General features: G+C 56.6%; 56 protein-coding genes and 1 pseudogene (2 of these 57 cut by a window edge). 29 read left to right on the top strand and 28 right to left on the bottom strand.

The features are described from left to right. The 5 genes and pseudogenes from AUC60_RS05350 to AUC60_RS05330 form a co-directional block, all read right to left on the bottom strand. Positions 1-666: pseudogene (locus tag AUC60_RS05350) on the bottom strand (NAD(P)/FAD-dependent oxidoreductase) (its annotated part extends 534 nt beyond the left edge of the window); the annotation flags it as partial. Positions 667-1,001: 335 nt separating this feature from the next. Continuing rightward, positions 1,002-2,660 (bottom strand): bifunctional protein-serine/threonine kinase/phosphatase, encoded by a 1,659-nt coding sequence (locus tag AUC60_RS05345; RefSeq protein ID WP_087265057.1) that lies wholly within the window; start codon positions 2,658-2,660, stop codon positions 1,002-1,004. A gap of 8 nt (positions 2,661-2,668) precedes the next feature. Then, entirely contained in the window at positions 2,669-3,880 is a 1,212-nt protein-coding gene (locus AUC60_RS05340) for a nitrate/nitrite transporter (protein WP_087265056.1), read from the bottom strand. A gap of 434 nt (positions 3,881-4,314) precedes the next feature. Further along, a complete protein-coding gene (locus tag AUC60_RS05335; protein ID WP_027902728.1) occupies positions 4,315-4,890 on the bottom strand; it encodes an ANTAR domain-containing response regulator in 576 nt (191 codons plus the stop codon). Between the two features lie 13 nt (positions 4,891-4,903). Then, positions 4,904-6,112 carry a CmpA/NrtA family ABC transporter substrate-binding protein gene (locus tag AUC60_RS05330; protein ID WP_087265055.1) on the bottom strand — a complete coding sequence of 403 codons (1,209 nt, stop codon included), beginning with the start codon at positions 6,110-6,112 and terminating at the stop codon, positions 4,904-4,906. A 451-nt stretch (positions 6,113-6,563) separates the two neighbouring features. Here AUC60_RS05330 and AUC60_RS05325 point away from each other — a divergent pair, with 451 nt between their 5' ends. Then, entirely contained in the window at positions 6,564-7,595 is a 1,032-nt protein-coding gene (locus AUC60_RS05325; protein ID WP_087265054.1) for a quinone-dependent dihydroorotate dehydrogenase, read from the top strand. Between the two features lie 110 nt (positions 7,596-7,705). On the opposite strand, the gene rmf is transcribed toward AUC60_RS05325, so the two are convergent. After that, complete coding sequence (gene rmf / locus AUC60_RS05320; protein WP_002553055.1) at positions 7,706-7,921, bottom strand: ribosome modulation factor; 216 nt, start codon at positions 7,919-7,921, stop codon at positions 7,706-7,708. A 563-nt stretch (positions 7,922-8,484) separates the two neighbouring features. Between rmf and rlmKL the strand changes: the two genes are divergently transcribed. Beyond that, positions 8,485-10,755, top strand: a complete 2,271-nt coding sequence (rlmKL, locus tag AUC60_RS05315) for a bifunctional 23S rRNA (guanine(2069)-N(7))-methyltransferase RlmK/23S rRNA (guanine(2445)-N(2))-methyltransferase RlmL (protein WP_087265053.1) — start codon at positions 8,485-8,487, stop codon at positions 10,753-10,755. A 152-nt stretch (positions 10,756-10,907) separates the two neighbouring features. Beyond that, positions 10,908-13,319 (top strand): sensor domain-containing diguanylate cyclase, encoded by a 2,412-nt coding sequence (locus tag AUC60_RS05310; protein ID WP_087265052.1) that lies wholly within the window; start codon positions 10,908-10,910, stop codon positions 13,317-13,319. A gap of 169 nt (positions 13,320-13,488) precedes the next feature. On the opposite strand, the gene dacB is transcribed toward AUC60_RS05310, so the two are convergent. Further along, positions 13,489-14,955, bottom strand: a complete 1,467-nt coding sequence (gene dacB / locus AUC60_RS05305; protein ID WP_087265051.1) for a D-alanyl-D-alanine carboxypeptidase/D-alanyl-D-alanine endopeptidase — start codon at positions 14,953-14,955, stop codon at positions 13,489-13,491. 317 nt (positions 14,956-15,272) lie between these two features. On the opposite strand from dacB, the gene AUC60_RS05300 reads away from it, so the two are divergent. Continuing rightward, positions 15,273-15,617, top strand: coding sequence for a YggL 50S ribosome-binding family protein (locus AUC60_RS05300; protein WP_087265050.1), 345 nt, complete (start codon positions 15,273-15,275; stop codon positions 15,615-15,617). Positions 15,618-15,669: 52 nt separating this feature from the next. Here the strand turns inward: AUC60_RS05300 and AUC60_RS05295 are convergent, their stop codons facing one another. The 8 genes from AUC60_RS05295 to AUC60_RS05260 form a co-directional block, all read right to left on the bottom strand. Beyond that, positions 15,670-19,320: a transporter substrate-binding domain-containing protein gene (locus AUC60_RS05295; RefSeq protein WP_087265049.1), complete on the bottom strand. Its 3,651-nt coding sequence runs from the start codon at positions 19,318-19,320 to the stop codon at positions 15,670-15,672. An 8-nt stretch (positions 19,321-19,328) separates the two neighbouring features. Further along, positions 19,329-19,955 carry a response regulator transcription factor gene (locus tag AUC60_RS05290; protein ID WP_167384314.1) on the bottom strand — a complete coding sequence of 209 codons (627 nt, stop codon included), beginning with the start codon at positions 19,953-19,955 and terminating at the stop codon, positions 19,329-19,331. A gap of 351 nt (positions 19,956-20,306) precedes the next feature. Continuing rightward, on the bottom strand, positions 20,307-20,705 hold the full coding sequence (locus tag AUC60_RS05285) for a response regulator (RefSeq protein WP_087265280.1): 399 nt from the start codon (positions 20,703-20,705) through the stop codon (positions 20,307-20,309). 318 nt (positions 20,706-21,023) lie between these two features. Next, a complete protein-coding gene (locus tag AUC60_RS05280) occupies positions 21,024-22,355 on the bottom strand; it encodes a deoxyguanosinetriphosphate triphosphohydrolase (protein ID WP_087265047.1) in 1,332 nt (443 codons plus the stop codon). A 62-nt stretch (positions 22,356-22,417) separates the two neighbouring features. Beyond that, a complete protein-coding gene (locus AUC60_RS05275) occupies positions 22,418-23,575 on the bottom strand; it encodes an EAL domain-containing protein (protein ID WP_087265046.1) in 1,158 nt (385 codons plus the stop codon). A gap of 144 nt (positions 23,576-23,719) precedes the next feature. Further along, positions 23,720-24,058 (bottom strand): hypothetical protein, encoded by a 339-nt coding sequence (locus AUC60_RS05270; protein ID WP_087265045.1) that lies wholly within the window; start codon positions 24,056-24,058, stop codon positions 23,720-23,722. Continuing rightward, positions 24,055-24,447 carry a phage holin family protein gene (locus AUC60_RS05265; RefSeq protein WP_087265044.1) on the bottom strand — a complete coding sequence of 131 codons (393 nt, stop codon included), beginning with the start codon at positions 24,445-24,447 and terminating at the stop codon, positions 24,055-24,057. Before AUC60_RS05265 ends, AUC60_RS05270 begins: the two co-directional genes overlap by 4 nt. A gap of 5 nt (positions 24,448-24,452) precedes the next feature. Continuing rightward, a complete protein-coding gene (locus tag AUC60_RS05260; RefSeq protein WP_087265043.1) occupies positions 24,453-24,767 on the bottom strand; it encodes an ElaB/YgaM/YqjD family protein in 315 nt (104 codons plus the stop codon). Between the two features lie 463 nt (positions 24,768-25,230). On the opposite strand from AUC60_RS05260, the gene AUC60_RS05255 reads away from it, so the two are divergent. From AUC60_RS05255 to AUC60_RS05235, 5 genes are all read left to right on the top strand, one after another. Continuing rightward, on the top strand, positions 25,231-26,322 hold the full coding sequence (locus tag AUC60_RS05255; RefSeq protein ID WP_087265279.1) for an acyltransferase family protein: 1,092 nt from the start codon (positions 25,231-25,233) through the stop codon (positions 26,320-26,322). A 33-nt stretch (positions 26,323-26,355) separates the two neighbouring features. Next, a complete protein-coding gene (locus AUC60_RS05250; protein ID WP_455567064.1) occupies positions 26,356-26,982 on the top strand; it encodes a hypothetical protein in 627 nt (208 codons plus the stop codon). 88 nt (positions 26,983-27,070) lie between these two features. After that, positions 27,071-27,307, top strand: a complete 237-nt coding sequence (locus AUC60_RS05245) for a glutaredoxin family protein (RefSeq protein ID WP_087265042.1) — start codon at positions 27,071-27,073, stop codon at positions 27,305-27,307. Between the two features lie 256 nt (positions 27,308-27,563). Next, a complete protein-coding gene (gene sodC / locus AUC60_RS05240) occupies positions 27,564-28,085 on the top strand; it encodes a superoxide dismutase family protein (protein ID WP_087265041.1) in 522 nt (173 codons plus the stop codon). Between the two features lie 83 nt (positions 28,086-28,168). Continuing rightward, positions 28,169-29,059 carry a pseudouridine synthase gene (locus tag AUC60_RS05235; protein ID WP_087265040.1) on the top strand — a complete coding sequence of 297 codons (891 nt, stop codon included), beginning with the start codon at positions 28,169-28,171 and terminating at the stop codon, positions 29,057-29,059. An 87-nt stretch (positions 29,060-29,146) separates the two neighbouring features. On the opposite strand, the gene AUC60_RS05230 is transcribed toward AUC60_RS05235, so the two are convergent. Together AUC60_RS05230 and mobA are read right to left on the bottom strand one after the other, a co-directional pair. Next, entirely contained in the window at positions 29,147-29,371 is a 225-nt protein-coding gene (locus AUC60_RS05230) for a YgdI/YgdR family lipoprotein (protein WP_087265039.1), read from the bottom strand. Between the two features lie 96 nt (positions 29,372-29,467). Continuing rightward, positions 29,468-30,061 carry a molybdenum cofactor guanylyltransferase MobA gene (mobA, locus tag AUC60_RS05225; RefSeq protein ID WP_087265038.1) on the bottom strand — a complete coding sequence of 198 codons (594 nt, stop codon included), beginning with the start codon at positions 30,059-30,061 and terminating at the stop codon, positions 29,468-29,470. A 77-nt stretch (positions 30,062-30,138) separates the two neighbouring features. Here mobA and moaB point away from each other — a divergent pair, with 77 nt between their 5' ends. The 3 genes from moaB to AUC60_RS05210 all read left to right on the top strand — a co-directional run bounded on the left by moaB (position 30,139) and on the right by AUC60_RS05210 (position 32,913). Further along, on the top strand, positions 30,139-30,678 hold the full coding sequence (gene moaB / locus AUC60_RS05220; RefSeq protein ID WP_027898187.1) for a molybdenum cofactor biosynthesis protein B: 540 nt from the start codon (positions 30,139-30,141) through the stop codon (positions 30,676-30,678). Positions 30,679-30,685: 7 nt separating this feature from the next. Continuing rightward, entirely contained in the window at positions 30,686-31,888 is a 1,203-nt protein-coding gene (locus AUC60_RS05215; protein WP_087265037.1) for a molybdopterin molybdotransferase MoeA, read from the top strand. Positions 31,889-31,986: 98 nt separating this feature from the next. Continuing rightward, positions 31,987-32,913, top strand: coding sequence for a glycosyltransferase family 2 protein (locus AUC60_RS05210; RefSeq protein ID WP_087265036.1), 927 nt, complete (start codon positions 31,987-31,989; stop codon positions 32,911-32,913). A gap of 89 nt (positions 32,914-33,002) precedes the next feature. Here AUC60_RS05210 and AUC60_RS05205 read toward each other — a convergent pair whose 3' ends face one another. Continuing rightward, a complete protein-coding gene (locus AUC60_RS05205; RefSeq protein WP_087265035.1) occupies positions 33,003-34,811 on the bottom strand; it encodes a monovalent cation:proton antiporter-2 (CPA2) family protein in 1,809 nt (602 codons plus the stop codon). A 246-nt stretch (positions 34,812-35,057) separates the two neighbouring features. On the opposite strand from AUC60_RS05205, the gene AUC60_RS05200 reads away from it, so the two are divergent. Then, positions 35,058-35,246 (top strand): hypothetical protein, encoded by a 189-nt coding sequence (locus tag AUC60_RS05200; protein ID WP_087265034.1) that lies wholly within the window; start codon positions 35,058-35,060, stop codon positions 35,244-35,246. Between the two features lie 30 nt (positions 35,247-35,276). Here AUC60_RS05200 and AUC60_RS05195 read toward each other — a convergent pair whose 3' ends face one another. Further along, positions 35,277-35,666 carry a Fe2+/Zn2+ uptake regulation protein gene (locus AUC60_RS05195; RefSeq protein ID WP_087265033.1) on the bottom strand — a complete coding sequence of 130 codons (390 nt, stop codon included), beginning with the start codon at positions 35,664-35,666 and terminating at the stop codon, positions 35,277-35,279. Between the two features lie 222 nt (positions 35,667-35,888). Here AUC60_RS05195 and pvdQ point away from each other — a divergent pair, with 222 nt between their 5' ends. After that, on the top strand, positions 35,889-38,222 hold the full coding sequence (gene pvdQ / locus AUC60_RS05190) for a bifunctional acylase PvdQ (RefSeq protein WP_087265032.1): 2,334 nt from the start codon (positions 35,889-35,891) through the stop codon (positions 38,220-38,222). A gap of 98 nt (positions 38,223-38,320) precedes the next feature. Here pvdQ and AUC60_RS05185 read toward each other — a convergent pair whose 3' ends face one another. Next, complete coding sequence (locus AUC60_RS05185) at positions 38,321-39,349, bottom strand: FecR family protein (RefSeq protein ID WP_087265031.1); 1,029 nt, start codon at positions 39,347-39,349, stop codon at positions 38,321-38,323. 196 nt (positions 39,350-39,545) lie between these two features. On the opposite strand from AUC60_RS05185, the gene AUC60_RS05180 reads away from it, so the two are divergent. From AUC60_RS05180 to AUC60_RS05170, 3 genes are all read left to right on the top strand, one after another. Further along, on the top strand, positions 39,546-39,998 hold the full coding sequence (locus AUC60_RS05180; RefSeq protein ID WP_087265030.1) for a GNAT family N-acetyltransferase: 453 nt from the start codon (positions 39,546-39,548) through the stop codon (positions 39,996-39,998). A gap of 82 nt (positions 39,999-40,080) precedes the next feature. Further along, positions 40,081-41,106: an Ldh family oxidoreductase gene (locus AUC60_RS05175; protein WP_087265029.1), complete on the top strand. Its 1,026-nt coding sequence runs from the start codon at positions 40,081-40,083 to the stop codon at positions 41,104-41,106. A gap of 122 nt (positions 41,107-41,228) precedes the next feature. Continuing rightward, entirely contained in the window at positions 41,229-41,426 is a 198-nt protein-coding gene (locus AUC60_RS05170; RefSeq protein ID WP_087265028.1) for a hypothetical protein, read from the top strand. On the opposite strand, the gene AUC60_RS27570 is transcribed toward AUC60_RS05170, so the two are convergent. After that, complete coding sequence (locus tag AUC60_RS27570) at positions 41,377-41,571, bottom strand: hypothetical protein (RefSeq protein WP_144443230.1); 195 nt, start codon at positions 41,569-41,571, stop codon at positions 41,377-41,379. The two genes, AUC60_RS05170 and AUC60_RS27570, sit on opposite strands and share 50 nt — an antisense overlap. A gap of 201 nt (positions 41,572-41,772) precedes the next feature. Here AUC60_RS27570 and AUC60_RS05165 point away from each other — a divergent pair, with 201 nt between their 5' ends. Further along, complete coding sequence (locus AUC60_RS05165) at positions 41,773-42,027, top strand: ParD-like family protein (RefSeq protein ID WP_087265027.1); 255 nt, start codon at positions 41,773-41,775, stop codon at positions 42,025-42,027. Beyond that, positions 42,024-42,815 (top strand): type I methionyl aminopeptidase, encoded by a 792-nt coding sequence (gene map / locus AUC60_RS05160; protein WP_087265026.1) that lies wholly within the window; start codon positions 42,024-42,026, stop codon positions 42,813-42,815. The genes AUC60_RS05165 and map overlap by 4 nt, the downstream gene beginning before the upstream one ends. Before the next feature lie 46 nt (positions 42,816-42,861). Here the strand turns inward: map and AUC60_RS05155 are convergent, their stop codons facing one another. The 4 genes from AUC60_RS05155 to AUC60_RS05140 all read right to left on the bottom strand — a co-directional run bounded on the left by AUC60_RS05155 (position 42,862) and on the right by AUC60_RS05140 (position 44,741). Beyond that, positions 42,862-43,116, bottom strand: coding sequence for a hypothetical protein (locus tag AUC60_RS05155; RefSeq protein ID WP_087265025.1), 255 nt, complete (start codon positions 43,114-43,116; stop codon positions 42,862-42,864). 67 nt (positions 43,117-43,183) lie between these two features. Next, positions 43,184-43,426, bottom strand: coding sequence for a DUF6555 family protein (locus tag AUC60_RS05150; protein ID WP_087265277.1), 243 nt, complete (start codon positions 43,424-43,426; stop codon positions 43,184-43,186). Between the two features lie 357 nt (positions 43,427-43,783). Continuing rightward, the gene (locus AUC60_RS05145) at positions 43,784-44,485 is read right to left on the bottom strand and encodes an endonuclease (RefSeq protein WP_087265024.1); all 702 of its coding nucleotides are present in this window, start codon (positions 44,483-44,485) and stop codon (positions 43,784-43,786) included. A gap of 4 nt (positions 44,486-44,489) precedes the next feature. Further along, positions 44,490-44,741, bottom strand: coding sequence for a DUF1654 domain-containing protein (locus tag AUC60_RS05140; RefSeq protein ID WP_238599524.1), 252 nt, complete (start codon positions 44,739-44,741; stop codon positions 44,490-44,492). A 208-nt stretch (positions 44,742-44,949) separates the two neighbouring features. Here AUC60_RS05140 and AUC60_RS05135 point away from each other — a divergent pair, with 208 nt between their 5' ends. The 8 genes from AUC60_RS05135 (at position 44,950) to AUC60_RS05100 (ending at position 52,504) form a co-directional block, all read left to right on the top strand. Next, positions 44,950-45,336: a hypothetical protein gene (locus tag AUC60_RS05135; protein ID WP_087265022.1), complete on the top strand. Its 387-nt coding sequence runs from the start codon at positions 44,950-44,952 to the stop codon at positions 45,334-45,336. 148 nt (positions 45,337-45,484) lie between these two features. Continuing rightward, positions 45,485-46,447: a sugar ABC transporter substrate-binding protein gene (locus AUC60_RS05130; RefSeq protein ID WP_087265021.1), complete on the top strand. Its 963-nt coding sequence runs from the start codon at positions 45,485-45,487 to the stop codon at positions 46,445-46,447. A gap of 56 nt (positions 46,448-46,503) precedes the next feature. After that, positions 46,504-48,054, top strand: a complete 1,551-nt coding sequence (locus tag AUC60_RS05125; protein ID WP_087265020.1) for a sugar ABC transporter ATP-binding protein — start codon at positions 46,504-46,506, stop codon at positions 48,052-48,054. Beyond that, positions 48,054-49,049: an ABC transporter permease gene (locus AUC60_RS05120; protein WP_087265019.1), complete on the top strand. Its 996-nt coding sequence runs from the start codon at positions 48,054-48,056 to the stop codon at positions 49,047-49,049. The genes AUC60_RS05125 and AUC60_RS05120 overlap by 1 nt, the downstream gene beginning before the upstream one ends. Before the next feature lies 1 nt (position 49,050). Further along, entirely contained in the window at positions 49,051-50,055 is a 1,005-nt protein-coding gene (locus AUC60_RS05115; RefSeq protein WP_087265018.1) for a LacI family DNA-binding transcriptional regulator, read from the top strand. 19 nt (positions 50,056-50,074) lie between these two features. After that, positions 50,075-51,022 carry a ribokinase gene (gene rbsK / locus AUC60_RS05110; protein ID WP_087265017.1) on the top strand — a complete coding sequence of 316 codons (948 nt, stop codon included), beginning with the start codon at positions 50,075-50,077 and terminating at the stop codon, positions 51,020-51,022. After that, positions 51,019-51,423 (top strand): D-ribose pyranase, encoded by a 405-nt coding sequence (gene rbsD, locus AUC60_RS05105; protein WP_087265016.1) that lies wholly within the window; start codon positions 51,019-51,021, stop codon positions 51,421-51,423. The genes rbsK and rbsD overlap by 4 nt, the downstream gene beginning before the upstream one ends. Before the next feature lie 40 nt (positions 51,424-51,463). Beyond that, complete coding sequence (locus AUC60_RS05100; protein ID WP_087265015.1) at positions 51,464-52,504, top strand: nucleoside hydrolase; 1,041 nt, start codon at positions 51,464-51,466, stop codon at positions 52,502-52,504. 32 nt (positions 52,505-52,536) lie between these two features. Here the strand turns inward: AUC60_RS05100 and AUC60_RS05095 are convergent, their stop codons facing one another. Next, positions 52,537-52,731, bottom strand: a complete 195-nt coding sequence (locus tag AUC60_RS05095) for a hypothetical protein (protein WP_087265014.1) — start codon at positions 52,729-52,731, stop codon at positions 52,537-52,539. Between the two features lie 307 nt (positions 52,732-53,038). Between AUC60_RS05095 and AUC60_RS05090 the strand changes: the two genes are divergently transcribed. Then, a complete protein-coding gene (locus AUC60_RS05090; protein ID WP_087265013.1) occupies positions 53,039-53,353 on the top strand; it encodes an I78 family peptidase inhibitor in 315 nt (104 codons plus the stop codon). A gap of 64 nt (positions 53,354-53,417) precedes the next feature. Here AUC60_RS05090 and AUC60_RS05085 read toward each other — a convergent pair whose 3' ends face one another. Both AUC60_RS05085 and AUC60_RS05080 read right to left on the bottom strand, forming a co-directional pair. Next, positions 53,418-53,630: a cold-shock protein gene (locus AUC60_RS05085; protein WP_003179963.1), complete on the bottom strand. Its 213-nt coding sequence runs from the start codon at positions 53,628-53,630 to the stop codon at positions 53,418-53,420. Between the two features lie 302 nt (positions 53,631-53,932). Next, complete coding sequence (locus AUC60_RS05080; protein ID WP_087265012.1) at positions 53,933-54,229, bottom strand: hypothetical protein; 297 nt, start codon at positions 54,227-54,229, stop codon at positions 53,933-53,935. 367 nt (positions 54,230-54,596) lie between these two features. Here AUC60_RS05080 and thrS point away from each other — a divergent pair, with 367 nt between their 5' ends. Then, a protein-coding gene (thrS, locus tag AUC60_RS05075; protein WP_087265011.1) for a threonine--tRNA ligase crosses the window boundary here: on the top strand, positions 54,597-56,267 show its 5' portion. It continues 252 nt past the right edge of the window; the window shows 1,671 of its 1,923 coding nt (coding positions 1-1,671); the start codon lies at positions 54,597-54,599; the stop codon falls past the right edge of the window.

Raw genomic sequence — 56,267 nt, 5'->3', positions numbered from 1 at the left:
TTTGACCGCGCCTTTGCCGTCGTTCAGTAAAGCTTCGGTTTGCTCGTTCAGGCGAAAGTGCAAGCCGCGAGCTTCCAGAGCGGTTTGCAGCAGTTGTCCGGCGGTTTTATCCAGTTGCCGTTCCAGCAACCACTTGCCGATGTGGACGACGGTCACGTCCATGCCGCGCATCTTCAGGCCGTTCGCTGCTTCCAGACCGAGCAGACCGCCACCGATCACCACCGCATGTTTCCGGACTTTGGCGGTGTGGATCATGATTCGTGTGTCAGCGATGTCGCGATAACCGATCACACCGCTGAGGGCGCTGCCAGGCATAGGTGGCATGAATGGCGTCGAGCCGGTGGCAATCAGCAGGCGATCGTAATGTGCAACGGTGCCGTCATCGGCAATCACCTGGCGCTTTGCCCGGTCGATTTTCACGACTCTGCGATTGAGCAGCAGTTGAATGTTGTTGCTCAAATACCATTCCAGATCGTTGAGCACGATGTCTTCGAATTTCTGCTCCCCGGCCAGCACCGGCGACAGCATGATGCGGTTGTAATTGGGGTGCGGCTCGGCACCGAACACGGTGATGTCGTAGAGATCGTCGCTGAGCTTGAGTAGCTCTTCGAGCGTGCGAACCCCGGCCATGCCATTGCCAATCATCACCAGTTTGAGTTTTCTCATCTTGCCTCCGAGAAGCCCGCGAGAGGGTGCTCGACAAATTCTGCACAAACAAAAAAGGCGTCCCGCTAGATAACTAGCGAGGACGCCTTTGTCCGGTCCCGTTCTCTCGGGAAGCTCAGCCTTCGTCTTTGAAAGCTGTAGCGATGTGAGTAGCTTGAGGAGAGATATGCAGGGGTTGTGCCAGATGCCCGGTGTTGCATTGTAGGAGGTGTGGGAGGCTGCGATCGCGATGTGTCAGGCAATCTGCTTTCGCAGCATTGGCCGCTTTTACAGGGAGCTCGTGCCCAAAGCTTGTCCGCTTTGGTGCGAGGCGCACCGTCGCAGGGCAATCCTGCTCAATGACGCATCAACCAGACAATCACGACCAGATTTACTAGCAACGAAACCAGCGCGACCGTTCGCCAGACCTTCAGCGGTTCGCGCTCGAGTAGGGGCTGTGCGCGTTTGACCAACGGACGGTGTTCGGCCTGCTCCAGCTCCAGCAACCACTGCTCGGCAGTTTCATAGCGCAGTTGTGGATCAGCTTGCAGTGCCTTGCTCAGATTGTGATCGAGCCAGTCGGGCAGATCCGGGCGATAGCGGCTGGCTGGCGTAGGCGTACCGAAACGGCGGTGCTGGAATGCTTCGATCTCACCATACGGGTAATGCCCGGTCAGCAGGTAATAGAGGGTGACGCCCACCGCGTAAATATCCTGGCGGGGAGTGGGCTCGTCGCCATGGAACGCCTCGGGTGCGATGAAGCTTGGCGTTCCTGGTAAATCGCCCGGCGTCAGCGTGGAGAGGCCTGGGCAGTAGGCGAGGCCGAAATCCAGCAGGCGTAACTCGCCGTTGTCTTCGAGCAGCAGGTTTTCCGGTTTGATATCGCGGTGGATGATGTTGCGCCGATGCAGTAAGCCCACGGCACGCAGCAGTTGCGTGGCATGGCCTAGCCATTGCGCTACGGATACCGGGCCGTGCTCGGTGAATGATTGGGCCAGACTAAGGCCCGGATGCTCACGCATCACGTAATACAGGTGTTGGCGATCCGGCGCGGAGTGAGTTTCAGGGAAGAAGCGCCCCGCGACGCGGCGCAAAAACCATTCTTCCAGCAGTAATCCCTGGCCCGCGCCGGGCTCGCCATGGCGATTGCCAGGAAGCGTTTTCAACAGCCAGCGCTGATTTTGCGGATCGCTGACCCGATACAGCAATGACTGGCGAGACTCAGCCAGCAGACTGTTAATCTGCCAGCCTTCGAAATGTTGTCCGGGCTTTAATAATGGCGGTAGCGGCCATTGCTGAAGCTGGATAAGTGCGTCGCCCAGGTCATCCTGGCCCAGCGCATCGACGCGAATCAGCACGGCGCTGGCGTTGTCCTGACTGCCAGCCAGATGAGCAGCGCTGACCAGCGTTTGCACAGCACGATCCAGATCCTCCTGTTCGGCGAGAATCGAGCGAATGCTGGCGTCACCCAGCGTTGCCCAGACACCATCGCTGAGCAACAGCAGGCGTTCGCCTTCACGCAGTTCGCCGTCCAGATAATCCATGACCACGTATTGATCCAGCCCCAGCGCGCGTTTCAGCACGTGTTGCATATCGGGCTGTTCCCAGACGTGGTCCTCACTGATGCGTTGCAGCTCCCCGGCGTGCCAGCGATAGGCGCGACAGTCGCCAACGTGAGCCAGGGTAAAACGCCTGCCGCGTAGCACCAATGCGCTGAGCGTGGTCAGCAAGCCGTTGGCCTGCAGCCAGCGATTTTGCGCGAGCAGCAGGCGGTCGAGGGATTGGGCGACGCCCCAGGTTTCAGGCGTCGAGTAGTAATCCAGCGCCAGCGCCTGCAAGGTTGATTGCGCCGCGAGGGCGCCATCGACGCATTGACTGACACCGTCTGCCAAGGCAAACAAATAGCCTTTGCTGGCGGCAAGCTCCGGGGCCGGAGTCACCAGGCGCATGGCGTCCTGATTCTCCGCCCGCGGGCCGCTGGCGCTGAATTGAGCAAGGCTCAGCTGCAAGCTCATTGATTGCCTCAGACGCGAGCAGCGGTAACAGCTGCCGAACCCCAGGTGGTTCTCCAGCGGCGCTTGACGTTGAGCAGGCCGAACCACGCCAACACGCCGAGAAATGCAAACAACCACAGGCCCATCTGATAGTCCCCGGTGTGTTGCTTGATCGAGCCCAGACCTGCGGCAAGCAGGAAGCCACCAATGCCGCCGGCCATGCCGATCAGGCCGGTCATGACGCCAATTTCCTTGCGGAAACGTTGTGGCACCAGTTGGAATACTGCGCCATTGCCTGCACCCAGACCGAGCATCGCCGCAACAAACAAGGCCAGTGCCGCCCAGGAACTGGGCAGGTTGAACCCAACGGCCGCGATGCAGATAGCCGCCACCGCGTACATGCCCGCCAAGGTTCGAATACCGCCGAAACGGTCAGCCAGAGCGCCGCCCAGCGGGCGCATCAGGCTACCGCCGAACACGCAGGCTGCGGTGTAGTAACCAGCAGTCACCGGACTCAGGCCGTATTGGTCATTGAAGTAACCGGGCAGGGCGCTGGCCAGGCCGATGAAGCCGCCGAAGGTAACGCTATAGAAAAACATGAACCACCAGCTGTCACGATCACCCAGCGCCTTGAGGTAGTCGCCCATGGACTTGGGTTTGGCGCGCTCTGGCGCATTACGCGCCATCAGCGAAAAAGCGATCAGGGTCAGGACCAGTGGGATGACCGCGAAGCCGAACACGTTGCTCCAGCCAAACGCAGCAGCCAGCACCGGAGCAATCAACGCGGCCAGCACCGTGCCGGAGTTGCCTGCACCGGCAATGCCCATCGCCTTGCCCTGATGCTCTGGCGGATACCACTGGGACGCCAGCGGCAACGCGACCGCGAACGACGCACCGGCGACACCGAGGAACACGCCCAGCAACAGCGCCTGCTCATAGGTGTGAATACCCAGATTCCAGGCGCTGAACAGCGCCACGATGACGATGACCTGGCCGATGATCCCGGCGGTTTTCGGCGACAGTTGATCCGCCACGATCCCCATCACGAAGCGCAGCAGGGCGCCCGCCAGAATCGGCGTTGCTACCATCAGGCCGCGTTGTTGGGTGGTCAGCTGCAGGTCTGTCGCAATTTGCACAGCCATCGGGCCGAGCAGGTACCAGACCATGAAGCTCAGATCGAAATACAGAAAGGCGGCGAACAGGGTCGGTTTGTGGCCGGCCTTCCAGAAGCTTGTATTCATTGAACACCTCATCTGCAAAAAGGAAGATCTGTTGTTTCGGGCACGGACCCGAACCGTAAGGGCTTGACGCTGTAGAGACATTCAGGTGGGGCGTCCATAACCTCGGCAGCACCACCGACCCCGATCACTGGGGCCAAAACGCAAAAAACGCCGCAACCCGATTCGCGTTGGCGAAAAAGGTGTGCGACGTCTTTGTCGTAGAGTGGGGCAACCGCCGTTGGTTACCTGTGTTGATTAACTAGCAAAAGCTGGGCCAGCTGGAGAATCGTCCCCTTCACCTCATTTTGGAATGCAATCCAGTGGGAGCAGAGCTTGGTCTGGGCGGCATTCCGACGATGAGGCTGGACGCGATCTAAAATGAACCGCGTCCAGCCTCATCGCGAGCAAGCTCTGCTCCCACATAGTTGTATTTCAAATCCGGATGGGTGTCAGCCTCACCCCAGCAATTCACTCATCGCGATAATCTGCTCCGCCACCTGAATCAGCTTCTGCTGTTTGCTCATGGCCTGACGGCGCATCAAGGTGTAGGCCTCTTCTTCCTTGCACTCCTTCATTTTCATGAGCAAGCCCTTGGCCAGTTCGATGCGTTTGCGTTCGGCCAATTGCTGATCCCGTGCCTGAAGCTGGGCACGCAAGGCCTGATCGCTTTCAAAACGCGCCATGGCTACATCGAGAATTGGCTGTAGACGCTGGGCATGAATGCCCTCGACGATGTACGCGCTGACCCCCGACTTGATTGCCTGACGCATCACCCCCGGATCATGCTCGTCGGTGAACATCACGATGGGGCGTGGTTGGTCGCGACTGACCATCACGACCTGTTCCATGACATCGCGGCCCGGGGATTCAGTGTCGATCAGGATCACATCGGGGCGAAGCGCTTCAACCCGTGCGGGCAAGTCGATGATCAGTCCGGACTCATCAATCACTTCAAAGCCCGCTTCGCTGAGCGCGGCTTTCAGGCGCCCGACTTTTTTTGCCGTGTCATTGATCAAGAGGATACGCAGCATAATCGTCAGCTCCTCATTGAGTCAGGGCGGCGGCCGCGTTGGCCATGGCGTGAAGCTTGAAGCTGCGGGCATAGCCGGCCGGGTCAGAGCCGTCCCAGACCTTGCCATCGATCAACTGGCTGCTGCGCATCGTTGCAGTCGGAACCGGTATATCCAGCGCTTCGGCGGCCTGACGATAAAGCGCCAGTTGGTGCACGCCTTTGGCAACATTGAGATAGTCCGGATCTTCACGCAGCAATCCCCAGCGGCGAAACTGCGTCATGAACCACATGCCGTCGGACAGGTACGGCAGGTTGACGTCACCATTACCGTGAAAGCGCAAAGCGTGATGATCGTGCCATTGGTTACCCAGCCCGTCGCGGTAATCACCCAGCAAGCGCGGCTCGATGCAACTGGCAGGCGCGTCGAGATAATCCACGCCGCTGAGCAATTGCGCGGTGCTGCGTCGGTTCTCGTCACTGGACTCGATGAAGCGACTGGCTTCCAGTACTGCCATGACCAGCGCCCGTGCGGTGTTAGGATTCTGCTCAACAAACTCCCGGGTGCAGCCCAGTACTTTTTCCGGGTGGTTGGGCCAGATCGCCTGAGTGGTGGCGAAGGTAAAGCCCAGTTGCTGATCTACTGCGCTGGCACCCCAAGGCTCACCCACGCAGAAGCCATCGATGCGACCGGCTTGCAGATGCTCAACCATGCGCGGCGGCGGCACCACTACACTGGTCACGTCCTGCAGAGGATGAATACCCTGGCTCGCCAGCCAGTAATAAAGCCACATAGCGTGGTTGCCGGTGGGGAAGGTTTGCGCGAAGGTCAGCTTTGTGCCGCTTTGGTGCACCTGGTGGTCCAGCGCCTCAGGAGTGATCACGCCCGCGTCCTGCAGCGGACGCGACAAGTTGATGCTCTGACCGTTCTGGTTCAGCCCCATCAATACGGCCATGTCGGTGGACGCGCTACCGCCAATGCCTAGCTGTACGGCATAGATCAATCCGTAGAGACTGTGGGCCGCGTGCAATTCGCCGCTGACCAGCTTGTCGCGCAGGCTTGCCCACGACGGCTGACGTTTGAGGTTCAGGCTCAGGCCATAGGGCTGGGCGAAGCCTTGTGTTGCGGCAACGACGATTGAGGCGCTGTCGGACAGCGGCATGAAGCCAATGTCGAGGCAGTTGATCTCTGGTGCATCGCTGCCAGCTACCCAGGCCAACGGGTTTCTTGTGGGCTCATTCATAAGTGTCATCTGTCCTCTGCCATGACAACTGCGTGTGGGGCGGGCATGTCCGCGCCAGGCTGGCAGGAATCTTTCATAAAAAAAGCGTCGTTCAATCCTTCGCAAAAAGCAAAGACGGAACGACGCCATTGTCGGTGCATCGGGCCCTCGTTGGCACGCTGCTATTAGTCTAAGTCAAGCAAGCGATATGCCAGTGTCATGCTCACCTGATCCTGGGTATCTACACTTATTTCGTCAGGGGATGTAGCAGTTCTTGCGTCCATATCAGCCATGACCGCAATAACGGATATGTACACAAAATCACTACACGAAAAAGATGTGTAGATACCTATGCTCATCGCAGCCCAGTCGATCAGCTCAAACAAAAGCCCGCAGGCATGCCTCGCACGCAATCGCTCAGACGTTTATAATCGCCGCCCTGAATTCAGCTTCTTACGAGCCGCGCCCGCCCATGTATAACCTGGCCCGCCAGTTACTGTTCAAACTTTCCCCGGAAACCTCCCACGACCTGTCGCTGGATCTGATTGGTGCTGGTGGCCGATTGGGTATCAATGGCCTGTTGAGCAAGGCACCGGCGCGTCTGCCGGTGAACGTCATGGGCCTGGAATTTCCCAATCCGGTCGGCTTGGCTGCCGGTCTGGACAAGAATGGCGCGGCCATCGACGGCTTTGCCCAGTTGGGTTTCGGCTTCGTTGAAATTGGTACCGTGACGCCGCGTCCTCAGCCGGGCAATCCCAAGCCGCGGATTTTCCGTCTGCCGCAGGCTGAAGCAATCATCAACCGCATGGGTTTCAATAATCTGGGTGTCGATAACCTGGTGGCTCGGGTCCAGGCCGCCAGCTACAAAGGCATTCTGGGTATCAATATCGGCAAGAACTTCGACACGCCAGTCGAGCGAGCGGTGGACGACTATCTGATCTGTCTGGACAAGGTTTATGCCCATGCCAGCTATGTAACGGTCAACGTCAGTTCGCCCAATACCCCAGGCCTGCGCAGCCTGCAGTTCGGCGACTCGCTCAAGCAGTTGCTTGAAGCGTTGCGTGTTCGTCAGGAAGCACTGACCCAGTTGCATGGCAAGCGTGTGCCGCTGGCCATCAAGATTGCGCCCGACATGACCGACGAAGAAACCGTGCTGGTTGCCGCAGCCTTGATCGAGTCGGGTATGGATGCGGTGATCGCTACCAACACCACCCTGAGCCGCGTCGGCGTCGAAGGCTTGCCGCATGGCGACGAGGCGGGGGGGCTGTCCGGCGCTCCAGTGCGCGAGAAGAGCACCCATACGGTCAAGGTTCTGGCTGGCGAACTGGCTGGGCGGATGCCGATCATTGCCGCGGGCGGCATCACCAAAGGCAAGCACGCGGCTGAAAAAATCGCTGCAGGTGCGAGCCTGGTGCAGATCTATTCCGGCTTTATCTATAAAGGCCCGGCACTGATTCGTGAGTCGGTGGATGCGATTGCTGCGATGGGCAAAAGCCGAGGCTAAAAAAGGGGCTCCTTGAAGGAGCCCCTTGGGCTTGCGCCCAGCGCCCGGATGGGACGCTTCTGGTTTTGAATCGGTTCAGAGATTTGATGGACTGATCGGAAGTTACCTGATTATCCGACCGCGTGAAGTTCGTTGAGTCTGTGGATTCCCGCAGTGCCGGTCATACCGTCCCAGTTGTCGCCGCGTCCTTCTCGCCAGCCATTGATCCAGGCTTGGCGCACCGACGGTAGAGTAAAAGGGCAAAGCTCACGGGATTTACCATGAACGCCGTACTGATATCCGCGTAAAAATGCTCTTTCCAACGGATCACGCTTAAGTCTTCTCATAGGGTGTTGCCCTCGTTTGTTGACTGTTATGTCCCTGAGACCTCATGTCGAGGTCGGGCAGAATGCTTCTGCCGTTGGTGCCCGCTGCCGGCGTCGCGGGCGTGGTGTCGTTACCGTTGCGGTGACAACCTGTGGTGATTTCTAACCAATGGTTAGGGTGCTGTGAATGATCGTTTTGTCATAAGCACGTCATATTTGTAATAACTGGAACATAAGCAGTCAGGTGTTTCAAAGTTGATTATTTCGCCAGCCCTGAGTGGGCAAGGCCTGCGAGGAGTGTTGCGACTGCTTCGCAAGCGCAGATGATGGCCGGTTGCAAGCAGCCTTAAATCGACGAAGGGTCGCGATGTGACTTTTTATTACGGCTGTTGTCGTGCTGAATAGTGGTTTTTAAATGTCCCTTGGCCATGATGGTCTGGGGATGACTGCCTTGATGACCAGATCGGTTCAAGGTGGTCTGGCACAAATTGTGTGCCACGCAGGCGTTCTCCAAGAAAGACGCCTGTTAAATCTGGTCGGGCAATGCGTTGCCCGCCGCTTATGGCTCAGGCCCTGGAATACTCATGTCGGACCGTTACGAACTTTTCCTCACTTGCCCTAAAGGCCTGGAAGGGCTGCTTGCCGAGGAAGCCACAGCGCTTGGCCTCGAGGAAACCCGCGAACATACCTCAGCCATTCGTGGCAGTGCCGACATGGAGACCGCCTACCGGCTTTGCCTCTGGTCGCGTCTGGCCAACCGTGTTTTGCTGGTCCTCAAGCGCTTCCCGATGAAGGATGCCGAAGACCTTTACAACGGCGTGTTGCACGTTGACTGGCACGATCACCTTGAGCCGGACGGCTCGCTGGCGGTTGAGTTCAGTGGTCACGGTTCGGGCATCGACAACACTCATTTCGGCGCCTTGAAGGTCAAGGACGCTATCGTCGACAAACTGCGCATGCCAGACGGTTCGCGTCCGTCCGTGGACAAGCTGAACCCGGATCTGCGCGTGCATCTGCGTCTGGACCGTGGCGAAGCGATTCTGTCTCTGGACCTGTCCGGCCACAGCCTGCATCAGCGGGGCTATCGTTTGCAGCAGGGCGCTGCGCCGCTGAAAGAAAACCTGGCGGCCGCCATTCTGATTCGTGCGGGCTGGCCGCGTATTGCTGCTGAAGGTGGCGCGCTGGCGGACCCGATGTGCGGCGTGGGTACCTTCCTCGTTGAAGCGGCGATGATCGCTGCCGACATCGCACCAAACCTCAAGCGCGAGCGTTGGGGATTCTCCGCATGGCTCGGCCACGTGCCTGCCCTGTGGCGCAAGCTGCACGATGAAGCGCTTGAGCGCGCTGAAGCGGGTCTGGCCAAGCCGCCGCTGTGGATTCGCGGCTACGAAGCGGATCCGCGCCTGATTCAACCGGGGCGCAACAACGTGGAGCGTGCAGGTCTCAGCGAATGGATCAAGATTTACCAGGGCGAAGTGGCAACATTTGAACCGCGCCCTGACCAGAATCAGAAAGGTCTGGTGATCTGTAACCCTCCCTATGGCGAGCGACTGGGTGACGAAGCAAGCTTGCTTTATCTCTACCAGAATCTCGGTGAGCGTCTACGTCAGGCCTGCCTGAACTGGGAGGCTGCGGTATTCACTGGCGCTCCGGATCTGGGCAAGCGCATGGGCATTCGCAGCCACAAGCAATACGCTTTCTGGAACGGTGCCTTGCCGTGCAAGCTGCTGCTGATCAAAGTGCTGCCGGACCAGTTCGTGACCGGCGAACGCCGCACCGCTGAACAGCGTCAGGTCGAGCGCGATCACGTCGAGCCGGAAGACACCAGCCCGCTGGTGACGCCAGGCAAATACGAGAAGTACAACAAGAACGGCAACCCGATCAAACCGGCGCCAGTGGTGGTCGAGCAGCCGCGCTTGAGCGAAGGCGGGCAGATGTTTGCCAACCGTTTGCAGAAAAACCTCAAGCTGCTGGGCAAGTGGGTACGTCGCGAAGGCATCGATTGCTACCGCGTGTATGACGCTGACATGCCTGAATACTCGCTGGCGATCGACCTGTATCAGGATTGGGTTCACGTTCAGGAGTACGCCGCGCCCAAGTCCATTGATCCGGAAAAAGCCTCGGCCCGTCTGTTCGATGCGTTGGCGGCTATCCCTCAGGCGCTCAATGTCGACAAGAGCCGAGTTGTTATCAAGCGTCGCGAGCGCCAGAGCGGTACAAAGCAGTACGAGCGTCAAAGTGCTCAAGGGCAGTTTGTCGAGGTCAATGAAGGCGGCGTCAAGCTGTTGGTCAACCTGACGGATTATCTGGACACCGGCCTGTTCCTGGATCACCGCGCCATGCGCATGCGAATTCAGCGCGAGGCTCAGGGCAAACGCTTCCTCAATCTGTTCTCCTACACCGCAACGGCCAGCGTTCACGCTGCTAAAGGCGGCGCGCGCAGCACCACCAGTGTCGACCTGTCCAAAACTTACCTGGATTGGGCGCGGCGTAACCTGTCGCTGAACGGTTTCTCCGACAAGAACCGTCTGGAGCAGGGCGACGTGATGGCGTGGCTGGATGCCTGTCGTGAAGAGTACGACCTGATCTTCATCGATCCGCCGACTTTCTCCAACTCCAAGCGCATGGAAGGTATTTTCGACGTGCAACGCGATCAGGTGCAGTTGCTTGACCTGGCCATGGCGCGTCTGGCGCCGGGCGGCGTGCTGTATTTCTCGAATAACTTCCGCAAGTTTGTCCTCGATGAAAATCTTGCACAGCGTTATGCCGTGGAAGAAATAACCGCCCAAACCATCGACCCTGACTTTGCCCGCAACAGCAAAATCCATAGAGCGTGGAAGATCACAGCCAGATAATGGGGCCTGCGCGCATCGATCCGTTCGCATTTGCGGCGGATCGATGTGCAAATGCTGCTGACACGGACTAGGCAAAATACTGGCTAATCGCTATAAGTGAGCTACAGCCAGCGTGACGCGTCTTTATGCTGTGGCGTCGCGAGTGTCGATTTATGCCTACGAGTCAGATTCGTCCCAAGATTCTCGGCTTTATCAATGAGCAGGCCTCGGCGTGGGTCGTAGCGACATTCGCCTTTCTGATGGGCGCTGTTCTTACCGCTTTATTGGCATTCGCCAATTTCGGACTCTATGAACGTCAGTTGCGCCAGCGTTTCGATCTGTTGGCCAATGAGCGCTTCAGTCGGATTCAGGAACGGCTCGATGGTCAGGTTTATCGACTGGACAGCCTGCGTCGTTTCTTCACCTTCTCCGATACCGTCACCCGAGCTGAATTCAACGGTTTTGCTGATCCTTTGTTGATCGGCACTCAGGCTTATGCGTGGGCGCCAAAAGTGACGAACACCCAGCGCCGACAGTTTGAGCAGCAGGCTATCGCCGAGGGGCTGCCGGGCTTTTCAATACGCGAGTTCAGCCCAAGCGGGACCCTTGAGACTGCGGGCAGCCGGCCCGATTATTTTCCGGTGTTGTTTACCCGTTCGCGCAGTAGCATGCCCTTGCCAACAGGGTTTGATATCGGGTCGGAAAGCGTGCGTCACAGTGCCATCGAACTCGCTGGAAAACTGGGCTCTATGGTCGCAACCCCACGGATAGAGCTCGTAGGCCTTGAGCCGATAAACTCCAGTGGTGTGCTGCTGTTGGCACCGGTGATGTCTCCTCGGGGCGACTCCACCCGTGAGGTCGACGAAGCCACGGGTTATGTCATGGCAGTCATTAGCCTCAGCAAACTGATGACCGAGAGACTGCCGTCTCAGGACAACCTGACTCTGACCATGCGTGATCTCACCTCGCCGCCCGAAGCGCAATTGCTCTATCAATCAGTCCTTCCTGCGGCATCGGATGATATTCGGCTCAGCACTTTGTTACGCATGGCCAATCGTGACTACCTGTTGGATATCCGGCCGACCGCGATGTTCATGCAGAGTAATCAGTCACTGGCGGGCAGTGTGGTGCTAATGGGTGGCTTGTTAAGTCTGCTGCTCAGCGTGCTGCTGTATAACCTGGTCAGCCAACGTCAGCGCGCCTTGCGTCTGGTGGACGAGCGCACCGCTGAGCTACGCCTGCGTGAGCAGCAATTGCGCGGCGCCCACGGACAACTGAGTAGCGTACTCAACGCGGCCACTGACGTCGCAATCATTGCCACCGACCTGAACGGAGTCATCAATACGTTCAACGTTGGAGCCCAGAAGATGCTGGGTTATCGGGAAGATGAGGTGTTGGGCCAGTTCCAGCTCAAGGACCTGCAACTGCCTTCCGAACTTGAGGAACACGCCCGGCACTTGAGTCAGGTTTATGGTTATCGAGTTACCGCTGCGCAGGCCATTTTTGTCGAGGCCGATGAATCTGCTACCCATAAATCCCACGAGTGGACGTTCATTCGTCATGACGGCAGTTCGCTGGTGGTGAATATGCTGGTGACCGCAGTGCGCAATGAACATGAGCAGTGGGTGGGATATCTGGCTGTCTGTATTGATATTACGGAGCGCAAACTCGTCTATGAAGCGCTGGCTGCGCGTGACCTTCTTCTGAAAAAAATCAGCGCCCATGTACCGGGGGGTATCTATCAGTTTCAGATTGATGCCAGCGGCGAGTCACACTTCAATTACATCAACGATGGCATGTGTGAGTTACATGGGATGAGCCAGGAGCAGATGCTTCTTGATTTCAAATCGGTATTTGCCCGTGTTGATCCGCTGGATGCACAGCGAGTGAAAGAGTCGATGCGTGTATCGGCGCAAGACCTGACCCCTTGGCAGGACGAGTATCGACTCAACGTTCCGGGGCATGGCCTGCGCTGGGTACATGGCCATGCTACGCCTGAGGCTCAACCTGGCGGGGCTGTGGTCTGGCATGGCTTTCTTTCCGAGATTACTGACATGAAGCGCGTGGAGGAGGAGTTGCGCGCCATGTCCGTGACGGACGTGCTGACCGGTGCCTACAACCGACGTTATTTCCAGGAGCGCTTGAATGCTGAATTGGCGAGGGTCAATCGTCATGGCGGGGCGCTGTCGCTGATCATGCTGGACATTGACCACTTCAAACGCGTCAACGACGAATATGGCCATGCGGTTGGCGATACGGTGTTGCAGGCTATCTGCCAACGGATATCCACTCGCCTGCGTCGTAGCGATGTGTTTTGTCGGCTGGGAGGCGAGGAGTTTATGGTGCTTTGCCCGGGGAGCACCGCCGCTCAGGCCTATGAGTTGGCGATTCAGCTTTGGAATGTCTTGCGCAGCCAGCCTGTGGATGGCGTGGGTCTGGTTACCGCAAGCTTCGGCGTCGCGAGTTGGCGACAAGGGGAGGGAGCTGATGCGCTGTTGCTACGTGCCGACTCCGGCGTTTATGCCGCCAAACAGGCTGGTCGCGATCGAGTAGAGCTTGAGAAGCTGGGGGAGGCGAGTGTGTGAGTGGCGATGGCGGGCATACAGATGCCAGCACATCGATATCTGAGCTGAAATGCATTTCCCTGTAGGAACTCACGAGCACCGCGAGGCAGCGATAGCGATCTGCCTGATACACCGCCATCGCGGCCTCGCGGTGCTCGTGCGCTCCTACAAAGTCATTTACTGAAATCCATCACTGCTGTCGTATAGACACGGTGTTATCACCCAGCTTCGGCTGGCGATACAACTCAACCAAAACCTCATCGAGCACTGACGAAGCACCCCATGGACGTGGGTCGTTGAGGATGGCGACTACCGCCCAGGTGTTGCCGTTGCTGTCCCGGCTGAAGCCAGCAATAGCGCGGACGTTGTTCAGAGTGCCGGTCTTGATGTGCGCTTCACCCAGCAGTGGCGTGCGCTTGAGACGCTTGCGCATGGTGCCGTCCATCCCGGCCAGTGGCATTGAACTCATGAACTCTGCAGCGTAGGGGCTTTTCCAGGCCGCTTGCAGAATAAGGGCCATTTCACGTGCGCTGACGCGCTCATCCCTGGAAAGTCCGGAGCCGTTCTCCATGACCAGATGGGGCGCTGTAATGCCTTTCTTCGCAAGCCACTGACGAACAACACGCTGCGCGGCTTTGGCATCGTCGCCATCCGCGTCGTTGCGGTACTCCGAACCCAGGCTCAGGAACAACTGTTGGGCCATGGTGTTGTTGCTGAACTTGTTAATATCGCGAATGACTTCAACCAGGTCCGGCGAAAAGGCTTTGGCCAGCAACTTGGCGCTGCCTGGTACGACGTCTACACGGTCCTTGCCCAGAATAGTCCCGCCCAGCTCTTGCCAGATTGCGCGCACGGCGCCTGCGGCGTAAGTGGGGTGGTCAAGCAGCGACAGATAGGTCTGCGAGTTGCAGCCATCACCGAGCTGGCCGGTGACGGCCACATTGACGGTGCCATCTGGCTGTGTGACCGGGTTATAACGAACATCACCACACTGTTTTGATGCGATGGCCTTGACCTGATTATCAACACGAATGGTCGCAATCGGCGGTTCCACCGAAACCATCACCTTGCCGCCATCGTTACGTGTGATAAAGCGCAGCGCCTTGAGGTTGACCATCAACGAGTCGGGTTTGACCAGGAACGGCTTGTTTTTGTCGTTACCGTCATCATCGAACACCGGCAACTGGGGTTGTACGAAGTGGCTGCGATCCAGCACCAGATCACCGGTCACTTGCTGGACGCCATTTGCGCGCAGGTCGCGCATCAGCAGCCAGAGTTTCTCCATGTTCAGCTTGGGATCGCCGCCACCCTTGAGATACAGGTTGCCGCGCAGTACGCCGTTGTTAAGCGTACCGTCGGTGAAGAATTCGGTTTTCCACTGGTGGGTTGGGCCCAGTATTTCCAGCGCCGCATAAGTGGTGACCAGTTTCATGGTCGATGCCGGGTTGACGGAGACGTCGGCATTGAACACGGTCGGGGTGCCTTGACCATTGAGCGGCAGCATCACCAGCGACAACGCATCGTTGCCCAGTTTGCTGGCTTTGAGTGCCTGCTGAACTTTGGGGGGGAGTGAAGTATTGATTGGCGCGGCGTGAGCGGGCAATGCCAGGGGTAGAAGAAGGGAGGCGAAAAACAACGGACGCAATGATTTGATCATTCAATAACCCCTACAACAAGACGGGACACGAGAGGGCATGGATGGATTCCCTCAATAAAAAATAACAGTGACTCAAAGACCGGTGGCTCAAACAGTTTCGTTAACAATATGTAATACGTCTGAATGAGCGGCATTATGCCCCAACCTTGGGCGACTTGTGTCCCGCTCAGGCGTCTGGATCAAGTATTTTTGTCATCGCAATGCGTAATCAGCCAGCTATTGATAAGGCAGGCATATCAGGCTGTGCCGGTTTTATGGGCATTTGCCTTTCCAAACTGATAAAGTGCGCCCCGATATTACTCAAGAGGATTGTTCCAATGGCCACTAATCGTTCCCGTCGTCTGCGCAAAAAACTCTGCGTGGATGAGTTCCAGGAGCTGGGTTTCGAGCTGAACCTGGACTTCAAGGAAGATCTGGATGACCAGGCGATCGACGCATTCCTCGACGCTTTTCTGACTGAAGCCATGGACGCCAATGGTCTGGACTATGTTGGCGGTGATGACTTCGGTCTGGTTTGCCTCGCTAAACGTGGTTCCGTCACCGAAGAGCAGCGCGCAATCGTTGAAGCATGGCTCAAGGGCCGCAGCGAACTGACCAAAGTTGAAGTCAGCCCGCTGATGGACGCCTGGCACCCGGAAACACCTATCAACCCGGTAGCCTGATGTTTCGAGCGGCGGGCTTCACGCCCGCCGTTTCACTCCCTTCCTCCTTGCCTCACGCTGCGCTGTTCAATACCTCTCGCAACGCCTGCTCCAGATCGAGCATCGCAATTTCCAACGCTTGCTGACGCTCGTTGATAGCTTCTGCGGTGGTTGCTTGCTGGCAGCTATCCTCCAACGCTTCGCATGTCTCAATTACCCGGGTTGCACGAATGATTCGCGCAGCGCCTTTGATTCTGTGTGCCAGTTGGGATAACTCATGTTTATCGTCGCTCGACAGCAGCGCCGTCAGCTGATGCCGATCTTGCTCGCTGCTTTGCAGGAGTTGGTCAAGCAAGCGACGAATCATCTCCGGGCGTTCACCGGTCAGGGCGCTGACGCTGCCCATGTTGAATGCGGGCTGTGATTTGCCAGACGAAACTTTCAGGATTTCGCGGCCCGCGTCATCTCTGGGGTGAACACTGCCAAGACGCTCGTTCAGCGATGTCAGGCTGATAGGTTTGAACAGGCAATCGTCCATGCCTGCTTCACGGCAACGCTGTTTCTCCTCTGGCTGTGCATTGGCGGTGAAACCCCATACGGTGCAACGCTGTTGTCCGGATGTTTGCTCTTGAGCACGAATTGCCCGGCTCAAATCATAGCCATTCATTATCGGCATGTTGCAGTCGGTCACGACCAGGTCGAAATGTCCTGCCAGCCAGAACTCCATACCTTGTGCGCCTTGTTCTGCGACTGCACAGCGATGTCCGAGAAACTCCAGTTGCTGGCAGAGCAGCAGGGAGTTGGCTGGATGGTCATCGACCACCAGAATATTCAGTATGGCATTTGCCAGTTCGGGTTTTTCAGGAGGCTCGGCGACGATCGCAACAGGTTCAAGCGTGGTCAGGTTGAAGGTCATAAGAACCTGCGTGCCCTGGCCCCGCTCGCTGCTCAGCTCAAGCGTCCCGCCCATCATCTCGCACAGGCTACGGCAGATCACCAGCCCCAGACCGGCACCGGTGCGCGCTTGCTGGCCATTATCGTCGGCCTGGGCAAAGGGTTCGAACAAACGCAGCAGGTCCTCGTTGCTGATGCCAATGCCAGTGTCCTGAATACGTACATGGAATGGCAATTGTCGCGGGTCGGGACCGTCTTCGGTTTGCACTGTGATCCTGATCTGCCCCTTTTCAGTGAACTTGATCGCGTTGCTGATCAGATTGGAAAGAATCTGTTTGAAGCGCAAGGGGTCGACCAAAACATCGGTATTGATGCCGCTGTCCAGATCAAGCAATAAGCTCAGGCTTTTTTGTCGGGCAAGACCATCGAACACCCGCACCACGGATTCGACCAGCTGGCGCAAGTTGGCGCGTTCCGGGCTCAGGGTCAGGCGACCGGATTCGATGCGTGCGATGTCGAGGATGTCGCCAATCAGTTCGAGCAGATCCTTGGCTGAGCTGTAGGCAACTTCGACGGCCGGGCGGTCCAGTTGGCCTTGGTCGGCGCGCTTGAGCGCCAGTTCAAGCATGCCGATCACGGCATTCATTGGCGTGCGTATTTCGTGGCTCATGGTTGCCAGGAACGTGCTTTTCGCGCGGTTGGCGTTATCTGCCTGATCTTTGGCCGCGCGCAGCTCTTCAATAAGCTGTCGTCGTTCACTGATATCGATCCAGCCGCCAATGATGCCTTTCACTTCGCCCAGTGAGTCCCGGAAGGGCAGGATCCAGTGGTAGATCGTCAGTTGCCGCTCTCCGATCTGCAGCGTGCGGTCGAGGATCATTGGGCTATTCGTCGCCATGACTTGCTGGTAGTCGCTGGCGTATTCCTTGGCCTCGAAAACATTGCTCAGTACCCCCTCGGTAACGCTTTTGTCGAGGATGTCTTCACGTTGTGCGTCAAACGCCTTCAGGTAGCTGTCATTGCACATGCGCAGCAGGCCTTCACGGTCGCGCACGTAAATGGGATGTGGGCTGCCATTGACCAGCGCTCTCATGAATTCGAACTGATCGCTCAAGGCTCGCTCGGCCTGTTCGCGCTGTTTGATCTGGCGCCGCATGTAGGCGTTCCAGGCCAGAGAGCCCAGCAGTAGCAGGCCTGCACCCAGGACAATCTGGTAGATCTGGCGCTGGTAATCCTGCCAGTTGCCGCCCGCCGGGGTGAAGGAGCGCCAGCGGTTGTTGATCGAGGCTAGCTCCTGAGGCGCAATGCTCGATAGCGCTTTGTCGAGAATACTGATCAGCTCCGTCGCTTTTCGGGAGGTGGCCATTGCGATCAGCGCCGGTTTGTCGCCAACGGTAGTCGTTATCTGTAATCGGTTTTCGAACACCCCGGAGGCGAGGAAATAGTTGGCACTGACCAGCGAAGTGATCGCTGCTTCGACCCTGCCTTGAGCCAGCATTTCCAGTGTCTGGAAGGGATTGTCGACTTCGATGGGGACAACCGCCGGAAATTCACGGCGTAGAAACGGCAGAATCGGGCTACCCAAAGGGACGGCTACACGCTTACCGTTCAACTGATCCAGATTGATCGAGTTTTCTGGCCATTTACGCGTGACCAGCACAAACGAATTATCCAGGTAGGGCCGACTGAAACTGAACTGGTCCTCCCGTTCTTCGCTGGATATGAGTGCGCTGATCAAATCTGCCTGGCCATTGCCGACCTGATTCATCATGTCAGCCATGCTGGGCGCGCGGGTGATCTCGAAACGCAGGCCGGTACGCAGGCGCACCAGTTCAAGCAAGTCGGCGGTTATGCCTCGGAAGTTGCCACTGGCATCAAAAAACGTCAGGGGCGCGTATGACTCGTTGATCACGACCCTGACGGTCGGGTGCTGTTCGATCCAGCGCTCTTCGCGCTGGGTCAGTTGAAGCTTCTGATCAGTCAACATCAGATCGCTGGCACCCCAGCGTTTGGAAATGGCGATGCGCTCTTCGACCGGAATGGCCTTGAGCGTGCGATCGAGGATCTCCAGCAATTGGGTATTTTTAGCATCGACCGCGAAGCTGAAGCCATCTGGCTCGTGCTTGCTGAAATTGGCCATCTGGATGTTATTGAGGTAACCCTTGTTGATCATGTATTGGGTGGAGATGGTGTCCCCGAGAAAAACGTCTGCCTGATTGAACGCAACGGCATTGATCGCGCTTTGAAACGACGGATAGGTTTTCAGCGCCGCATTCGGGTAAAGCTTTTGAATTTCATTGGGCGGGAGATAGTGGTAAACCATGCTCAGGCGCATTTCCGCCAGGCCGTCGCTGAGCGCGCGCGTCTCTCCTATGCGAGTGACCAGCACTGGCTGATCTACTGCATAGGGGGTTGATAGCCTGATTTTCTGGTCTCTCGCTTCGAACCCGTTGGCGCTGCCCAGCATGTCGATCTGGCCCGTACCCAGAGCGGCAATCGCAGCCTGTCTGGACTCGAAGCGCAGTACCTTGACGGGCGGGTCCAGCGCTCTGGAAATAATGTTCGTGTAGTCGGCGGTGAAGCCTTCGTAGTCACGTCCGGTAAGCGTCATGTCAAACGGCGGGTAGTCAGGAGCGGACGTTCCCAGCACCAGCTCTCGTTTGTTTCTTATCCATTGCCATTGCGCCTTGTCCAGCTGCAGTTCCATGTGCCCGATGCTGGACCGGCCCAGCAATGTATAGAGCTCCGCCGCGGCGACAGATGCCTGTAACCCCAGGCTCAGAGAAATGCTTGTGGTCAGGATCAAATAATATTTAAAGCGCCTGGACATCCTGTTCCTCACACTAGCGCGTTGCGTTTTGCCATCTCGATTAGTTCTACCAGGGTTTTGACCCTGAGTTTTTGCATCAGACGTGTTTTATAAGTACTGACTGTCTTGTTGCTGAGAAACATACCCTTGGCAATTTCCTTGTTCGTTCGACCCTGCGCAAATAATTGCAGCACCATCAATTCACGATCATTGACCAGTTTGAAGAGCTCTATTTCGCTGGGTTGGCCATTTTCTCCGGTGGGTGGGGTCAACGCTTGGCTGGGAAAGTAATTGTAGCCGGATAATACTGCTTTTACCGAACTGAGCAGTTCGCTCAGATCTTCCTGTTTGCATACATAACCGGCGGCGCCTGACTGCATGCAGCGAATTGCAAAAAGGCTCGGAGTTTGTGAAGTCAAAACCAGTATTTTCGAGTCAAGGCCCATGGAATTGAAGCGTGCCAGTACTTCAAGGCCGTCCAGCTTGGGGATGCTGATGTCGAGGATGATCAGGTCCGGCATGCACTCGCGGACCATTTGCATTGCATCGACCCCGTTATCGGTTTCGCCCACCACCTGATAATTTTCGTTTTCCAGAAGCATTCTTACAGCCAGACGAATAACCGGATGGTCATCGATGATAAAAACTGAGTTCATAGTTCGATCCATACAAGATGCGAGGAAAGCGCGCACCTTAGCTCAGATGTTCAGGGAGGCACATGAATAGACCCTGCTGTTAGTGATATATAGGAAAGTTCCTACAGTAATTAGAGTATTGGAGCACGTAGAAGCCTGTTTTTGTGATGCGTAATGTTTACAACGCAGGGGAAAATACGCTGCAAGCGCGAGGTGCATGATTAGGATGTTTATTGCGAACGGGAATTAACCTACACGTTGTTTATACGCTTTCAGTAGTTGCATTAGCGTAGTTCACTACGGCCTGAGAGGATACGTCGATTAAGACTGTTAAAGCTGTAGTGAACGTGTATTGCGCAAAGGCCAGGCAGGTCAGCTATCTGGAAAGCATGCGTCCAGCAGGCGGGAAAGGTCAGGGCCGTGCAATGGCTTGGTCAAGCAGCCAAGCAAAGGCAGGCCGCGCTTGATGGCTAGCTGTTCGATGGCCTGTAGCTGAGCCGTGTCCAGACCGCTGAGGACGATCGCAGACCGGGCCATGCCTGCGTCGAAGGCTTGCTCAATGACGTCGAAACCCTCGCCATCGGGCAGGCACTGATCGCACAGAAGCAGGTCGTAGGGCTCGGCAGCACGCTGTATCGCTTGCATTGCCTCGGCAGCAGTGAGGGCGGGGGTAAGCAGGAAATACCCCTGATTGTTGAGGAGTATCTGTGTGGCAATCAATTGGAAGGGATGATCTTCCACCAGCAAAATGCGTAGGTTGTGTTTAAACATCAGGGAGTCCGGCAGGAACTGGCGTAGCTCGGACGCTGATCGGCGCAAGCTGCAGGCGTCGGGCAGCATCGAAACGGCCAATGGGCGGGTAAGTGGCGGCCAGTAACGGCTACTAAAGTGGCGGGAGTATTAGGCAGGCAAGAAGGGCTTGCGATAAGACGATTCCTAAAAGGATGTAGGAACCGTCTGAAGTTTTGAGGTGTATCGGGTAAGTCCACTGTAGTTAATCTGCACCCGCCGACTCTGGTGCAGACATGGGGCGTTGGGAAGATTACTGCCGTCGGCTCTTTGCTGGAGCAAGGCGGCAGCGCTTCACCTTTACATCGGGCTGGAGCGTCCGGTCATTTCTCGCGCCATTTCGCTGGCGTAGCTGTCGGTCATACCGGCGATGAAGTCGATCATTCGCAGGAAAGACGCGTGCAGAGGGGCTTTAGGGTCAGGCGCGCTGTTGCCAAGCAAGTCCAGGATACGACGATGCTTGAAGGACGGGGTGCGCCCACCGAACTGTTCCAGTGCTGCGCCACAGAACGCGTTGAGGAGTATTTCCAGGGTAGTGTAGGCGCCGATCTCATGCAGGGTTTTGCGCTTGTCCTGGAATATCTTCTTGCGTGCCATGTCTTTGGCGCTCAACACGCAACGTTTGGCAGGGCCGTGCATATGCTCGACGAGATCACCACTGAGTGTGCCAGCCAGCAATGCGTCTTGCTGTTCGACGAAGGCACGTGCTGCAGCGTTGGTCAGATGCTCAATGGCTTTTCCGCGCAAAATTGCCAGTTTGCGCCGGCGCGAATCATCGGGGCCCAGTTGGCGGTAGGTGTCAGGCAAATCATCGCCGACCAGCCCGAGCAGCAGTGATTCAACCTCCGCGTACTCCAGCAGTTCCATTTCCAGGCCGTCTTCCAGGTCAATCAGCGCATAGCAGATGTCATCTGCGGCCTCCATCAGATACACCAATGGATGGCGCGCCCAGCGTTGGTCTTCAAGCTGCGGCAAGCCAAGCTTCTGGGTGATCTGTTCCAGAATCGGCAACTCGCTCTGATAGCAACCAAACTTGTGTTTCTTGTAGCCCAGAGAGTCGGCGTGGCGCGCCGTCCACGGATACTTCAGATAAGTGCCAAGGGTTGCATAGGTCAGCCGCGTGCCACCGTCAAACTGGTGATACTCCAGCTGGGTGAGGACACGAAAGCCCTGAGCGTTGCCTTCAAAATTGAGGAAGTCATTGCGTTCAACGTCGCTCATTGCGTCCAGCCAGCCACGGCCAGCCGCCTGATTGAACCAATTGCGAATCGCATCTTCGCCGGAATGGCCGAAGGGCGGATTACCGATGTCATGGGCCAGACAGGCTGATTGCACGACCATGCCCAGATCACTCGGATCGCACCAGTCGGGCAGGGCACTGCGCAGGGTTTCACCAACCCGCATGCCCAATGAACGGCCTACGCAGCTGACCTCCAGTGAGTGGGTCAGGCGCGTATGAATGTGATCATTGCTCGACACAGGGTGTACCTGCGTCTTGCGCCCGAGGCGGCGAAACGCGCCGGAGAAGATTATCCGGTCGTGATCTTTATGGAACGGGCTGCGCCCCAGTTCTTCCGGGCTATGCAGGGTTTTGCCAAGTCGTTCGCGGTTGAGCAGGGTTTGCCAATCCAAGGCGTTCACTCCGTCGGTAAAGATTGCCTAGCTTCCGGGTTCGACGACCCGGCTGCAAGAGGTTAAAAGCCCGCCGCGTCGACATCGATCAAGAGTATGCGTTGGTCGTCGTCGAAGAACTGGCCCGCAGTCAGGCAGTACTGGTTGCTGGTGGCGTCGCGGTAGGTGTTGGACAGGATCAAGCGGCGTTCATGCCAGCCTTCGGCAAGCAAATGGTAAAAATAGGGACGCCATGACCAGTTGTGGCCAATGTAGGTCGCATCGGAATGCCATTCGCCGTTGCGCCATTCCAGATTGGGCGTGAGCTGAGTGCCATGCCGGTCGCATTGGTAGAACCGCAGTAACCATGGGTAATCGAGCAATTGCGGCAGTTGGTCGAGTGAACGCTGATCCCAGCGTTGCAGAATCGTCATCAGCGACGCCAACTGCTGGCGCAGGTCCATGACGCGCGCGCGCTCCGCCAGTTTTTTCTGCACATAGCAGTCGCGCAGTTGGGCGAATTGTTCGACAAACGCATCCGGAGCGAAGAATGCCTGTACGCCTTGAGCGAACAAAAAGCCCTGAACGTAACGTGCACCGCACTCAAGGGCAAAATGCAGTTCGGCCTCGGTCTCCACCCCTTCGGCAATAATCCAGCAGCCGGTTTTTTCTGCCATTTGGGCCAGCGCTTTTACGATATCGCTACTGGGCCCGCCTTTTGCGGCGGCTTGAAAAAGGCGCATGTCCAGCTTGAGGATATCGGGCTGCAATGCAAGCACACGATCAAGTTGGGAGTAGCCTGCGCCGAAGTCATCAATGGCAATCCGGGCGCCAGCTTCGCGATAGCGGCTCACGACTTCAGCAAGGCGCTGGCTGTTGCCGTCCAGCTCCGTGATCTCAAACACCACGCGTGCGGGCTCGACGCCATTTCGCTGCAGTTGTTTAAGGCTGGGCAGCGGTTGACCGGGGCGCAAGCGAGAAATCCACCGCGGTGAGATATTCAGGCTCAAGAACCAGTCTTCAGGCGCTTGATGGATTTTGCTCAGGGCGTCGTCGCGGATAACACGATCCAGTCGACGCAGCGCGGCAGCGGGCACTCTCGGGTCGGCGAACAGTGGACCAACGGATTTTAACTGGCCGTCGTCCTGGCGAACGCGTCCCAATGCTTCAACACCAGCAATACGGCCAGTAGCGGTATCAATGAACGGCTGAAAGCAGGCAATGGGTTGCCCATTGATCACATGGCCTCCTCAATAAACTCGACAGTTAAAAACGGCACTTTGAAAGAATGTGCCCATAACAAAATCGACGGCTTCAGTAAGACCTGAAGCCGTCGATTAATCCTGCTGGAGGAGTGCTGCTTGCAAGAACGCAGCCAATTGCCACTAACGTTTTCGGGAGGAACCCAGAGCCAGACGGATAATCGGCAGCAGGCTTACACCCAGCTTGACGATTCGCGTCAGACCACCAGGACGAGACTCTTTTGCGCCTTTGCCGCCCAGAAATCCGAGCAGCGAGACAACACCCATACCCCATAACGGGGCATGTTTGATACCCAGCGCGCCTTGCCAGTCGGTGGTCATCCCACGAACCCTGCGCAGTGGTTGCATAAGATTCGTCGACTCTTGACGGATTTCCTGGCGGTGCATTTCCATGCGCAGGCGAACCAGCGCCTTGCGCAATTCCCGACGGGAGTGTTTCTGGTGGGATTCAGGCAGGCTCATCGCATCAATCGCTCACGGTCATTGGCCAGCTCTTCGAGGGTCGCGTTGAACGGCGACGACTCGTCGAAAATGGCAGCTTTGAGGCGCAGGGCGCAGAACAGCGCGCACAGCGTATAGAACACGCACAAGCCAATAATGCCGACGAGGCGATAACTGTCCCACAGCACGATCAGGAGTAAAGCCGAAAGACCTGTCAGTAAAAGCAAAGCAAACACCAGAGCCAGGCCTGCGAACAACAGGACACTCAAGGTACGGGCTTTTTGCTCCTGCAGTTCGATACCGAACAGTTCCACGTGGCTGTGCAGCAGTCCAAGAACCGCAGCACCCAATCGCCGTGGCGATGATGAGGTCTGGTCTGATGCCGGACCGGATTCAGTTCCCAGAGCCATATTCGTTAGCGCCTTGTAGCCAGTAGACCGATCAGGAAACCAACGCCGGCAGCGATGCCAACTGATTGCCATGGGTTTGTTTGTACGTAATCTTCAGTTGCAACCACAGCTGCTTTGCCGCGCTCACGCAGAGACTCTTCAGTGAGTTTCAAGGTTTCACGGGCGCGCAAAAGGCTTTCATTGATCTGGCTACGCAACTCATCAGCCTGCTCACCCGCCAGCGAAGCGGTGTGTTCCAAAAGCTTTTCCGTATCGGCAACCAGAACCTGGAAGTCAGCCATCAGGATTTCCTGGGCGGTCTGTGCTGTTTGACGTGCCATTTTTCTCTCCATTAAGTGCGTATGGGCTTTCGAGTCCGGGGCGTTGCTGAAGGTTCACTCCAATCCCGCATGAAATCTCTGGACGGGCCAATGCAGGTTGTGCAGTGAGTTGGTGCGTTGCTTTTTTTCATGCGCTTATCGGGAGCGCAGGGCACAAGTCATACCTTGCTTTTGCCGCTACTGCGCCGTGTCCGGAGTTTCCACGATTTTCCCCGCGCTGTCGCGATGCGTGTCCTGACAGGCGCTTTGAGTGCGCCCGTGTAATAGCCGACATGCAACGGGTCCCATTGGCTTCGGACTTGGCTATGCTGTAGACCGGTGCTGAAACGCAGGTGACTGTCTCGTCGGCATTTACCGGGCTACAGGTGACAAAACAGGTACTCGCTCAGGGGCTTGAGTGCATTGGTAAATCATGGAAGTACTGACGCTGATCCTGGCGTTCGGGCATGTGCTGGAGAGTGAAATGGAGCGGCTGTATTCCCTTCAGGGGTTGAGGGGCCTGGCGGTGCTGGGCGTGGTGCTTTTCCATATGACGTCTGTTGAACTGAAGTACTCAGGGGGCGACAGGCTGCTACCTGGCTGGCTGGATTTCTTTCAGTTAGGGGTGGATCTGTTTTTCGTCATCAGTGGCTTCGTGATGGTGATAGTCAGCCGCGGACGCTTCCAGAACAGCGTTGAGAACCGGCGTTTTTTGTTCAATCGCGTGTCGCGGATCTATCCGACGTATTGGCTGTATTTTTTCATCACGCTGGCGATTTATCTGGTTCAGCCGGGCATGGTCAACAGTGGTCATGGCACATCAAACCTTTGGCTGTCGTTTTTTTTGCTGCCCAGTGACAAGGTGCTGCTGGTCATGGTGGCGTGGTCGCTGGTGTTCGAGTTGTGGTTCTACCTTGTATTCAGCGTCCTGCTGTTTTTCAAAGAGCGTTATTTGCCGTGGCTACTGGTGGCTTGGGCATTGGTTTTGCTGGTGTTCAACACGCTCCAGGATTGGCAGACGTACCCTCCAGTGTTAGCGGTGGTTTTGCATCCTTATGCCTTGGAATTCATCGCCGGGGCTTTATTGGCCCTTTTGTTTTACAGCCGACATAACGTTCGCGTTGCCGATTCCGCTGTCTGGGGGCTGCTGGTTGGAGCGTTGGTATTAGGCGTTCCGGTGATTGGTCTGTATGGATTATTTGAAAGTCATGGTTTGGCGCGGATGCTGGTGGTCGGCCTGGTTTTTGGCTTGCTGGTGTTCGCGCTGGCATTGCTGGAGCGTCGTAAGCACGTATCGATGCCCGGAGGTCTGGTCCTGATTGGCGACATGTCCTACACCGTCTACTTGTCTCATCTGCTGGTACTGGGCGTTATCGGGCGTATCTGGCAGTTACTGGGCGGTTGGCCCGCGACGCTGCTGGATAATATTTTCTTCGCCGTGCTGATGATGGCTGCGGTGCTATGTTACGGCTGGGTCGGCTATCGTTGTTTCGAAAAACCGGTACTGGATCGGGCCAATATTTTTGCCCGTAAACACTTTCGAGCGCGCTCACCTGGCCTGGAGCGTGCGCAATAAGATTTGGCGGCGCGCTACGTGTTGGAGTCATTGTTGGATATACAGCTCGCTTCACTCACCCAGTATGGCGGCATCACGGTCATGCTGCCTGCCGCAATTGTCATTATTGGCTGGCTCTGGATGACCCGTTCCCGTCGTTCTGCGTTGCTGTGGGTCGCCACTGTTTTCGCGGTTTACACCATCGTTGCGGTCAGCAAGATCCTCTTCAAGGGTTGGGGCGTTGCGTTGGAGAGCCTGGGCATTTATGTCCTGAGCGGTCATGCGATGAATACGTGTCTGGTGCTGACGGTGGGGCTGAGTCTAATCGCCCGGCAGTTGCATCCTGCATTGAGGTGGCCCGCAGCGGCGTTGGGTCTGGCAGTGGGCTGGCTGTTCAGCATCTACTGCGTTGCGCCGTTCATTCATCCTTTGCCTGAAGCAATTGCCGGTGCTTTGCTGGGCTCGCTGGCCGCCTGCCTTTTTCTTCTGGGGCTGGAAAATATCCAGCCGGGCCGGATCCCTTCGGCAGCGCTGGTGGTAGGCCTGTTGTTTATCGCCTTCAACGCAACGACTCCCAAGTACACTGCGGAGTCGATTCTGGATCGTATCTCGATGCGGATTTCCGGTGCCGGGCAAGTCTTTAGAGCGCCGGAGTGGCGGGTTCCGCAGGAGCCGCTTTAATCTGATTTCATGTGCCTGACTCATCCTCGACGAGTGTCATGCGCAGGCCTAAAATGACCGCTCGTTTTCTGCATGGAGGGTCATCCATATGCCTCCTGAATGTCAGTTGTTTGGCACCTTGGGGTGTCATCTGTGTGAGGTCGCCGAAGCCGAATTAATGCCGTTGGTAGAGCATGGCTTATTGGTGGAACTGGTGGATATCGGCGACAGCGAGCGCCTGTTCGAAAGCTACGCGTTGCGTATTCCGGTGCTGCGTCGCGTGGATACCGGTGCTGAGCTGGACTGGCCGTTCAGCGTGGAGCGGGTGGTCAGTTTTCTGTTGTAGGTTTTGAGATCGCGGGTAAGCCGGATAGTTGAACGCAACTCACCTGTGGAGATTCTAGGGTTGCCCACGTCATTGGCAACATTTGGATAACACGCCTTTGAGCAAGGCCTGCCCGAGATAAGGGCAGGCAAGAAAACACTCACACACATATTCCGCGGAACTAATTCGCCGTTCAGCTGGTACAAGACTAGGTACTACCTTCATCCCGGCAGGCTTTTTGGCTGCCTTGCACTTTTTCTCAGCAAATGGACGAATGATGAAACCTTATCTCTGGCTTGGCCTGATTGGCGCTTTTTCTCTGAACACGGCATTCGCCGAATCGGTGTCGGTACCGATGAATCTGGTGAGTGCGACGGAGGCAGCGAAGCCGATTGGCGAAGTCATCATCACCGAAACTGAATACGGTCTGTTATTCACACCTAGTCTGACCTCGCTGCCTGCCGGTGTTCATGGCTTCCACATCCACGAAAATCCGAGCTGTGAAACAGCCGAGAAAGACGGTGTGAAAGTCGCCGCTCAAGCCGCTGGTGGCCACTGGGATCCGAAAAAGACCGGTAAGCACCTGGGCCCTTATGCCAACGGTCATCTGGGTGACCTTCCAGCCATTTATGTCACCGATGACGGCATGGCTAATTACCCGGTTCTGGCGCCACGTCTGAAAAAGCTTAAGGATGTCAAAGGCCATGCGTTGATGGTTCACGCGGGTGCCGATAATCATTCCGACATGCCCAAGCCTTTGGGCGGTGGTGGTGACCGGGCTGCCTGCGGCGTGATCTGACACCTTCAAGCGATTCGCCGTGACAAAGCTCTTGGGTGATAATGCGGCGCTATTTCACCCAAGAGTCACCCACGAGCCCATGTATGTCCGATTCTGCATTTTCTGCTGCCAACAGCCAGGCCAGTACTCTCTATTTGCCGCCAGGAAAGTGGGTTACTGTGCTCGATTGTCTGTGCGCGCATTTCAGCGCCATCAGTCGCGAGCAGTGGCTTGACCGGATTGCCCGCGGTCGGGTGCTGGATGCCAATGGCAAACCTGTTGGTGTGGATCTGGCCTACCGGGAAGGGCTGCGGATTCACTATTTTCGCGAAGTGCCCAACGAAACGCCGATCCCGGTGCAAGAGTCAATTCTCTATGCCGACGACCATCTGGTCGTTGCCGACAAACCGCACTTTCTGCCGGTGACGCCCGCGGGTGAATACGTCGAACAAACCTTGCTGCGTCGTTTGATCCGTCGCCTGGATAATCCTGATCTGGTGCCATTGCACCGTATCGATCGGCATACCGCAGGGCTGGTGTTGTTTTCTGCCAACAAACAGACGCGCTCGGCGTATCAGTCACTGTTCCCGACCCGCCAGATTGACAAGCGTTATGAAGCGATCGCACCCGCGCTGCCAGGCATTGAGTTTCCAAGGGTGCATAAAAGCCGTTTGATCGACGGCGAGCCTTTTTTCCGCATGCAGGAAGGCGCTGGCGTCAGTAATACCGAAACCGCCATGGAGGTTTGTGAGCGTAACGGTGATCTATGGCGTTATGCGCTGTATCCGGTGACGGGCAAGAAACACCAGTTGCGTGTGCACATGGCCGCTATTGGGGCGGGTATTTGCAACGATCCGTTTTACCCGCTGGTAATCAAAGACGCCGTGGACGACTACACCAAGCCCTTGAAGCTGCTTGCGCAAAGCTTGCGGTTTATCGATCCGGTCACCGGGCAACAACGGGAATTCCAAAGCGAAATTCATCTGGAATGGTAGCTAGAGCAGCCGCTCGGCATTTCCTGTCGCCCATAAAAAAACCCGCACTTGGCGGGTTTTTTTACGTCTACTGCGTCGGGCTCTGAATTACAGATCCTTGACTGTACGCACTTGATCCTTGTTGACACGGGTTTGCTTGCCATCGAGTTGTTCGAACTCGTAGAAACCTGAATCGTCATCATACTTGGGCGTATCGACGGCCTGTATTTCCCGGCCATCGGTCAAAGTGATCACAGTCGGCGATGCACAGCCAGCGAGGGATGCAAGGCCCAGTGCGAGCAAAAAGGCAGCGGGAAGGGTCCGTTGGTTCATTACGGTGTCTCCTGATCGATTCTTGGTTAACTGACGTGTAAGACGTATCTGCGCTCAGCAAGTTCAATCAATAGTAGTTGCTGTGCAACGCCTGAATCACCCGGTCGTCAGGGCGAGCAAGTCCGGAGTATTGAGGTTGGCGAGCCGCGGATCGTCCGCGACACATTGCACGGCTACAGCATCTAGCTGCTCCATGACCCTGCGCGGGCTGCGTTCACCCCGTTGCCAGGCCTCTTCAAAAGCTTCTGCATGGCAGGTCGGGATTACGCAAAGCAAGGGTTGCCAGTGCTCGCCACTGCGCACCATGACCGGTTGCCGGGGATGTTTGAATGCCGTTTCCCGAAGTTCTCGCAGCAGTGAGAGATCGATCAATGGCACGTCGCAAGGCAGCACCAGTAGATGTGTGTGATGCACGAGAGGCAGGGCCGCGCGGATGCCGGCGAACGGCCCGTGAAACTCATCATTGCCGTCCTGCACCAGTTGGTCGGCGTAAGCTGCGTATTGTTCCAGGTTGCGATTGCAGGAAATCAGCAAGTCATCGGTCAAGGGGCGGGTCAGGCGATGCAGGTGCTGGATCAGCGGCTCGCCTTTCCACAGGATCAGTCCCTTGTCCCGGCCGCCCATACGCTGACCCTGGCCTCCGGCCAACAGCAGGATCGAACAGGCGGGAAGGGGGATGACATCAGGCATGAGTGAGTTGACCGAAGCAGTGAAATGGGGTGCTGTGATATAACACCGGCCTGTTTTCTCTTCAACTGGATAGAGCCATGAAAGCCAAGGCCGATACCCCCTTTGTACCGCTGAATATTGCTGTTTTGACGGTCAGTGACACACGCACCCGCGAAACTGATACTTCTGGCCAGATGTTTGTCGATCGTCTCACTGAGGCCGGGCATAGCCTGATCGAGCGGGTTCTCCTAAAGGATGATCTGTACAAGATCCGTGCGAAGGTCGCGGGCTGGATCGCGGACGATGAAGTCCAGGTGGTGCTGATTACCGGCGGCACTGGCTTCACCGGGCGTGATAGCACGCCGGAAGCGGTCGCCTGCCTGCTGGATAAGCAAGTGGATGGTTTCGGCGAGCTGTTCCGTCAGATATCGGTGCCCGACATCGGCACTTCGACCATTCAGTCCCGCGCTTTGGCCGGGCTGGCCAACGGCACACTGGTTTGCTGCCTTCCGGGCTCGACCAACGCAGTACGCACGGGGTGGGACGGGATTCTCGCCCAGCAATTGGACAACCGGTTTCGCCCCTGCAACTTCGTGCCGCACTTGAAGCAAGCCGAGCCTTGCGCAACCCGTGGATAAAACACCGATGAACAAGCCCTTGATGCCGGTAGAGCAGGCCTTGGCACGTTTGCTGGAAATGGCTGAAGCGGCGCCCGTGAGTGAGTCCGAAACAGTGCCAGTGGCGCAGGCACAAGGCCGAGTGCTGGTGCAGGACATGATTGCAACGCTGGACCTGCCTCCCTGGCCGAACAGTGCCATGGATGGCTATGCCCTGCGTCTGGCGGACTGGAGCGGCGAGCCTTTAGTGGTCAGCCAGCGTATTTTTGCCGGACAGGCACCGCAGCCATTGACGCCTGGTACCTGCGCACGAATTTTCACCGGTGCGCCGGTTCCGGACGGCGCTGACTGTGTCGAGATGCAGGAAAACGCTGAGGTCTTCCCGGATCAGCGTGTCGGGTTTACCGAGCCTCTACAGATCGGCCAGAACATTCGCCCACAAGGTCAGGAAACCCGGACGGGTGACAAAGTCCTTGCCGCCGGTACGCGCCTAGGGCCTATCGAGTTGGGGCTGGCCGCTTCATTGGGGCTGGACAGGCTGCAAGTGGTCAGGCGCTTGCGGGTTGCTGTGCTTTCGACCGGCGATGAGCTGATCGAGCCAGGGTTGCCGCTGGGACCGGGGCAGATTTACAACAGCAACCGCGTCTTGTTGTGCAGCTGGCTGAAAAGGCTGGAGTGCGACGTGGTGGATGCCGGGATTCTGCCCGATGATCTGGAGAAGACTCGTGCGGCCTTGGGGGCACTCAGTGACGTGGATCTGATCCTGTCCACCGGTGGCGTTTCTGTGGGCGAGGCCGACTTTCTGGGCCATGCATTGCGTGAAGAGGGCGAGTTGTCGCTGTGGAAACTGGCTATCAAACCTGGTAAACCGCTGACCTTCGGGCATTTTCGCGGTGTTCCGGTGATCGGTTTGCCTGGCAACCCTGCGTCGACCCTGGTGACCTTCGCTCTGTTAGCCCGTCCTTATTTGCTGCGACGCCAAGGGGTAGCCGATGTCGAACCTCTGCAGTTTCCCGTACCTGCGGGCTTCGCCTGGACTAAACCCGGTAACCGCCGTGAGTACCTGCGCGGAAGGCTGGAACAGGGGCGTGCAGTGTTTTACAAGAACCAGAGTTCCGGGGTTCTACGCAGCGCTGCCTGGGCTGACGGCCTGATAGAGGTTCGTGAAGGCAGCACAGTCGCCGAGGGAGGCTGGGTCAACTTCATCCCTTTGAGTGAAGTGCTCGGTTGATGGGGTTCTATCCATCCGATTGGTCTATCCACGAGGCATGAGCTACCCTCAAAAACGCTGACAAGTTGGGCATTCGGTCTTCGCCCTGGAGTTTTGTTATGCCGTCTTTGAGAGTGGCTTGTGTCATCCCGACTTATAACGGGCGAAAGGATTTGGAGCGGTTGCTGGATTCTCTGGCAACCCAGACTGCTGTTTTTGACACCTTGATTGTCGACTCAAGTTCCAGTGATGGAACCCTTGAGCTGGCAAGGTCGCGGTGTGCCAACGTGATTCGGATCGACAGCAAAGACTTCAACCACGGCGGCACGCGGCAAATGATGGTCGAGTTCAATCCCGACTATGACGTCTACGTCTATATGACTCAGGACGCGTACGTCGAGGATACTCAGGCCATTGCCAATATATTGCTGCCCTTTGCCGACCCGAAAGTCGGTGCTGTGTGCGGTCGGCAGTTACCCCATAAAGACGCGAGCCTGTTGGCTCAGCACGCCCGCTTGTTCAACTATCCGCCGGTGTCACAGATCAAGACTCTGGACGATGCGCCACTGTTAGGCATCAAGACCCCGTTCATGTCTAATTCGTTTGCGGCCTATCGTCGTGAAGCCCTGCTGGATATCGGTGGTTTTCCCCGGCACGTGATCCTTTCCGAAGACATGTACGTCACCGCAAAGATGCTGTTGGCAGGATGGAAAGTGGCGTACGAAGGCTCTGCGGTGTGTCGCCATTCCCATAACTACACGATTTGGGAAGAGTTTCGGCGCTACTTTGATATCGGTGTGTTCCAGTCCCGTGAAGCCTGGATCTACGCCACCTTTGGAGGCGTAGGCGGGGAAGGGATGCGTTACGTCAAATCAGAGCTCAAATACCTCGGCCCCAAGCGTTTTATGCTCTGGCCGCTGTCGTTTATTCGCAACGCAGCAAAGCTGGTGGCTTACAAGCTCAGCAAGCAGGAAAAACACCTGCCGAAACGCCTGAAGAAAAAGCTGGGCATGCACGGGCGGTATTGGGACGGGCCGTATGGGTAGAGGGGAATGCAGCGCATTGCATCGTCCGGGCAAGCGCGCCTACCGTTTGATCGCATTCCAACGGTAGGCGCGCGCTTGCCCGTACCCCTTCAATCCTTCCCGGCTTCCTCTTCCTGACGATCCGCCTCAAACAACTGAGCCAGTTCTTTCCTGGCCTCACGGGCGGTTTGCAGGACCTTCGCCGCATCGTCATAAACCAGATGCTGCGCCGCCAGAACCTGTTCATCGTGGCGTTTGAAGCGGCTGATGCGCGCATCGGCCTGAGTCTGGGTCAGACCGAGACCAATAAGTGTCTGTCGGCTCATTTCCAGGCTGGAATAGAACGTTTCCCGTACTGCCTGCGCGCCCACATCCAGCAGACGATGCACATGTTGCCGGTTACGCGCGCGAGCGATGATCTTGATGTTCGGGTATAGCTTGTTGACCAGTTCGGCTGTCTTGATATTGATGTCCGGATCATCAGTAGCAATGATGAAGAACTCAGCGTGTTCAACCTTTGCTGCGCGTAATATTTCCGGTCGCAACGGGTCGCCGTAAAACACCGGCACGTTACCGAAGCTGCGGGAAAACTCGATGGATTCCACTGCGGTATCCAGGGCGACAAAAGGGATGTTCTGGGCGCGTAAAATCCGGGCAACGATCTGGCCCATACGGCCCATGCCTGCGATGACCACGCGGGGCGAATCAGTATTGATGTCCCGATACTCGTCCGGTATTTCAACCGTGACCGGCTTGGGTTTGAGCCAATGGCCAATGCCCAGCAGCAATAGCGGGGTCAGGGCCATCGACAACGTGATGGTCAATATCAGCGTGTCGTACAACTGGGCATCAAACAGGCCCTGATCACTGCCGATCTTGAATACTACAAACGCGAACTCACCGCCAGCAGCGAGCACGATGCCTAATCGTAAAGCGCTTTGTTTGCCTAATCCTCCAGCAAGACGCCCGACAATAAACAACAGCGGCAATTTGATGAAGATCAGTAGCAGCGTCAGTCCCAGCACGATCAAGGGTTCGCTAAGCAGGAGGCTCAGATTGGCGCTCATGCCCACGCTCATGAAGAACAGCCCAAGCAACAGCCCCTTGAACGGCTCAATCTGCGATTCCAGTTCGTGGCGGTACTCCGAGTCGGCGAGCAGCAGCCCGGCGAGGAATGCTCCCAGTGCCATGGACACACCCACCAGATCCATCAGCCATGCCGTGCCGATAACCACCAGCAAAGCGGTCGCCGTGGACACTTCCTGGATTTTCGTCTTGGCCACGATACGGAACACCGGACGCAGCAGGTAACGACCACCTACCACCACAATCGCAATCACGCCCAGTACTTCCAGGCCGTGAGTCAGGCCATCGCTGGCGCTGAGTTTGTCGTCCGTACCCGCGAGCAGCGGCACCATGGCAATCAGCGGGATGGCGGCGATGTCCTGGAAGAGCAGAATGGCGAATGCCAGTCTGCCATGAGGACTGTTCAGTTCCTTGCGCTCGGCGAGACTTTGCAGGCCGAAGGCGGTTGATGACAGAGCGAGCCCCAGACCCAGCACGACAGCAGTGTTCAATGGCTGGCCAAAGGCGAGCAGGGCAACGACGCCGATTACCAGACCTGTCAACAATACTTGGGCCATGCCGACGCCAAACACTGCTTTACGCATTACCCATAAACGCTTGGGCGAAAGTTCGAGGCCAATGATAAACAGCAGCAACACGACGCCCAGCTCAGAGATGTGGCTGACGCTTTCGGGATTACCGATCAGTCCCAATACTGACGGGCCGATGATCACACCCGCGATCAGATAGCCGATCACCGCCCCGAGCTGCAGCCGCTTGGCCAATGGAACGGTCAAAACCGCGGCGAACAGAAACACGACTGCGGCCTGTAACAGGCTGCCTTCAGGGGGCATGGTTGACTCCTTGCTAACGACGAGAGGGCCGAACGGGCGGCTTTGAATGGGCGCTATTAAACCATGTGAATTGTAACCGGCGTTGTCCGGATGTGCTCTGGGGTAGACATTGAGCAATTGGGGCTGGCAAAAAGCGCGAAGGGGGAGGGTGTGCAGTATGCCGGTGCCATGCGTGGCACATCAGCGTAAGATGGGCGCGCATTTGTGCGCAACGAATGCCGACCATGAAGATTTCAGGAACCTGCAATGACCAATAAACAACGTTTGATTTATTCGCTGCTGATTGCACTGGTGGTACTGGCCGTCATGCTGGGCCTTTCCCGCTTGCAGGCTGATGGTGTCATCAGCGAGAAGACTTTCCAGTACATCGCCATCGCCGTTGCCGTGCTGGTTGTGGTCATCAACGGTGTGATCCGCCGCAAGGTCAAGCGCTGACAGCTTGCGGTCCAGTTCCAGACCGGGCGGTCATTGACCCGATTTGCCCGGTTCATTGAGTTGTTCAATAGCCTGGGGGTGCAGGCTATAACTCTTGTCAGGGTTGAGAGAAATAACGCCTTCATCGCACAGGCGCTTGAGCACTTCCCGCACGCTCAGAAACGACAGCGGGATATCCAGCTTCAGCAGTTGGCTGTGTACGCCGCGAACGCCCAGCGGCTGCCCTTCGCTGGTCGCATGCAGCAGCGCGTCGAGGACCTTCAGACGGACCAGGCTGGTCCGCAAGCCGAAGCTTTTCAGCAACTTCCTGATCGGTTCGTTGCCTGGGCGTTCGGTATCAACGGCAGGCGCTTGGGCCTGCGCGGCAATGGCTGACTGGCGCAGCATCGTTCGGGTGGTGGTGGCTTGACGATTCAACATGCGCAAATTCCTTTTCAGGCTCTAAAAATACTTGCCTCACTTAGTAAGACGTATGAGCGCTGAAAATCCTCAACACTTACCGAAAAAAAGTTTAACGGTCACCGTTCAAGCCCCCGCCCGACAGGCCGCTGGTCACTAAATTTCCCCGCCGTTCTTCGTCTTAAGGTGAGCGCCGGCCCCTCAAGGCTGTGCCTGTCTGCAAGTCAGCCATCAGGAGTCAGAGTGATCATTATCAAGCGCATGCCAACGTTGTGTATTACCGGATTGATCCTTGGCTTGAGTGTGAGTGCTCATGCGCAGCTGCCTGCCGGGCAGGCGGGCGCAGAGATCCGTCGGACGACCTTTGGGGTGCCGCACATCCGCGCGCAGAACGAACGCGGTCTGGGCTACGGCATCGGCTATGCCTATGCGCAGGACAATCTCTGCCTGTTGGCCAATGAAATCGTCACCGTCAACGGCGAGCGTTCACGTTACTTCGGCCCTGAGCAACAGACCGCCGAACAACGCAACAACATGGCCAGTGATGTATTTTTCAACTGGTTGAATACGCCAGAGGCCGTTGCCGGATTCTGGAAGGCCCAGACGCCACAGGTTCACCAATTGGTTGAAGGGTATGTGGCGGGTTACAACCGGTTCCTTGCTGAAACACGAGAGGCCGGCGCCCAGGGTGAGTGCTTGCAGGCGCAATGGCTACGTCCGATCACCACCGAAGATCAGGTCAAGCTTACCCGCCGCCTGCTGGTAGAGGGTGGCGTCGGACGTTTCGCAGAAGCGCTCGCAGCCGCTACGCCACCTGCCGCCGCTGTCACCAGCCGATCGGTGGATTCGATGTCATTCGCCAGTGCCGCTGCCCACGATCAGGACTTTGCGCTCGAGCGCGGCAGTAACGCGGTAGCGATTGGACGTGACCGTTCGGATAACGGGCGGGGCATGCTGCTGGCCAACCCGCATTTCCCGTGGGTCGGCGGCATGCGTTTTTATCAGATGCACCTGACGATCCCCGGCAAGCTCGACGTGATGGGCGCTGCTCTACCGGGTTTGCCGCTGATCAATATCGGTTTCAGCCAGCACCTGGCGTGGACCCATACGGTCGACACGTCCAAACACTTTACGTTGTATCGGCTCAAGCTTGATCCAAAGGACGCCACGCGTTACGTCGTGGATGGTGAATCCCGTCCGCTGAAAAAGACCACGGTCAGCGTTACGCTGGCTGACAAGGACGGCAAGCCGAAAAAGCAAACCCGTGAAATCTATCAGTCCGAGTTCGGCCCGGTGGTGCAGTGGCCTGGCAAGCTGGACTGGAATCGAGAGTACGCTTACAGCCTGCGTGACGCGAACCTGGGCAATGACCGCGTCATGCAGCAGTGGTACGCGATGAACCGCGCCAGCAGCCTCGCGGATCTCAAAGGTGCGCTGCAGAAAATTCAGGGCATCCCTTGGGTCAACACCCTTGCGGTAGATGACCAGGGGCAGACGCTTTATACCAACTATTCAGTTGTGCCGAATGTCAGTCAGCAGAAGCTGGCGCAGTGCAGTGATCCCGCTGCCGGGCTGGAAATGATTGTGCTCGACGGTTCACGTAGCACTTGCACGTGGGATAACGATCCTTCTGCGGCACAAGCGGGCATCTTCCCGAGTTCAGCGTTGCCGGCCTTGAGCCGTAGCGACTACGTGCAGAACTCCAATGATTCAGCCTGGATGACCAACCCGGCGCAGCCGTTGACGGGGTTCTCGCCGCTGATCAGTCGTGACGCCCAGCCACTGGGTCCGCGCACGCGTTTTGCCGTGGATCGACTGGCAAGCCTGCAACGGGCAGGCAAAGTCAGCCTTGCCGACTTGCAGGCGATGGTCATGGATAACCGGGTGTACCTGGCCGAGGCGGGCGGGTTAATGGATGACCTGTTGCAGTACTGCGCCGGGTATTCGGGTGCCGATGTTGCTGCGATCAAAAGTATTTGCACGAGCATGAGCCAGTGGGATCGCAGTGCCAATCTGGATGCAGGCTTGGGCTTCGTGCATTTTCAGAACGTCGCGAAGGCGCTGCAGAGTGTGCCGAATGCCTGGCGTATTGCGTTTGATCCGGCTAACCCGCTTCACACCCCTCGAGGCCTGGATTTGCAGCAGGCTGGTGTAACCGAAGCACTGCATGCTGCATTGCTGGCATCCGCAGCGCAGTTGAGCAAAGCGGGCCTGACCCCGGAAACTCGTTGGGGGGATATTCAGGTTTCGACTGTGGGCACACAACAGACGCCGATTCACGGCGGTCCAGGTGTTTTGGGTGTGTACAACGCGATGCAAACTGTCCCGCGTGGCGATGGCAAGCGTGAAGTGGTCAGTGGCACCAGCTATCTGCAAGTCGTGAGTTTCGATGAGCGCGGCCCTCACGCTCAGGGCTTGCTGGCACCGTCGGAATCAACCAATCCCGAATCGCCTCACCGCCGGGATCAGACCGAGGCGTTCTCCAAAAAACAATGGGCTGTGTTGCCTTTCACCGAGCAGCAGATCACCGCGGATCCGGCTTACCGGTTGCTGGTGATCAAGGAGGGGCAGAAGTAGGCGGGTGAGGTCCCGCACTCCAGGTCCGGACAACCCATTCGAGTTGAAAAATGAGGCTCCCTTTTGGGGGCCTCATTCCAATTCAAGATCGTGTCAGGCTAGCCCTTCGGTGCCACACTTGGCTTTCTGTTGATGACCTGACTGCCTTCGCTGTTGCGCGTCACCGTCACCGGCAAGACTTTGGGCAGAGAGGTCACCAGGCTAGCCATCTCCCGGGTGTTATAGCTGCCGCCAATGCGGATTGCACCGGTGGCGTTATCGGCCAGCAAGATCGGTTGTGGCAGGTAACGATTGATCAATGGGAGCGCTTGGCTCAATGGCAGGTTATTGATCACGAGCTTGCCATTGCGCCACGCAAGGCTGCTGTCGTTGGCATAGGTTTCGCTGATTTGCGGCTCGAAATCGCCGCTCTTGTAGCTGGCCTGCATTCCCGGCTCAAGGCGGTATCCGCTACCGGGTTGGGAGTTGTCACTGACAACTTGTACAGACCCTTCAAGCAGCATTACCCGGACCTGATCCTGATACATCCATACGTTGAATCTGGTTCCGGTAACCCTCACGCTGCCTTGGCCAGCGTTCACCACAAAGGGATGTTGGGCGTCGTGGCTGACCTCAAAGAACGCTTCGCCCTTGTCGAGCACCACGCTACGGCGATCCTTGTAGTTGGCGAAGGTCAGTCGGGTGCCTAGATTCAGTTCCACGCGACTGCCGTCAGCCATGGTGACCAGACGGGTGTTGCCATCGGCCTCATAAGTGTCATAAGCATTTGGCAGCCAGCCTTGATTCCAGCCGATATATCCCGCTACCGGCAAGGCGAGGGCGACGATTGCAGCGGCTGCGGCATAGCTGCGCCAGTTTCTGCCCGAGTTTTCCGGCACTGGGCGGCTTGCCATTGTCACGACGTTGCCGGTAGGCAATGGATTGACCGGTGCAACTTGCTCGGAGAGCGCCCAGATTTCCAGCATCGCCTGATATTCGACGGCATGCAGTGGATGGGCATCAAGCCAGAGCTCGAACGCCTCACGCTCCTCTGCAGTGCAATCGCTTGCGTGCATGCGCATGCACCAATGTGCTGCGGCATCGGTGACGGCGTCGTATTCGGCTTCGCTGAGAATTGGGTCGCTCATTGGTACTCCGGCTGTAGGAGCATTCTACATCTGCGTAGGAGTGGGGGAGAACAGCTATGGCTATTGAATATCAACGGATAGGGCCATTTTTTGGGTAATAGCGGTCAATTCGCGTTAACGCATTCTTCCAGCGTCCTTTTTTGCACCGCGCAGCATTAGACTGCCGCTCTTCATACGCAAAAACGCGGAGCCATGGATGAACGTGCGAATCGAACAAACGTCTTGCCCCACCGAAGAGGAAGTCTCGGCAATCCTTACGCCATTGCGTGCCTATAACGTTGCCCAGGCGGGAGCATCGGGAGCGGAGAAGTTTGCGCTCCTTGTCAGAGACGAGCAGAGCAATGAAGTGTTGGGTGGACTGAATGGCAGGATCTTTTATCGCTGGATGTTCATCGAGTTGTTAGTAGTGCCGGAGCAGGCCCGTGGCCAGAAGCTAGGCTCGCGTTTGATGGCGATGGCGGAAGATTTGGCACGGGATAAAGACTGCGTCGGTATCTGGCTCGATACATTCGATTTTCAGGCACCGGATTTTTACCGCAGCCTGGGTTATAGCGAATTCGGTCAGCTCAACGATTATCCGCGGGGCCATCGTCGTTACTTTTTTCAGAAACGCCTGGATCAGCTTGATGCCGTCGATTTACCTGTCTGACGATGGGCAGTAATCTCGGCAGATTCTGATGCAACGCTGTGAAGTTGGATCACTTGTTTAAAGCTGACTGGCGGAGTTTTAAATGTCTGCACCCCGTGATATCGAGACACACACCGTTAGCTTCGTTGAATTGGCTGACTTACTGCGGCGCATATTTCTACGGCACGGCACTTCAGAGGATGTTGCTCAGGTCTTGTCGCAAAACTGCGCGAGCGCGCAGCGCGATGGGTCCCACAGCCATGGGATTTTTCGCATTCCCGGTTATTTGTCATCGCTGGCCAGTGGCTGGGTCGATGGCAAAGCTGTGCCGGTCATAGAGGATGCAGGTGCTGCGTTCATTCGAGTGGATGCGGCCAACGGCTTTGCGCAGCCCGCTTTGGCGGCAGCTACGCCGTTGCTGATCGAAAAGGTGAAGAGCGCCGGTATCGCGGTTCTGGCGATCCGCAGTTCCCACCACTTCGCGGCGTTATGGCCAGACGTCGAACCTTTCGCCGCGCAAGGACTGGTGGCGTTGAGCGTGGTTAACAGCATGACCTGCGTGGTGCCTCATGGTGCACAAAGGCCGTTATTTGGCACCAACCCTATAGCGTTCGCGGCGCCTCGTGCGGGTGGTGATCCCATCGTTTTCGATCTGGCGACCAGCGCCATTGCCAATGGGGATGTGCAGATTGCCGCCCGAGCCGGACGTACCCTGCCTGCCGGCATGGGGGTCGACCGCGCGGGTGAGCCAACGCAGGACCCAAAGGCCATTCTTGACGGTGGAGCGCTTCTGCCATTTGGTGGCTACAAAGGGTCCGCGTTATCTATGATGGTCGAGCTACTTGCAGCGGGCCTTACCGGTGGCAACTTTTCGTTTGAGTTCGATTGGTCCGGGCATCCCGGAGCCCAGACACCCTGGACCGGGCAGTTGTTGATTGTTATTGATCCGGACAAGGGCAGCGGCCAGCACTTCGCCGAGCGTAGTGAGGAGCTGGTCAGGCAGATGCATGGCGTGGGGCAGGAGCGTATGCCTGGCGACCGTCGATATAAGGAGCGCGCAAAGTCACTGGCGCAAGGCATCGAAATTTCACAGGCAGAGTGGGCAAATCTGCAGGCGCTCGTGAGGTGATGGCAGCATGATGTGCCAGGACGACTGAGGGTTGAGTGAGCCGTTCGTCGTCCTCTGACTTGCGTAAATCCCTTTATCCAAATACTGTATGTTTAAACAGTAATTTGAAAGAGGCGGTTGCCATGTCCCTTAAACACGTTGCAAACACTACGACTGATCGCGCATCCATCATCGCTGGCATGAATGAAATGCAGCGTGAGGATTTTCTGGCTCTGGCTGCAGCGCTTCGCCAGTTCAATGCTTACGAACCGCTGGTGTCGATGGCTGTGGTCAACGCCCGGCACGCGGTTGAACATCACGGTCGGCTGACGGCTGACTGATTTCACCGGCTACCGGCGCATCCTGCCCGGTATCGGCCGTTTCAGGCGAGCGTTCACCCCGGCTCTTGCCATTACGTATCAGGCGCAGCGCTAATAGTGTGCCAAACAGTGAAACCACGCACCAGCCCAGTAGAAAGTTCGTCACGCGTGATTCTCCAGACAGCGTCTCATGCCAGGCATGGACGTGGATGACTCAGCATCTTCCAAAGCAAACAGTACAGTCGTTGAGCGTTATACCACTCAGCAGGCTGCTGATTCGAGTTCGCTGAGCAGCCTCGGTAAACTGCCGACTTGCCTCGCTATATATGAAACATATATGATTCGTATATTCCATTCGAGGTGAATCATGGGTCTGGTCAAGATTTCGGAACATATGCACGCCAATATTCGCGCAGCCAGTGCGGCGCTTAGTCGCTCTATAAATGCTCAGGCCGAGCACTGGATGCGGGTCGGCATGCTCAGTGAGTTGCACCCGGCGCTGAATTACAGCGAGATTTGCCAAATGCTGATCCGTACGGAGAACGCTGACGGCATCGTTCTGAGTGCGCAAACCTATGATATTTCGCCTGCTCAGTCGCAACCGAAGGTGGCCTCTCGATGAGCGGTCCTGTCAGCATTAAAAGTGAAGCGGATCTGGTTCAATTGCGGATCGCCGGCAGATTGGCTGCCGATGTTCTGGCCATGATCACTCCCCATGTAAAGGCAGGCATCAGTACTGAGGCGCTGGACGATATCTGCAATGAGTACATCGTCAAAGAACTGAAAGTGATTCCGGCGAACGTTGGCTATCACGGCTTTACCAAGACCACCTGCATTTCACCCAATGCAGTGGTGTGCCACGGTATACCGTCTGCTTCGGACATCCTCAAGGATGGCGATATCATCAACATCGATGTGGCTGTTATCAAAGACGGTTGGTACGGCGATACCAGCCGTATGTACTTTGTGGGTGAGGTCAGTCCTTTGGCGAAACGCCTGGTGCATACCACCTATGAGGCTACTCGCGCCGGTATTCACGCCGTGCGTCCGGGTGCAACGCTGGGCGACATCGGTCATGCCATCCAGACGGTCGCGCACCGTGAAGGCTTCAGTGTCGTTCGTGAATATTGTGGGCATGGAATTGGACGCAATTATCACGAAGACCCTCAAGTCCTGCATTACGGTGCGCAGGGTAAAGGTATGCGCTTGAAGGCAGGCATGGTGTTCACTATTGAGCCCATGATCAATGCGGGCAAGCCGGGCACCAAGGTCTTGCCTGATGGCTGGACAGTGCTGACCAGAGACTTGTCTTTGTCGGCTCAGTGGGAGCATATGGTTGCTGTAACGGATACGGGGTTCGAGTTGCTCACCCCTTGGCCCGAGGGTACCGGCGAATACCCGGCGATCTGATGCAAAAAGCCCGGCCTGAAACAGGCCGGGCTTTTACGCTGCAACCCTAAGCTTCGTATGCTTTGGCAGCTACAACACCAGCAGAGCTGAGTTTGATCGGATATTTGAGTGTACGACCTGTCTTGCTCGTCGAGTCGACGCTACCGTGATGAATCAGACCGCCTTGCTGCAAGTACTCCAGGGTGTCCGCGACTGCGTTCTCCCCCCGATAGTTGTCGAGTACTTCTTTACCCAATCCCGCTGGATGAGCTTTCAGGAGACGGGTCAGAACTTCTTTCTCAAGGTCTTTATCGATAGTCATGCTTACCTCGCGTTGCTGGTTTGATGAGCGCTGCTTGATAAGTCGGACCGCCTCGAAACTGTTTTGTTTAGACTTTCTCCTCCCTGTGGGTCTTTTTCCAGTGCACCTGGGTGACACCCAGTCCCTCTGCCTGAAGAATCGCCAGTCTTATCGGTCCTGTCGCAACATTGTCGCCGACCTGCCAAACGCCCGCGTGTAGCGTTGCAATGTGCAGCGCATAGCTTTCGCACAGATGGAATGCCTGATGGCAGAAGTGTCTGGGTTCGCCGCGAAACTGATAATGAATTTCAAAGTCCGTCTGATCGTTCATCATTGCCCCTGCCTGTGGGATGTCGGGATACATCTCTGAAAATGTGTACTTCCTTGGGTACCTGGAAGCGTGAGCCTGATGAGGCTCAACAGCGTGCTGCCAGTTCATTTAGAGATCGATACAGGCTTGCAAAGACTTCAAGCGGCCGTGGATCGTACTACTGCTCCGGATGTCCTTTTGTCTGAAAAAGGAAAGGGAGATTTACACTGATTTAGACATATTTGTACACATCTCCGATGAGTGGTGAGATGTTTTTTTAGGGTGGCAAATCGCGGATGGATTAAAGCCATTGCGGTCGCGGCCCGCTTGACGGGCCGCTTGCTTTGAGGATGTCTTCGAGGCTTCAGGCAGGTGCTTTTAACCGCAGCTTTTCAGGTCTACCGGGCCAACGAACTCGTTACCACGGCCCATCACGCACGCGACCTTCTGGTTGCGCTGACGCTCCCAGCTTTCCACCGGGTAGGTCTTGTTCCAGGCTTGATAGAGCTGCTGATCCTGACGTGACAGGCGCAAGTTGTACTGCTTGCTCATATAGAAGTAGGTGCGTGCAATCATTCCGCGAATGGAAGGCCGCGGCATGACTTTTTTAGCCTTGAAATCAACCTGAGTCAGGCAGGAGCCGTACTGGCCGGTCTGGGCCGGGAGCCAGCCAAAACTAAAGTTGTTACGGTCCCCGTTAACCTCGCCAATGCTCGGCACCAGATTGTGCAGGTCGGCTTCGGCTTGCTGGAAAATCTTGTCATTTTTCGTGCAGTTCTTGCGACCACCGTTCTGCCAACACTGGCGCAAGTGACCGATTTGCCAGGCAGGAACGATGTGCTCCCATTCAATGCGCTTGGCACGCGTGGCGTTTTTGCGTGGGACGTAGCCGCAGCCAGCGATATCGACTTTGTTGCCGTTGTACTTACAGCCGCAATAGAACTCAGTCGACTGGGCTGAGTAGAGGCCCCAGGCAACTTTTTTCGCCTGACTGAATGTATGCGGTGCTTCGGCATTGACTGTGATTGGAGCGGTGAGGAGCAGTGTCGTAAAAAGCAGGGTAAGGGTTCGCACCATCATGCCGTCAATCTTCCTTCGGCACTGTCCAGAAAATCTGTACGCCGCCATCATCTCGATAGGCGAGAGTCACGTTGTCGTTTTCCGCGATCTCTTCGAGCAACTGATTCCATTCATCCTCGATTTCGTCTGGCAGGCGAAATATCAGCGCCGCTTTGGCTTTTTGCGCGGTTGGCGAGTTGATGATCTTTTGTACTCGCACGCCTAAACGTTCGTAAGAGCTGGGAAGGGACTGAGTTGCTGTGCCTGGATTTGCCACGGAAAGGGTTCCTTGGGTTGCTGTACGGGCATACAGTATTTCACTGTGGGCCATTTCGCAACTCTGCTGTAGGAACAAACGCGAAGGTCTGTGCGATTGCACAAGTATTGTCTGCAGGTAGCGGCCATGCCGTTGAGCATCCAGTGCTCAAGAAAAAACTCAAGGTGCCGATTGCTGGGGCAGGACTTCATTATGGAGGATGACGGTAATGAGCATTTCCACGGTGGGCTTTCCAGCGCCTGTCTTCAGCATAAACGCAGGCTCCGCCGCTAGTGCAGAAGCGGTAGCGGACGAGGAGAACAAGCTTGAGACCGTTTCAGAAGAGCAAAAAGTCAGCGGCGACATTTCTGAGCATCTGAGCGTTTCAGCCAAACAGTTGCTCAAGCGTTTAGCCGAATTGCAGGCTCAGTTGCGTGACTTGCGAGGCAAGATGCACGCCGCAGAAAACGCGTCTTACTCAAATCTCGCTGCCCGAAACGCCGTAGTGGCCAGCTTTCAAAATCAGATATCGGCCATTACCGGGACCATATTGCTGATGTCCGCCTCGTTGTTCAAAGAGCTGGACAGGAGTGGTGGTCTGAACATCACGGTGTAAATTCCTGCTGGAATTTTGGTGCTGGCGGACGTTGACAATCTCCGCGACGTTTCTCATAGTTCATTCCTCGCAAACGTTTGCGCCATGATCATCGATTCTGGTCGTTACGTGTTGCCCGACACAATAATCATAAGATCGGAGTGTACCTATGAAGCTGCCGTTTGCTGGACGCGTTCTTGCCGTTGCTATGCTCGCTGCTGTTGCCGCAACAACCTCTCTCCCTGCGTTATCCGCTGAATCCTCTGAAAAACCAAAAGTCGCGCTGGTGATGAAATCTCTCGCAAACGAGTTCTTCCGGACGATGGAAGACGGTGCGAAGGCTTATCAGAAAGAAAACGCTGACAAGTTTGATCTGATCTCCAACGGCATCAAAGACGAGTCGGACACCTCCAACCAGATCCGCATCGTTGAGCAAATGATCGTTTCCAAAGTCAACGCACTGGTCATTGCCCCGGCAGACTCCAAGGCGCTGGTGCCGGTCATCAAGAAGGCTGTAGATGCCGGGATCACGGTGGTGAACATCGACAATCAACTTGATCCTGAGGTGCTGAAAAGCAAAGGCATCAGTGTACCGTTTGTCGGTCCTGACAATCGCAAAGGCGCCAGACTGGTGGGTGAATACCTGGCACGTGACCTGAATCCGGGTGATGAGGTCGGGATCATCGAAGGCGTTTCCACCACCACCAATGCTCAGCAGCGCACAGCGGGATTCAAGGACGCTATGGAAGCCAGGCAGATGAAGATCGTGTCTGTGCAGTCCGGCAGCTGGGAAATCGACAAAGGTAATACCATTGCTTCGCAGATGCTCAACGCTCACCCGAACCTGAAAGCGTTGCTGGCCGGTAATGACAGCATGGCGCTGGGTGCTGTGTCTGCTGTGCGCGCTGCCGGGAAAGCGGGGCAGGTCAAAGTAGTAGGCTATGACAACATCAAGGCTATTCAGCCAATGATCGCGGATGGTCGAGTACTGGCCACTGCTGATCAGTTCGCCGCCAGGCAAGCCATGTTCGGTATCGACGCGGCCTTGAAGATTCTCAAGGGTGAAAAAGTCGAGACCGTTAATGGCGTCATCGAAACGCCGGTCACTCTGATCACCCATTCCAAGCTGTAACCCCCTTCGCCGAATGAATGCATCTGCCCGGTCCGGGCAGGTGCACGGAGAGTTTTATGTCGGCTTCTACTCAAACCGCTGTGCTATCTGTCAGCGGTATAGGTAAGACCTACGCGCAACCGGTACTCGGCGGCATCGACCTGACGTTGATGCGCGGCGAAGTACTGGCCCTCACAGGGGAGAACGGCGCGGGGAAAAGTACCCTTTCGAAAATCATCGGCGGCCTGGAAACGCCCACCACTGGGCAGATGCAATTTCAGGGCGAGCGTTATCAGCCGGCCAATCGGACCCAGGCAGAAAAGCTGGGTGTACGCATGGTGATGCAGGAGCTCAACCTTCTGCCAACGCTCTCTGTCGCCGAAAACCTGTTTCTTGACAACCTGCCGCGCCGTGCGGGCTGGATCAATCGCAAACGTCTGCGCGAAGATGCGATTCAGGCCATGGCTCAAGTGGGGCTGGACGCTATCGACCCGGATACGCTGGTCAGCGAGCTGGGCATCGGTCATCAGCAAATGGTCGAGATCGCCCGCAACCTGATCGGTGATTGTCGGGTGCTGATTCTCGACGAGCCGACCGCGATGCTGACCGCTCGGGAGGTCGAGATGTTGTTTGAGCAGATCACCCGCCTGCAGGCGCGCGGTGTATCCATCATCTACATCTCTCACCGTCTTGAAGAACTGCAGCGTGTTGCGCAACGCATTGCTGTACTGCGCGACGGCAAGCTGGTGTGCGTCGATTCCATCGCCAATTACAGCAGCGAGCAGTTGGTGACATTGATGGTCGGGCGCGAGCTGGGTGACAAGATCGATCTGGGCGAGCGCCAGATCGGTGAGGTAGCGCTGAGCCTCAAAGGCCTGAGCCGTGGCGAGAAAGTCCGGGATGTTTCTTTTCAGGTGCGCAAGGGCGAGATTTTCGGTATTTCCGGATTGATCGGTGCCGGGCGCACCGAGCTTCTGCGCCTTATCTATGGTGCCGATCTTGCCGACAGCGGCAGCATCGAGCTGGGGTCACCCCTTCGCAGCGCTTCCATTCGCTCGCCTGCCGACGCTGTTCGTCAGGGTATCGCGTTAATAACTGAAGACCGCAAGGGCGAGGGGCTTTTGCTGACCCAGTCCATCGGCGCCAATATCGCCTTGGGCAATATGGACGCAGTCTCAGCAGGCGGGCTGGTCAAAACCCAGGATGAGATGAGCCTTGCGCAACGGCAGATTGATGCCATGCACATCCGCAGTTCCGGCCCGGCGCAACTGGTGTCGGAGTTGTCTGGTGGCAATCAGCAGAAGGTAGTAATTGGTCGATGGCTCGAGCGTGACTGCCCGATCATGCTGTTCGATGAGCCAACCCGCGGCATCGATGTCGGGGCCAAATTTGATATCTACGGGTTGTTCGGTGAGCTGACCCGTCAGGGCCGGGCGCTGGTCGTGGTCTCCAGTGATTTGCGCGAGCTGATGCTGATCTGTGACCGCATAGGCGTGCTGTCTGCCGGGCGCCTGATCGAAACCTTCGAGCGCGACAGCTGGACCCAGGACGAATTGCTTGCTGCCGCATTTGCCGGCTACCAAAAACGCGACGCGCTGCTCAGTGAAGCTGCGCCGAGGACTGCTTGATGAAAACCTCAACCCCTTCAACGGCTTTGCCTTCAACCGCCAAGCGTGGCGGCACCTATTTTGGCCTGGGGACTTATCTAGGCCTGGCAGGTGCTTTGCTGGCGATGATCGTGTTGTTCTCGCTGCTCAGTGACCACTTTCTCTCGTATGGCACCTTTAGCACCATTGCCAACCAGATCCCAGACTTGATGGTGTTGGCGGTGGGCATGACCTTTGTGCTGATCATCGGCGGTATTGATCTGTCGGTAGGCTCGGTGCTGGCGCTTGCAGCTTCAGCGGTCAGCGTGGCCATTCTCGGCTGGGGCTGGAGTATTTTTCCGGCTGCACTGTTTGGCATGGCGTGCGCCACCCTGGCGGGCACCATCACCGGGTCGATCACTGTTGCCTGGCGCATTCCTTCATTCATCGTGTCATTGGGCGTGCTGGAAATGGCTCGTGGCGTGGCCTACCAGATGACCGACTCGCGCACGGCATACATTGGCGACTCCTATGCCTGGTTATCGAATCCTTTTGCGTTCGGCATCTCTCCATCGTTTGTGATCGCCTTGCTGGTGATTTTCGCCGCTCAGGCGCTGCTCACCCGCACGGTATTCGGGCGTTACCTGATCGGCATTGGCACCAACGAGGAGGCCGTGCGGCTGGCAGGGATCAATCCCAAGCCTTACAAGATTCTGGTGTTTTCGTTGATGGGGCTATTGGCGGGCGTGGCTGCGCTGTTCCAGATTTCCCGTCTGGAGGCGGCTGACCCCAACGCTGGCTCAGGCCTTGAGCTGCAAGTTATCGCCGCAGTGGTCATTGGCGGTACAAGCCTGATGGGCGGGCGCGGTTCAATCATCAGTACCTTTTTTGGCGTACTGATCATTTCCGTGCTGGCGGCCGGACTGGCGCAGATGGGTGCCACAGAGCCGACCAAGCGGATCATTACCGGCGCGGTGATTGTCATCGCGGTGGTGCTCGACACTTATCGCAGTCACCGCGCCAAGCGCAAGGTCTGACATGGCGACGATCAAGGATGTGGCGGCGCTGGCTGGTATTTCCTACACCACGGTTTCTCATGTCCTGAACAAATCCAGGCCCGTGAGCGACGAGGTCAGGATCAAGGTCGAGGCTGCCATTCAGCAACTGGATTATGTGCCTAGCGCTGTCGCTCGCTCCCTCAAGGCCAAGTCGACATCGACCATTGGGCTGCTGATTCCCAATGGCGTGAATCCCTATTTTGCCGAGTTGGCACGAGGCATTGAAGACTACTGCGAGCGCAATGGTTTCTGCGTCATCCTGTGTAACTGCGACGACAACGCGGATAAGCAACGGGGCTATTTGCGGGTACTGCTGGAGAAGCGTGTCGATGGCCTGATCGTGTCTTCAGTGGGCGGTGACCCCGGTCTGGATGGCGGCCTTGCAGGTGTCCGTACGCCCATGGTGGTGGTTGACCGGGAACTCGAAGGCATTGACGCCGATCTGGTGCGCATTGATCACGAGCTGGGTGGCTACCTGGCGACCCGTCATTTGTTGGGGTTGGGTCATAGGCATATCGCCTGCATTCGAGGCCCGTCGCAAACCAGCGTGGCGCGGTTGCGGTTCCGTGGCTATGAGCTGGCCATGGCGCAAGCCGGCATTCACGTAGAGCCTCACTGGATAATCGAAAGCGACTACACCAGTCCGGGGGGCTATCAGGCGGCAGTCGGCCTGTTATCGGGCACCCCCCCGACCGCCATCTTCGCTGGCAATGACATGATCGGGATCGGGGTGCTGCGTGCTGCGGCCGAGCGCGGTATTCAGGTGCCAAGGGATCTGTCAGTGGTGGGGTTCGATGACATCGAAATGAGTCGCTATGTGTATCCGGCCCTGACCACGGTGGGGCAGTCAATTGTCGAGTTGGGTGAGAGCGCCGCGCAGATGTTATTGCGGCGCATATCAGGGGCGTTTGAAGGCGCTACCGAGCAGCGTGTTGTGACGCCGAGCATTGTGTTGCGCGAGTCAACGGCGCCGCCTATTTCATGAATTACATTGAGTAACCGCGATGAGCACAAACAAGAATGCGCACCTGTCGCACGCCCAGGTTGTTGTGGTCGGCAGTTTGAATATGGATCTGGTCACGCGTGCGCAACGCTTGCCGGGTCCGGGGGAAACCTTGAGCGGGGATTCGTTTGCCACAGTATCCGGCGGCAAGGGTGCCAATCAGGCGGTCGCAGCGGCTCGGCTGGGTGCAAGGGTGGCAATGATCGGTTGCGTGGGTGATGACGCCTATGGTGAGCAGTTGCGCACCGCACTGGCGGCTGAGCAGATTGATTGTCAGGGGCTGACCACCGTGGCGGGCGTATCCACCGGCATTGCTTCGATTGTGGTTGATGCCAATGGTCAGAACGCGATCATCATCGTCGCAGGGGGGAACGGCCAGCTGACTCCAGATGTGATTGACCGTTTCGACGCGTTGCTCGGTGCTTCGCAGGTGGTGATTTGTCAGCTGGAAGTGCCGGTGCCCACCGTTGCGCATGTCTTGCGTCGTGCGCGTGAGCTGGGCAAGACCGTTATTCTCAATCCGGCTCCGGCATCTGCTGCGCTGCCCGAACAGTGGTATTCGTTGATTGATTACCTGATTCCCAATGAGACCGAGGCAGCAATACTGAGCGGGATCGTGGTGGACTCTGCGGTGTCCGCAGAGCACGCGGCTCAATCCCTGCTGGCTGCGGGCGCAGGCAAGGTGATCATTACGTTGGGTGAGCAGGGCGCGTTGCTGGCGTCCGCGCAGGGCATCGAACAGTTTTCTGCGCCGCGTGTCACTGCGGTCGACAGCACCGCTGCGGGTGATACATTTGTCGGTGGTTTCGCTGCGGCGCTGGCTCAAGGTCGCACTGAGGCTGAGGCGATTCGTTTCGCACAAAAGGCTGCGGCATTGTCGGTAACCCGAGCGGGTGCGCAGCCTTCCATCCCTGATAGCGCTGAAGTAGAAAGGTTTGACCTCACATGAAAAAAACACCCTTGCTCAACATCGCTCTGTCTCGCGTGATCGCTTCTCTGGGGCACGGCGATATCGTGATGATCGTTGACGCTGGCATGCCTATCCCGGCGGGCGTGGAATTGATTGATCTGGCAGTGACCCGTGGGATGGCCGATTTCGCCAGTGTGCTGGATACCGTATTGAGCGAAATGCAGGTCGAAAGCCATGTGCTGGCCGAAGAGATCATGTTCAAGAAACCGCCCGCTCTGAGTGTTATTGAAGGGCTGAATCTGGACGGTGATCTGGGGGAACAGCGGCTGCTCAGCCATGAGGCCCTCAAGACCCTGAGCAAAAGTGCCAAAGCAATCGTACGTACCGGCGAGTGCGAGCCATACAGCAATATTGCATTGGTCGCCGGTGTGGTTTTCTGATCGTCCGTAATGAACGTTTAATCTGAACAGGGAGTTCGCTATGCAAGCGTTGTGTCTCGGTAAACACTTTCTTCTCAAACAGTTTCTTCGGAGCCTGCTGCTTTTGTCCATTCTCAGTGCAAGCGTTACCTACGCCGCGCAAAAGCGCGATTTGATCATCGACACCGATCCGGGGGCTGATGACGTGGTGGCTTTGTTGCTTGCACTGGCATCGCCCGAGGAGTTGAACGTTCTGGCGATTACTACCGTGGCCGGCAATGTGCGTCTGGACAAAACTTCGCGTAATGCCCGTCTGGCTCGCGAGTGGGCAGGGCGCGAAGACGTGCCGGTGTATGCCGGTGCGTCAAAGCCCTTGGTGCGTACACCGATCTACGCAGAAAATGTTCACGGCCAGGAAGGTTTGCCCGGTGTCCCCGTGCATGAACCCAAGCAAGGGCTGGCTCAGGGCAGTGCGGTGCAATACCTGATCGACACCTTGCGCAAGGCCGAACCGCACAGCATTACCATTGCCATGCTCGGGCCGCAAACCAACCTTGCGCTTGCATTGGTTCAGGACCCTGAGATCACGCAGGGCATCAAGGAAGTTGTGGTGATGGGCGGGGCGCACTTCAATGGCGGTAATATCACGCCGGTTGCCGAATTCAACTTGTTCGCTGACCCACATGCGGCTCAAGTGGTTTTGGCCAGTGGCGTGAAGCTGACCTATCTGCCGCTGGATGTGACCCACAAAATTCTCACCAGTGAGCAGCATCTGAAACAGATTGCAGCGTTGAATAATCAGGCAGGCAAACTGGTAGGCAACATTCTCAATGAGTACGTGAAGCTTGATATGGAGCACTACGGTCTGCCCGGTGGTCCAGTGCATGACGCCAGCGTCATCGCCTGGCTGCTTAAGCCTGAGCTGTTCAGCGGAAGGCAGATCAACGTGGCTATCGATAGTCGCGAAGGCGTAGGCTTTGGTCAGACTGTTGCTGACTGGTACGACACGCTCGGTCGGGACAAAAATGTGTTCTGGGTTGAAAGTGGCGACGCACAGGGCTTCTTCGATCTGTTGACCAGTCGACTCTCACGCCTTAAATAACCGTCCCTTCAGCAGACTGGCTCGTGCGCTTTTTACGCTGTGCCGGTTTCGCTCGGGTAGCGGGCGAGCACTTGCGTGATAAATGCCAGGGCGCCTTCGCTACCTAACTCCTTCACCAGCAAGTCCACGGCAATGATCGCCAGCTCCTCGGGGTTTCCCGGGCTATGTGATGAGTGTCCTTGCGGCCATTTCGCCTTGATGTCTGCATCGATGGATACGACTGCCATTGCTGCCTCGTCTCGTCGTCTTTAGGAAGAGCCTGTGCGCGGATTAGCCTGAGCGGCCGACGCTGAACCCAGTAAAGCATTTCAGGTGCTGTTTGACACTGCGACCTAAGGCTGTACGACTGGGGCAATCAGTGGGCGGGTGCGTAAACTCATGTTTTGTGACGATTTGCTTTCACGTGGGGCAATCAGCTCGGGCAGACTGCGCAGCGGTCTGTAGTGATGGCCTTGAACTGGCCATGTGTTGCAACGAATGAGGTGTGGCGCTGTCGCAAGAGTTCAGCTTTTGTTTATCGGTCAAGGAGTCTGTATGCCGTGGAAAATCTCTTCAGTCGGGTTGGTTGTTGCTTTGTCGTTAATGGCAGGGTGCAGCAGTACGTCTGAACCAGCCGCTCAAGAACCGAGTACGCCAACTGCTGGAGGGCGCTGTGACGCCGCAGGTGCCCAGTTTGCGGTAGGTCAGCAGGCATCAGCTGCCTTGCTGGCTCAAGCGCGAGCGAAGGCGGGTGCGCAAGATGCACGGTTCATTGGGGCCAATGACATGGTCACGCTGGAATATCGCTCCAACCGAGTCAACCTCAACACCGATGCCAATGGCAAGGTTGTGCGGGTCAACTGCGGTTGATTCGAGCTTTTTTGTATCCATAAAAAAACCCCGTCAGTGACGGGGTTTTTTTAGATCGCTCGGATTACTCCGGACGAACCTGAGCAGCTTGCATGCCCTTTTGGCCTTTCTCAGCCACGAAGGAAACGGTTTGGCCTTCTTTCAGGCTTTTGAAACCGTCGCTTTCGATAGCTTTGAAGTGTACGAACAGGTCGTCACCGCCACCCTGTGGGGTGATAAAGCCGAAGCCTTTTTCGTCGTTGAACCATTTTACGGTGCCGGTTTGGCGATTAGACATGGTGAATCTCCAAGAACATAATTTTTTCAGTGTACGTGTTGCTCAGGCCAACTGGGCACACCGGCCTATCATAGTCGAAATGTGGGAATGTAGAACTTTTTCAGTAAGAACTTTGAGCGGTTGTCGTAAGTAAGCTGGGAATAAGTCCGGCGAGCACAGCAGAATTCGGGATGGCGTTGACAAGTGCTGAATCAGTCGGCGGGGCTGAAAGGCACGTATTTCAAGGCTTCCAGATTTTTCGTGAAGTGTTGTTGCAACACGCCCCGCGACGCTCTACGGAATCATATAAATGAATTATTTTTTTATTTAGTGCAGTTTTTGGAAACTAAATCCTTCATTTTTGCAGCCTGTGCAGGGGTTGGTGGCAGATTGTCATTGCTCATTTTTTCAATTTCAGCGCTGCTGAAGTTCTTGCTCACTTGCTCCGCTCCGCACTCGCAATGAGCCTTGGCTGATTTTTCATCCAGCTTCTTACCCGCGGTGGCTACGCAATCATTAATGAATTTTGCTTTAGTTGGGGCGCTCATGGCTGCCTGAGCGCTGAGTGGCACTGCCAGTGCGACAGGGGCGAGCAGGGCTAATAGACGTAGAAGCTTCATGGCGTTTTCCTTTTATGGGGCATAACGAGTTTGCGATGGATTGCACAACCATCTGACGGCCATAACGCGCACCAGTTCAGCGCTTATTCGAACGGAGCGGATATCTGAAGTGCGATTGATTGATCCGGTGTGCGTGTGATCGTGCTGAGCTGTGCTAGGATGCGCGTCCTTTATATCTGCTAGCGCCTGGCTGTTGCTCATTTCGCCGTTGCTACGCAGTTTTTTGTTTAATCCAGTCATCTGGTTCGGTTCAAGGTTGGCCGCAAGGCTCCTGCCACTGTGAGGCAGGCACACCACCGGATCACGTACTGGCTCATCCCAACCCACGTGACCTTTGGTAGGGGTCACCACTAGGAGAGGAGGCGCCATGCCCACCATTACTCTTCCCGACGGCAGTCAACGTTCATTCGATCACCCGGTTTCCGTAGCCGAGGTCGCGCTTTCCATTGGTGCCGGTCTGGCCAAGGCCACCGTTGCAGGAAAAGTCGACGGTCAACTGGTCGATGCCAGCGATCTGATCGAAAAAGATGCCAGCCTGCAAATCATTACCCCCAAGGACCAGGAAGGGCTGGAGATCATCCGCCACTCGTGCGCCCACTTGGTAGGTCATGCGGTCAAGCAGCTGTACCCGACTGCAAAAATGGTTATCGGGCCAGTCATTGATGACGGCTTTTATTACGATATCGCTTACGAGCGCCCGTTCACGCCTGATGACATGGCGGCGATCGAGCAGCGCATGCAGCAACTGATCGAAAAAGATTACGACGTCATCAAGAAGGTGACGCCGCGCGCCGAGGTAATCGACGTTTTCACCGCGCGTCACGAAGATTACAAGCTGCGTCTGGTAGAAGACATGCCAGAGCAGCAGACCATGGGTCTGTACTACCACGAAGAATATGTCGACATGTGCCGCGGTCCGCACGTGCCGAACACTCGCTTCCTCAAATCGTTCAAACTGACCAAGCTGTCCGGTGCTTACTGGCGCGGCGACGCGAAGAACGAGCAGTTGCAACGTGTCTATGGCACCGCCTGGGCCGACAAGAAGCAACTGGCGGCTTACATCCAGCGCATCGAAGAAGCTGAAAAACGCGATCACCGTAAGATCGGCAAGCGTCTCGGCCTGTTTCACACCCAGGAAGAAGCGCCGGGCATGGTGTTTTGGCATCCACAGGGTTGGGCCCTGTATCAGGTGCTTGAGCAGTACATGCGTAAAGTGCAGCGCGAGAATGGTTATCTGGAGATCAAAACTCCGCAGGTGGTGGATCGCTCCCTGTGGGAAAAGTCCGGTCACTGGGCGAACTACGCCGATAACATGTTCACCACTGAGTCCGAGAGCCGCGATTACGCAATCAAACCGATGAACTGCCCATGCCACGTGCAGGTGTTCAATCAGGGCCTGAAAAGCTATCGCGAGCTGCCTATGCGTCTGGCCGAGTTCGGTGCCTGCCACCGTAACGAGCCGTCCGGTGCCCTGCACGGGATCATGCGTGTCCGTGGTTTCACTCAGGACGATGCACACATCTTCTGTACTGAAGACCAGATGCAGGCTGAGTCCGCAGCATTCATCAAGCTGACTCTGGATGTCTATGCCGACTTCGGCTTCAAGGACATCGAACTGAAGCTTTCAACCCGTCCTGAAAAGCGTGTGGGTTCCGATGAGCTGTGGGATCGCGCTGAAAGCGCACTGGCATCGGCACTGGATAGCGCGGGTCTGCCTTATGATCTGCAGCCGGGCGAAGGTGCATTCTACGGTCCGAAGATCGAGTTTTCGTTGAAAGACTGCCTGGGTCGTGTCTGGCAGTGTGGTACTCTGCAGCTCGATTTTAACCTGCCGATTCGTTTGAGTGCCGAATACGTCTCCGAAGACAACAGTCGTAAGCATCCGGTGATGTTGCACCGCGCGATTCTTGGTTCCTTCGAGCGTTTCATCGGGATTCTGATCGAGCACTATGAAGGTGCGTTCCCAGCCTGGCTGGCGCCCACTCAGGCAGTGATCATGAATATCACTGATAAACAGGCAGATTTTGCCCTTGAAGTG

It is taken from the genome of Pseudomonas caspiana (genome assembly GCF_002158995.1).
Taxonomy (GTDB): Bacteria; Pseudomonadota; Gammaproteobacteria; order Pseudomonadales; family Pseudomonadaceae; genus Aquipseudomonas; species Aquipseudomonas caspiana.
This window is presented reverse-complemented; position numbering and strand designations above follow the sequence as displayed.

Bases quoted from the DNA above. Each gene is read 5' to 3' on its own strand.
- AUC60_RS05180 (WP_087265030.1), top strand. From the start codon at position 39,546: ATGAACGTGCGAATCGAACAAACGTCTTGCCCCACCGAAGAGGAAGTC.
- AUC60_RS05100 (WP_087265015.1), top strand. From the start codon at position 51,464: ATGCAAGCGTTGTGTCTCGGTAAACACTTTCTTCTCAAACAGTTTCTT.
- AUC60_RS05345 (WP_087265057.1), bottom strand. From the start codon at position 2,660: ATGAGCTTGCAGCTGAGCCTTGCTCAATTCAGCGCCAGCGGCCCGCGG.
- AUC60_RS05210 (WP_087265036.1), top strand. From the start codon at position 31,987: ATGCCGTCTTTGAGAGTGGCTTGTGTCATCCCGACTTATAACGGGCGA.
- AUC60_RS05185 (WP_087265031.1), bottom strand. From the start codon at position 39,349: ATGAGCGACCCAATTCTCAGCGAAGCCGAATACGACGCCGTCACCGAT.
- AUC60_RS05290 (WP_167384314.1), bottom strand. From the start codon at position 19,955: ATGAACTCAGTTTTTATCATCGATGACCATCCGGTTATTCGTCTGGCT.
- AUC60_RS05155 (WP_087265025.1), bottom strand. From the start codon at position 43,116: ATGACTATCGATAAAGACCTTGAGAAAGAAGTTCTGACCCGTCTCCTG.
- AUC60_RS05335 (WP_027902728.1), bottom strand. From the start codon at position 4,890: ATGCTGCGTATCCTCTTGATCAATGACACGGCAAAAAAAGTCGGGCGC.
- AUC60_RS05170 (WP_087265028.1), top strand. From the start codon at position 41,229: ATGTCCCTTAAACACGTTGCAAACACTACGACTGATCGCGCATCCATC.
- AUC60_RS05245 (WP_087265042.1), top strand. From the start codon at position 27,071: ATGCCTCCTGAATGTCAGTTGTTTGGCACCTTGGGGTGTCATCTGTGT.
- AUC60_RS05090 (WP_087265013.1), top strand. From the start codon at position 53,039: ATGCCGTGGAAAATCTCTTCAGTCGGGTTGGTTGTTGCTTTGTCGTTA.
- map (WP_087265026.1), top strand. From the start codon at position 42,024: ATGAGCGGTCCTGTCAGCATTAAAAGTGAAGCGGATCTGGTTCAATTG.
- AUC60_RS05230 (WP_087265039.1), bottom strand. From the start codon at position 29,371: ATGAACCAACGGACCCTTCCCGCTGCCTTTTTGCTCGCACTGGGCCTT.
- AUC60_RS05150 (WP_087265277.1), bottom strand. From the start codon at position 43,426: ATGAACGATCAGACGGACTTTGAAATTCATTATCAGTTTCGCGGCGAA.
- AUC60_RS05200 (WP_087265034.1), top strand. From the start codon at position 35,058: ATGACCAATAAACAACGTTTGATTTATTCGCTGCTGATTGCACTGGTG.
- rbsK (WP_087265017.1), top strand. From the start codon at position 50,075: ATGAGCACAAACAAGAATGCGCACCTGTCGCACGCCCAGGTTGTTGTG.
- AUC60_RS05175 (WP_087265029.1), top strand. From the start codon at position 40,081: ATGTCTGCACCCCGTGATATCGAGACACACACCGTTAGCTTCGTTGAA.
- AUC60_RS05235 (WP_087265040.1), top strand. From the start codon at position 28,169: ATGTCCGATTCTGCATTTTCTGCTGCCAACAGCCAGGCCAGTACTCTC.
- AUC60_RS05330 (WP_087265055.1), bottom strand. From the start codon at position 6,112: ATGAATGAGCCCACAAGAAACCCGTTGGCCTGGGTAGCTGGCAGCGAT.
- AUC60_RS05255 (WP_087265279.1), top strand. From the start codon at position 25,231: ATGGAGCGGCTGTATTCCCTTCAGGGGTTGAGGGGCCTGGCGGTGCTG.
- AUC60_RS05145 (WP_087265024.1), bottom strand. From the start codon at position 44,485: ATGATGGTGCGAACCCTTACCCTGCTTTTTACGACACTGCTCCTCACC.
- AUC60_RS05340 (WP_087265056.1), bottom strand. From the start codon at position 3,880: ATGAATACAAGCTTCTGGAAGGCCGGCCACAAACCGACCCTGTTCGCC.
- AUC60_RS05195 (WP_087265033.1), bottom strand. From the start codon at position 35,666: ATGTTGAATCGTCAAGCCACCACCACCCGAACGATGCTGCGCCAGTCA.
- sodC (WP_087265041.1), top strand. From the start codon at position 27,564: ATGAAACCTTATCTCTGGCTTGGCCTGATTGGCGCTTTTTCTCTGAAC.
- AUC60_RS05265 (WP_087265044.1), bottom strand. From the start codon at position 24,447: ATGGCTCTGGGAACTGAATCCGGTCCGGCATCAGACCAGACCTCATCA.
- AUC60_RS05115 (WP_087265018.1), top strand. From the start codon at position 49,051: ATGGCGACGATCAAGGATGTGGCGGCGCTGGCTGGTATTTCCTACACC.
- AUC60_RS05165 (WP_087265027.1), top strand. From the start codon at position 41,773: ATGGGTCTGGTCAAGATTTCGGAACATATGCACGCCAATATTCGCGCA.
- AUC60_RS05260 (WP_087265043.1), bottom strand. From the start codon at position 24,767: ATGGCACGTCAAACAGCACAGACCGCCCAGGAAATCCTGATGGCTGAC.
- dacB (WP_087265051.1), bottom strand. From the start codon at position 14,955: ATGATCAAATCATTGCGTCCGTTGTTTTTCGCCTCCCTTCTTCTACCC.
- AUC60_RS05325 (WP_087265054.1), top strand. From the start codon at position 6,564: ATGTATAACCTGGCCCGCCAGTTACTGTTCAAACTTTCCCCGGAAACC.
- AUC60_RS05125 (WP_087265020.1), top strand. From the start codon at position 46,504: ATGTCGGCTTCTACTCAAACCGCTGTGCTATCTGTCAGCGGTATAGGT.
- AUC60_RS05300 (WP_087265050.1), top strand. From the start codon at position 15,273: ATGGCCACTAATCGTTCCCGTCGTCTGCGCAAAAAACTCTGCGTGGAT.
- rlmKL (WP_087265053.1), top strand. From the start codon at position 8,485: ATGTCGGACCGTTACGAACTTTTCCTCACTTGCCCTAAAGGCCTGGAA.
- AUC60_RS05085 (WP_003179963.1), bottom strand. From the start codon at position 53,630: ATGTCTAATCGCCAAACCGGCACCGTAAAATGGTTCAACGACGAAAAA.
- AUC60_RS05135 (WP_087265022.1), top strand. From the start codon at position 44,950: ATGAGCATTTCCACGGTGGGCTTTCCAGCGCCTGTCTTCAGCATAAAC.
- AUC60_RS05080 (WP_087265012.1), bottom strand. From the start codon at position 54,229: ATGAAGCTTCTACGTCTATTAGCCCTGCTCGCCCCTGTCGCACTGGCA.
- AUC60_RS05215 (WP_087265037.1), top strand. From the start codon at position 30,686: ATGAACAAGCCCTTGATGCCGGTAGAGCAGGCCTTGGCACGTTTGCTG.
- AUC60_RS05095 (WP_087265014.1), bottom strand. From the start codon at position 52,731: ATGGCAGTCGTATCCATCGATGCAGACATCAAGGCGAAATGGCCGCAA.
- AUC60_RS05130 (WP_087265021.1), top strand. From the start codon at position 45,485: ATGAAGCTGCCGTTTGCTGGACGCGTTCTTGCCGTTGCTATGCTCGCT.
- AUC60_RS05310 (WP_087265052.1), top strand. From the start codon at position 10,908: ATGCCTACGAGTCAGATTCGTCCCAAGATTCTCGGCTTTATCAATGAG.
- AUC60_RS05270 (WP_087265045.1), bottom strand. From the start codon at position 24,058: ATGAGCCTGCCTGAATCCCACCAGAAACACTCCCGTCGGGAATTGCGC.
- AUC60_RS05120 (WP_087265019.1), top strand. From the start codon at position 48,054: ATGAAAACCTCAACCCCTTCAACGGCTTTGCCTTCAACCGCCAAGCGT.
- AUC60_RS05205 (WP_087265035.1), bottom strand. From the start codon at position 34,811: ATGCCCCCTGAAGGCAGCCTGTTACAGGCCGCAGTCGTGTTTCTGTTC.
- AUC60_RS05295 (WP_087265049.1), bottom strand. From the start codon at position 19,320: ATGTCCAGGCGCTTTAAATATTATTTGATCCTGACCACAAGCATTTCT.
- rbsD (WP_087265016.1), top strand. From the start codon at position 51,019: ATGAAAAAAACACCCTTGCTCAACATCGCTCTGTCTCGCGTGATCGCT.
- mobA (WP_087265038.1), bottom strand. From the start codon at position 30,061: ATGCCTGATGTCATCCCCCTTCCCGCCTGTTCGATCCTGCTGTTGGCC.
- moaB (WP_027898187.1), top strand. From the start codon at position 30,139: ATGAAAGCCAAGGCCGATACCCCCTTTGTACCGCTGAATATTGCTGTT.
- rmf (WP_002553055.1), bottom strand. From the start codon at position 7,921: ATGAGAAGACTTAAGCGTGATCCGTTGGAAAGAGCATTTTTACGCGGA.
- AUC60_RS05285 (WP_087265280.1), bottom strand. From the start codon at position 20,705: ATGTTTAAACACAACCTACGCATTTTGCTGGTGGAAGATCATCCCTTC.